We start from the raw sequence: 57,671 nt of genomic DNA, 5'->3' as shown, positions 1-57,671 counted from the left end.
TCGACCGTCGCCGCGACCGCGTCCGCCTTGCCCTCGCCGGTCGCCAGCAGCACCAGGTGCCGGGCCTCCAGGATGGTGCCGATGCCCTGGGTGATCACATGGTGCGGGACCTGTGTGATGTCGCCCTCGAAGAAGCGGGCGTTGTCCACCCGGGTCTGCTCGGTCAGCGTCTTGATCCGGGTCCGCGAGGCGAGCGAGGAGCAGGGCTCGTTGAAGCCGATGTGCCCGTCGGTGCCGATGCCGAGCAGCTGGAGGTCCACCCCGCCGGCCTCGGCCAGCGCCCGGTCGTACGCCTCGCACGCCGCCTGGACGTCCTCCGCCGTGCCGTCCGGCCCGAGGAAGGCGTCCATGCCTATGCCGAGCGGTTCCAGCACCTCGCGGCGGAGCACCGAGCGGTAGGACTCGGGGTGGTCGGCGGGCAGCCCGACGTACTCGTCGAGCTGGGCGATCCGGGCCTGCGCGGTGTCCACGGCGCCGGCCCGCACCTTCGCGGTCAGGGCCTGGTAGACGGGCAGCGGGGTGGAGCCGGTGGCCACCCCGAGCAGGGCGTCCGGCTTGCGTCGCAGCAGCTGCGCCATGGCCTCGGCGATCAGTTCGCCGCCCGCCGCGGCGTCCGGAACGATGACAACTTCCACGCTGGGCCTGCCGTTCTGAAGTGGGCTCGTGCGTCTATGTGGTTTAGACCAATCTAACAGAGTCGGTGTCGCCGGGCGTGCCCTACGGAGCTTCTTCCCGCTGCCCGCGATCCCGTGTGCCGCTTGGGTCCCGGCCGCCCCGCACATTTCTCTAGCGGCCGCTATAAAATGTGCCCATGATGCAGGGGCAGGACACGACGACGCGGACCGGGACGGGGTCCGGCAGGCGCGGCCGGCCGCGCTCCTTCGACCGGGCCGAAGCCCTGGACAAGGCGCTCATGGCCTTCTGGCGGCACGGCTACGAGGCGACCTCCGTCTCCGACCTCACCCGGATCATGGGCATCGGCACCCCCAGCCTCTACGCGGCCTTCGGGGACAAGCGGACCCTGTTCGAAGAGGTGGTCCGCGTCTACTGCGAGACCTACGGGGCCTTCGGCCGCCGCGCCCTCGCCGAGGAACCCACCGCCCGGGCGGCCCTCGCCCGCATCCTGCGTGAGGCCGCCGCCGAGTACACCGACCCGGCCCACCCGTACGGCTGTCTCGTCGCGCACGCGGCCACCAACTGCACCAGCCCCGAGGTGGCGCGGCTGCTGCGGGACCGGCGCAACGCCGGCATCGCCACCCTCGCCTTCCGGATCCGCGCGGACATCGCGGCCGGGGTGCTCCCCGCCGGCACCGACGCCACCGCCCTCGCGCGGCACTCCGGCGCGGTGCTCCAGGGCATGTCCCAGCAGGCGCGCGACGGGGCGAGCCGGGCGGAACTGGAGGCACTCGCGGAATTTGCCATGACTGTATGGCCCCATAGTTGACTTTGCCGGGTAGGCTTCGTGGCATCGAGTGCCAGCTGCCGCGCCGCATGCCGCGCGGAGCGGTGCCCGCACGGGCGACGGAGCCTGTACGGGCATGGACACGCCCCATTGGTCCAGTCCACAATCGAAGACGCACCAGCGCAGACACCCGATGCCAAGCGGCATCGGCCACATGCACGATCGACCACGCACAAGCCTCCGCCCTCCCCGCACAGGAAGGCGGATCGAGGAACCGGCGCTCTCTGCCCTGACTGCCCCGGCTCCTCGGCCTTCGGCCGACCGGGACCGCACACCCCACGGCCGATGATGCTCCGGGCTGCGGTGCCGGGAGGGTTGAGGGTCCCTTCCAGGCGCCGCGGCCCGCGGGTGTTTTTTCGGACACCGGCGACCCCCCGGGTACGCTCGCAGCGTGCCCTCCATGAACGAACTGGTCCGCCAGCACACCGCCCTCGACGACTCCGACCTCGAGTGGCTGCATCTGCTGGTCTCGGAGTGGCAGCTCCTCTCCGACCTCTCCTTCGCCGACCTGGTGCTCTGGGTGCCGACCCGGGACGGCACCCGGTACGTCTCGGTCGCCCAGATGCGGCCGAACACCGGCCCCACCTCCTACCAGGACGACATGGTCGGCCACCTCGTCCCGCGCGGCCGCCGGCCCATGCTGGACGCGGCGCTGGACGAGGGACGGATCGTGCGCGAGGGCGACCCGGAGTGGCGCGAGGAGGTCCCGGTACGGGTCGAGTCCATCCCCGTACGGCGGGACGGCCGCGTTCTCGGCGTGATCGCCCGCAACACCAACCTGCTCACCGTCCGCACCCCGAGCCGGCTGGAGCTGACCTATCTCCAGAGCGCCTCGGACCTCGCGCAGATGATCGCGGCCGGTTCCTTCCCCTTCCCCGACCAGCAGGTCGACATGGACGCCTCGCCGCGCGTCGGCGACGGCCTGATCCGGCTCGACGCGGACGGCATCGTCCAGTACGCCTCCCCGAACGCGCTCTCCGCCTACCACCGCCTCGGCCTGGCCGCCGACCTGGTCGGCCACCACCTCGGGCGGACCACCGCGGAACTCGCCCCGACCCGGGGCCCGGTGGACGAGGCGCTCGCCAAGGTGGCCAGCGGCTGGGCCCCGCGCGAGTTCGAGATCGAGGCCAACGACGGGGTCATCCAGTTCCGGGCCATCCCGCTCAAGCCCAAGGGCGTGCGCATCGGTTCGCTGGTGCTGTGCCGTGACGTCACCGAACTGCGGCGCCGCGAACGCGAGTTGATCACCAAGGACGCCACCATCCGGGAGATCCACCACCGGGTGAAGAACAACCTCCAGACGGTCGCCGCGCTGCTGCGGCTCCAGGCCCGCCGGATCGGCTCCGAGCGCGGCCGGGAGGCCCTGGAGGAGGCCGTCCGCCGGGTCGGCTCGATCGCGATCGTGCATGAGACGCTGTCCCAGAACCTGGACGAGCGGGTGGAGTTCGACGACATCGCCGACCGGGTGCTCGCGATGGTCGCCGAGATCTCCCCGGGCAAGGTGGCCGGCCGGCGCACCGGCCGGTTCGGGATACTCGACGCCGAGGTCGCCACTCCGCTGTCGATGGTGCTCACCGAGATCCTCCAGAACGCGCTGGAGCACGGCTTCCGCGAGGGCGACACCGGCACGGTCGAGGTCTCCGCGGTGCGCGGCGGTACGACGAAGGAGGCCCGCCTCCTGGTCACGGTCCAGGACGACGGGGTCGGCCTGCCCGAGGGCTTCGACCCGCACAGCTCGGGCAACCTGGGCCTCCAGATCGTCCGGACCCTGGTCGAGGGGGAGCTGGGCGGCGCCTTCGACATGGTCCCGGGGCCGGAGCGCGGCACCCGGGTGATCCTGGACATCCCGGTGCGGGCACAGAAGTAGACGCGGAGCCTGCTGGCGTTACGGCAGCGGGTGTGCGCGGACAGCAAAAAGCCCCGGACCGCCATGGGTTCGGGGCTCGTGCTCGTTGCTGCTCTGCTGTGAGCGCATCGGGGGATACTGCGCGCTGCGGCTCGGGGGCGGGAGATGCGTGCGTGCTGCACGCGCCGCCAAGCTCAGGCTGTCAGCAGGGGTGGGTATGTCAGGCGGAGGCCTGACGGGCCCGGTTGCGGGCGGCACGGCGCTTCATGGCGCGGCGCTCGTCCTCGCTGAGACCACCCCAGACGCCGGAGTCCTGACCGGACTCGAGCGCCCACTGCAGACACTGCTCGATCACCGGGCAGCGACGGCAGACGGCCTTGGCTTCCTCGATCTGCAGCAGCGCAGGACCGGTGTTGCCGATGGGGAAGAAGAGCTCGGGGTCTTCCTCGCGGCAAACGGCGTTGTGACGCCAGTCCATGGCTGCTACCTCTCCTTGATTTCTCTGAGCGTAAGAGGTTACGCACAGGTTGCTTGTGAATGTGAACGCTTTCACGAATCCCTCAACAAGTGAAGGGCCTACCGCCGAGTCGTCCCCGGCGTGGTCCTTGGTTTGAAGAGGGGTTCTGGTGATCAGTGGAGGCCGGTCTTGCGGGCCGTCCCGATCGCCACGTAGAGACTCGCAAACCTCAGCGGCGGATACAACCCCTTCCGAAAGATTTTTTTTGATTCCTCGGTGTCGACTAGGTCACAGCCGTACTTCCATGGGGTGGATCCTGGCCTAAACGTTCGAGTGAAAGGACTTTGGCCCGTTCCGCTCACACAATCACACGCAGTGCATGGCGTACGCCTGTGAACGTCACGCTCGTACGCAGGCCGAGGTGGTCGCCGTCCATCTGGAGGGGCAGGGGGACCTTCGAATGCAAGGTGAACCGGTCCAGATCGTGCAGGGACACCGCATGCCTGCCCTGGGGTCCGCGCTCGGGGGACGAAGTGAGCAACTGGGTGCCATACCGGGCAACCGCGGCCGTCGACAGGCGGCGCAGACCGAGCACATCGATGCCCGTGTCGAACGACGCCTTAGGCGATGTGTACATAGGGCGATTGCCGAAATACGTCCAGGGGGACGTGTTCGAGACTATGGCCACCACAAGATCGGTGACCGGGTCCTCGCCGGGCTGCTCCAGGGTGATCGCACCGTGCCGGCGATTCGGCTCGCCGAGGAACTGCCGGATCACCTGGCGCACGTACAGCGCGTGGGTGGACTTCTTTCCGCGCTCGCGCTGCTGCTCGACCCGGCCGACCACTCCGGCGTCGAAGCCCAGCCCGGCGTTGAAGGTGAACCAGCGGTCCGGGACCGCCTCGTCCTCGGTGCCGGGCGTGCCCGAGGTCAGGCCGAGCCCGACGAGCCGCTCCCGGCCCTCGCGCAGCGCGTCCAGCAGGGCGCCGGTGGCCTCGACGGGGTCGTTGGGCAGCCCCAGGGCGCGGGCGAAGACATTGGTGGAGCCGCCGGGGACCACTGCGAGGCCGGGCAGGCGCTCCGGGGCGGGACCCGCGTGCAGCAGACCGTTGACGACCTCGTTGACCGTGCCGTCGCCGCCGAGGGCCACCACCATGTCGATGTCGTCGCTCTCCGCTGCCTGCCGGCCCAGGTCGCGCGCATGGCCGCGGTACTCGGTGGTGACGACCTCCAGCTTCACCTCGCTGGCCAGGGCGTGGATCAGCACGTCACGCCTGCGTGCGCTTGTGGTGGTAGCCGCCGGATTGACCACGAGAAGTGCACGCATGGAGGGCAGCGTACCTACTGGGGGGTACCGGGCCCATATCGAGGTAGGGAACAGGTAAGAGGGGCGGTGGGACAGAGGGGGGTGAACCCGCCCCGTTACCCTGCTGGGGTGAGCAGTGAGCAGAACCCCGCCGCAGAGTCCGCCGCCGAACCCCGCCCGCGTCGGCTGACCTACGCCGCCCTGCTGGCCGGCCTGGAGGGCCTCGCGCTGGTCGCGGGCGGTCTGTGGGTGCTCGTCCGCGGGTTCACCGGCGCCCCCGACGACCGTCAGCAGGCCGTCACCCTGGGGGTCACGCTGGTCGTGCTCGCCCTGCTGCCGCTGCTCGCCGCGCGCGGGCTGCTGCTGCGCCGCGGCTGGAGCCGCGGCCCCGCGGTGATCACCCAGATCATGGCGCTGCCGCTGGCCTACAACCTGCTCCAGACCGACGGTGTGACCATCCCGGTCGGCATCGTCCTCGCGGCGGTCGCCGTGACGGCGCTGGTGCTCCTCGTCAACGGCGAGACGACCCGGGCCCTGGGCATCAAGGGACCGGGCCGCGCCGAGTAGCGCCTACTCCTCCACGAGCAGCTTCTCCCGCAGCTGGGCCAGGGTGCGGGCCAGCAGCCGGGAGACGTGCATCTGGGAGATGCCGACCTCCTGCGCGATCTGCGACTGGGTCATGTTGCCGAAGAAGCGCAGCAGCAGGATCCGCTTCTCCCGGGGCGGCAGGTCCTCCAGGAGCGGCTTGAGCGACTCCCGGTACTCCACCCCCTCCAGCGCCTCGTCCTCGGCGCCCAGGGTGTCGGCGACCGCCGGGGACTCGTCGTCGGTGTCGGGGACGTCCAGGGACAGCGTGGAATACGCGTTGGCGGACTCCAGGCCCTCCAGGACCTCCTCCTCGGAGATGGCCAGCTTCTCGGCCAGCTCGTGCACCGTGGGGGAGCGGCCGTGCAGCTGGGACAGCTCGGCCGTGGCCGTGGTCAGGGACAGCCGCAGCTCCTGGAGCCGGCGCGGCACCCGCACCGCCCAGCCCTTGTCGCGGAAGTGCCGCTTGATCTCGCCGACGACGGTCGGGGTGGCGTAGGTGGAGAACTCCACGCCGCGCTCCGGGTCGAACCGGTCGACGGACTTGATCAGACCGATCGTGGCGACCTGGGTGAGGTCGTCCAGCGGCTCGCCGCGGTTGCGGAAGCGGCGCGCCAGGTGCTCCACCAGCGGCAGGTGCATCCGGACGAGCTGGTTGCGCAGCTCGGCGTACTCCGGGCTGCCGTCCCTCAGCTTGCGCAGCTCGACGAACATGGCCCGCGCCCCGGTGCGGTCGTGGGGGTCGTGCGGTACGGCGTGCTGTACCGCCTGCACCGCCTCCGCGCCCAGCGCCTCGTCCTCGGCGTACCGCTCGTGCTCGCTCATCGTCCCGCCCGTAGCCCTTCCCCGAGCCCTCGCCCCCGCGCGGGGTCCCTCCGCGGGTGTGCCCTGCACGGAACCGTCGTCGCCGGGCCGCGCGGAGTGCTCCTCCGGGTGCGGTCTGGCCTGCTCGGGGATGCCGTCGATGCCGTCCGCCATACGCCGGGAACCGTCCCGGGGGCTCGCCCCGGGGGTCTCGGCGGACCGGGGGGCACCCCCGTCCCCGGTCGGCAGCTCCCGCGTGCCGCGCTCTTCGTCCCGCACCGGACCGTCCCCGTTCCTCACGCCGGGCCGGGGCCCGCGCCGCGCTGTTTGTAGAGGCTGATCGACACGGTCTTGTCCTCGTCCACGGCGGACGAGACCTTGCCCGCGAGGGCCGAGAGGACGGTCCAGGCGAAGGTGTCCCGCGAGGGGGCGTGGCCGTCCGTGGTCGGCGCCGACACGGTCACCTCCAGGGAGTCGTCCACCAGCCGGAAGACACAGCTGAGCACCGAGCCGGGCACGGCCTGTTGCAGCAGGATCGCGCACGCCTCGTCGACGGCGATGCGCAGATCCTCGATCTCGTCCAGGGTGAAGTCCAAGCGGGCCGCGAGACCGGCCGTGGCCGTCCGCAGCACCGACAGGTAGGCACCCGCAGCCGGCAGCCGGACTTCCACGAAGTCCTGGTTCGCCGCGGGCTCGCCTGCGATCTGGGACACCCTCACCTCCATGGTGGTACAAGCTTTACGGGGCCGAGGGTCATCCCCCGGGAAACCGCGTACGTGGTCGCGCGGCACGCTATCGCGCTCCGGACGTCCCTGTCCCCGGGACCCCAACCCCCTGGCGTCACTCACAGTAAAGCTGTGGATACGCTCCGTGTCTAGAGGGTATGCGGGCCCAAATGGGAAGAGCGCGCGCCGGGTTGACGTACCCAGGCGTTACACGCTCGAACCGTCGGCCGGCCGCCGCCCTCTGAAGTGTCACACGAGCAGGCCTCAGACGAGAACGTGGTCCACGAAGCACCACCGCCAGTCCTCGCCGGGTTCGAAGGTCCGCATCACCGGGTGACCGGACGTCTCGTGGTGATCCGTGGCGTGCCGTCCCGGGGAGGAGTCGCAGCAGCCGACGTGGCCGCAGGTCAGGCAGAGCCGCAGCTGCACCGGGTGCGTGCCGTTGCGCGCGCACTCCGGACAGGTCGGGTGCAGCGGCTCCGGCTCGGGGTGCGGCAGCGCGTCGACGTGCGTGCACTGTTTCATGATTGCCAGATTACGTCGGGCGTGCGGGTGACCGCGCGGAAAAAGAGGGCGGGCGAGGATCATGGACGTGATGCCGCTGCTGTTGCTGGTGGCGGGCAGTGCGGCGGTCGCCGGGGCGGCCCGGCGCACCCCGTTGCCGGCGCCGCTGCTGCTGGTGGCGGCCGGGCTGCTGGTGTCCTACCTCCCGGGGGTCCCGCACTACACCCTGGACCCCGAGATCGTCCTCCCGCTGGTGCTGCCGCCCCTGCTGTACAAGGAGGGCACCGAGAGTTCGTACCTCGACCTGCGGGCCCAGCTGCGGCCGGTGGCGCTGCTGTCGATCGGGTACGTCCTCTTCGCGACCCTCGCCGTCGGCTGGGCCGCCTATGTCGTCGTACCGGGGCTGCCGCTGCCCGCCGCGCTGGTGCTGGGCGCGGTGGTGGCGCCGACGGACGCGGTCGCGGCCGCGGCGATCGCGCGCCGGGTCGGCCTGCCGTCCCGGATCACGACCATCCTCCAGGGCGAGTCGCTGCTCAACGACGCCACCGCGATCACCGCCTACAAGGTGGCCCTCGGCGCCGCGCTCGGCGAGGGCGCCACCTGGGCGGGCGGCATCCGCGAGTTCCTGCTGGCGGCGGTCGGCGGGGTCGCCGTCGGGCTGGTGCTCATGGTGCCGATCCACTGGCTGCGCACGCGACTGAAGGAGGCGCTGCTCCAGAACACCCTGTCGCTGCTCATCCCGTTCGTCGCCTACGGGGTGGCCGAGCAGTTCCACGGCTCCGGTGTGCTCGCGGTCGTCGTGGTCGCCGTCTATCTCGGGCACCGCGCGTGGGAGGTCGACTTCGCCACCCGGCTCCAGGAGGACGCCGTGTGGCGGATGGTCGCCTTCCTGCTGGAGTCGGCGGTCTTCGCCCTGATCGGTCTGCAACTGCCCCTGGTCCTCAAGGGGCTTGGCGCGTACCGGGGCACCGACGCCCTCGGTTACGCGGTCGTCGTCTTCCTGGTCGTCGTCGCGGCCCGGTTCGTGTGGGTCTACCCGGCCACCTTTCTGCCGCGTCTGCTCTTCCCCCGGATCCGGGAACGCGAGGACAACCCCACCTGGCGGGCGCCGATCGTCACCTCATGGGCCGCGATGCGCGGGGTGGTGTCGCTCGCCATCGCCTTCTCGATCCCGCTCACGGTGCACGGCGGCGGCCCCTTCCCGCAGCGGAACCTGATTCTCTTCCTGACGTTCGCCACGGTCATCGGCACCCTGGTCGTCCAGGGCCTGACCCTCGCGCCGCTGATCCGCCTGATGCGGTTCCCCGGCCGGGACCGGCAGGCCGAGACGCTCGCCGAGGCCAACGCCCAGGCGCAGGCCTCCCGGGCCGCCGAGAGCCGCCTGGACGACCTCCTCGCCGACGACCGCAACGCCCTGCCGCCGCCGCTCGCCGACCGCCTCCGCCAGGTCCTGGAGCGCCGCCGCAACTCCGTCTGGGAACGCCTCGGGCAGACCAACCCCGTCACGGGCGAGTCCGTCGACGACACCTACCGCCGGCTGTCCCGCGAGATGATCAGTGCCGAGCGGGAGGTCTTCGTCAAGCTCCGCGACCACCGCTATCTGGACGACGAGATGCTGCGCGTCCTGCTCCGCCGGCTGGACCTCGAGGAGGCGGCCGCCTACCGGGAGGCCGGCTGACCCCGGTCAGGCCGGCTGGCCCGGGTCAGCCGGCGGGAAGGGGCGGCCCGTCACGACCGCCGCGACGGCCGTCCCGCGCGGGAAGGCGCCTTCCTCGGCGAGGGTGGTGAGTCCGAGGAGCAACTTGGCGACATAGAGACGTTCGACGGGCAGGCCGTGGCGGTCCTCGAAGTCCCGCGCGAACGCCTCCAGCCGTGGTGTCGTACGCGCGTAGCCGCCGCAGTGGAAGCGGTCGTCCAGCGACCAGGAGCCGGTACGGGCGCCGAAGGCACGTTCCTGCAAGGCGCTGACCTCGCTCTCCAGGAAGCCGCCCTTGAGTACCGGTATGCCCAGCGCGCGCTGCCCCGCGGCCAGCCCGGCGGCGAGGCCGGCCAGGGTGCCGCCGGTGCCGCAGGCGACCGCGACGACGTCCGCGCGCCCGCGCAGTTCCTCGCCCAGCGCGCGGCAGCCGTGCACCGCCTCCGCGTTACTGCCGCCCTCCGGGACGACATACGCCCCCTCGGCACCGGCCGCGCGCAGCACGGCGGCCAGCGTCTCCGGCTCGGCCTTGCGCCGGTACGTCGACCTGTCGACGAAGTGCAGCCGCATGCCGTCGGCGGCGCACCGGGCCAGGGACGGGTTGAGCGGCCGGCCGGCCAGCTCCTCGCCGCGCACCACACCGGTGGTCGCCAGGCCCAGCAGCCGGCCCGCGGCGGCGGTGGCCCGCAGATGGTTGGAGTAGGCGCCGCCGAAGGTGAGCAGCGGCCGGCCGGCCGCCGCCGCGATGTTCGGCACCAGCTTGCGCCACTTGTTGCCGATGAGCTCGGGATGGATCAGGTCGTCGCGCTTCAGCAGCAGCGTGACCCCCTGCCGGCCGAAACGCTCGTCCCGGACCTCCTGGAGCGGGGAGGGGAGGCGAGAGGCGAGAAGGTCGACGCTGGTCACCGCTTCATTGTCGCCCGTGGCGCGGGCCCGCGGGGGCGGTTGGATCCCAGCAGCTACACAGTGCTGTGGGGTGAAGCACAGGGGCAGGGGCAGGGGCAGGAGCCGGGCCCGGCTCGCCCGGGGCGGCGATGGCGCCGGGGGCCGTTGTTGCCCTGGGTGGCGGCCGCGCGGGGTCGCGGCTGCCAACCCCTTCAACCGCTCCCTCGGCCACGCCGCCTCCGGCGCCGGGGAGCGTCGTTGCCCCAGGGCGGCAGCCCGCCCGCGCCCGTGGCGCTACTCCTTCAGCCGCTCCCCGACCCGCTCCCTCAGCCACGCCATGCCGAAGCCCCGCGGGTCCACCTTTCCCGGCTGCCACTCCCGGTGCCCGATGACCGACCGCTCCGTCCAGCCGTGCCGCCGGCACACCGCCGCCGCGGCCCGCTCGATCGCGTCCAGCTGCCGCGTCGGCCAGGGGTCCGTCCCGTCGCCCAGGTTCTCGCACTCGAAGCCGTAGAAGTGCCGGTTGCCGTCGGTGTCGGACGCGTGGGCCGGCGGCAGCGCCTTCTCGGCGATCACCGCGCGCAGCACGTCGTCGTCGCCGAGCCCCGCGTGGTTGGCGCGGCCGTAGCCGACCAGGTGGACCGTGCCGTCCTTGGTGATCACTCCGTGGCACAGCGGGCCCGGCAGCCCCGCGTACCCGTCCCGGCAGACGCCCACCGTGTGCGCGCTGCCCCGGGTCGCGGTGTGGTGGATCATCACGCCGTGCACGGGTCCCCAGGGCCCCTTGTGGTTGCGGTGGTGGTGGCGCCAGTCACCGACCTCGGCGACCTCCAGGCCCTCCGTGCGAAGAGCGTCCAGAAAGCTGCTCGCGGACATGGGTGGGGCCATGACCGACTCCTTCGTCCCGTGCCGGTGGCCGCGCGGGGCGGCCCTGCTGTCCCCGCACTTCTATCGAAAACGGGCGTGGAATCCCCCACCGTGCCCACTAATCCGATGATCCATTCCCGCTCTTTCGGGTAATGGCGCGCCCACGGTCCGTGCTGGGAGGCTCGGTTCCGAGACCAGTGCCCGCTGCGATCCGGCGCTGGGTACACATGGGAGGAAACCTTTTTATGTCGGTAGGCGAAGAGGTCCGCTCGGAGCAGGGCAAGCCGCAGCAGTCCCTCGGGACGGCGGCCGCGCGGAACCTGGCCACCACGACCAAGTCCGTACCGCAGATGCAGGAGATCAGCTCCCGCTGGCTGCTGCGCACGCTCCCCTGGGTCGACGTCCAGGGCGGCACGTACCGGGTGAACAGGCGGCTGACGTACGCCGTCGGTGACGGCCGTATCACCTTTGTGAAGACCGGTGACCAGGTCGAGGTCATCCCGGCCGAGCTGGCCGAGCTGCCGGCGCTGCGGGCGTACGAGGACGACGAGGTGCTGACGGAGCTGGCGCGCCGCTGCCGCCAGCGTGACTTCGCCGCGGGGGAGGTGATCGCCGACTTCGGCAACCGGACCGACGAGGTGTACCTGCTCGCCCACGGCCGCGTGGAGAAGGTCGGCACCGGCCCCTACGGCGACGACGCCGTCCTCAAGGTCCTCGCCGACGGCGCCTACTTCGGCGACGAGGCGCTGCTCGACCCGGACGCCATCTGGGAGTACACCGTCCGCGCGGCCACACCGACCACGGTGCTGATCCTCGGCCGCCAGGACTTCGAGCAGATCGCGGAGCGCTCCGACTCGCTGCGCGAGCACCTTCAGCAGGTGCGCTCGGTCCCGCGGCAGCGGACCAACAAGTACGGCGAGAAGGAGGTCGACCTGGCGGCCGGCCACTCCGGCGAGCCGGACATCCCGCACACCTTCGTGGACTACGAGCCCCGCCCCCGCGAGTACGAGCTGAGCATCGCCCAGACCGTGCTGCGCATCCACTCGCGCGTGGCCGACCTGTACAACCAGCCGATGAACCAGACCGAGCAGCAGCTGCGGCTCACGGTCGAGGCGCTCAAGGAGCGCCAGGAGCACGAACTCGTCAACAACCGCGAGTTCGGCCTGCTGAACAACTGCGAGTACGACCAGCGGATCCAGCCGCACGACGGCGTGCCCAGCCCGGACGACATGGACGAGCTGCTCAGCCGCCGCCGCAGCACCAAGCTGTTCCTCGCCCACCCGCGCGCGATCGCCGCGTTCGGACGCGAGCTGAACAAGCGGGGGCTGGTCCCGGAGACCATCGAGATCGGCGGCAACCGCATCCCCACCTGGCGCGGGGTGCCGATCTACCCGTGCAACAAGATCCCCGTCACCCCGGAGCGCACGACCTCGATCATCGCCATGCGGACCGGCGAGGCCGACCAGGGTGTCATCGGCCTGAGGCAGTCCGGCATCCCGGACGAGATCGAGCCGAGCCTGTCCGTGCGTTTCATGGGCATCAACGAACAGGCCATCATCAAGTACCTGGTCACGGCGTACTACTCGGCCGCCGTCCTGGTGCCCGACGCGCTCGGTGTGCTGGAGAACGTCGAGATCGGCCGCTGGAGGTGACGTTTCTGCACGTCGGGGCCGTGTCTCCGCGCATCGGCCCGGGTATGTCTCCGGGGTATGCGTCCGGCCGGCCCGGTACCGCCGGTGTCCGCGGACCTGGCGAGGGGGAGACATGGCCGAGTTCATGACGGAGACCGAACGGCGTTCGCCCGCCGTGCCCCGTCCGGGCACCGAGCCGAAGGTGCCGGGCCGGACCGGTGACGGCGGCGGCACCGGCCCGCTCGACGGGCTGGAGGCGGCGGCCCTGCTGGAGGCGACCCGGGCGATGGTCGACCCGGAGCTGCGCCTGGCGATCGGCTCGCTGCCCGACTCCATGCGCCGGGTCGCGCGCTACCACTTCGGCTGGGAGCAGGCCGACGGCACACCGGCCGCGGGCAACGCCGGCAAGGCGATCAGGCCCGCGCTGGTGCTCGCCGCGGCCGGCGCGCTCGGCGGCCCGGCGGCCCGCGCGGCGGCCGTCCGGGCGGCGGCGGCCGTCGAACTCGTCCACAACTTCACGCTGTTGCACGACGACGTGATGGACCGGGACACCAGCCGCAGGCACCGGCCCACGGTGTGGACCGTGTTCGGGATCCCCGACGCGATCCTCGCCGGGGACGCCCTCCAGGCGCTGGCCCTGCGGCTGCTCGCCGAGGACCCGCACCCGGCCGCCGGCCCGGCCGCGGCCCACCTCGCGGCCTGTGTCATGGAGCTGTGCGCCGGCCAGCACACCGACACCGACCTGGAGGACCGCGCCCCGGACACGGTCACCCTGGACGAGGTGCTGGCCATGGCCGAGGCGAAGACCGGCGCGCTGCTCGGCTGCGCCTGCGCCCTCGGCGGGCTGTACGCGGGCGCGGACGACGAGGTGGTGGCCGCGCTGGACGGCTTCGGCCGTCAGGCCGGGCTCGCCTTCCAGCTGATCGACGACGTCATCGGGATATGGGGCGATCCACAGCGCACCGGCAAGCCGGCCGGCGCGGATCTGGTCGCCCGCAAGAAGTCACTGCCGGTGGTGGCGGCGCTCGTCTCCGACACCCCGGCGGCGGCCGAACTCGCCGCGCTGTACGGCAAGCCGTACGCCAAGGGCGAGCCGGTGGACGCCGAGGAGATCGCCCGCACGGCCCTCGCCGTGGAGCAGGCCGGCGGCCGGGACTGGGCGCAGACCGAGGCGGCCGACCGGATGGCCCGCGCCATGCAGGAACTGGCCCGCGCGGTCCCCGACCCGGAGTCGGCGGGCGGGCTGCTGGCCCTCGCCGAGTTCGTCACCCGGCGCACCAGCTGAGCGCCGTCGCCCCCGGCGGCGCCACGGAACCCGGAGCCCCGGGTCCGCGCGGCTCCTGACCCCGCTCGGACACGAAGGCTCCGGCCAGGCGGGCCCCGCACATCCCCACAGTGTGCGGGGTCCGCCGCTGTCGTACCGGGGACGTAGCGTGGTCCTATGCCGATATCGCCCCGCATCTTCCATGTGACCGAACGCGCACTGTGGGAAGCGGCCCGGGAGCGCGGCACCTACGAGGTGTCGACGCGCGGCCGCACCCTCCAGGAGGAGGGCTTCATCCACTTCTCCACCCATGAGCAGCTCCCGCGCATCGCCGCGCTCCTCTACGACGACTACGAGGGCCCCGACGACCTGGTGGTCCTGGTCGTGGACCCGGCGCGGCTGGGAGCGCCGCTGAGATACGAGGCCGTGGCACCGGGCGGCGAGGAGTTCCCGCATGTGTACGGACCGGTGCCGGTCGAAGCGGTGGTGGATGTCCAGCCCTGGGTCTGAGCGGCTCTGACCGTGATCAGTCCCGGGGGCCGGTCGGCAGCCCGCCCGTCTCCGGGGCGCGCCCGGTGAGGCAGTAGAGGCCGCCCGCCGGGTCCCGCATCACCGTCCAGTGCGCGCCCGGGCGGACCAGGGCGGCGCCCAGCTCCTCGTGCCGGGAGCGCGCCGCCGTGAGGTCGGCGCAGGCCAGGTCGAGGTGGGCGGTCGTGGTGGTGGCGTGCTCGTCGTCCAGCCGCTGGAGCAGGATCCGCACCGGCAGACCGGCCGGCGGCACCAGCACCTCGAACTCCGGCCGGGAGCCGGTCCGCCGCTCCCATCCGGTCAGCTCCGCCCAGAAGGCGGCCTCGGCGGCGTACCCGGAGGGCGGGATGTCCAGGCACACTTGGTCCAGCCGGCTGCCCGCCACCACCGGCGGCCGGACCGCCTCCGCGTGCCAGGGCACGGCGCAGAACAACTGCCCGCCCGGAGACCGCAGTACGGCCCACCCGTCATGGTCCGCCACCAGTTCCGCGCCGAGCCGGCAGGCCTTCTCGGCCAGCTCCCGTACGTCCTCGACGCACAGGTCGAGATGGGCGCCGCCCGGGCCCTCGGCGACGCCCTGGAGCTTCACACACGGGTCCGCCCCGCTGCCCTCGGCCGGCAGCAGGGTTGCGAACTCCCCGTCCTCGCCGCGCGGTTCGGACAGCCGGGTACCGGTGACGGCCGTCCAGAAGGCGGCCGCCTCGGCAAGGCGCTCGGCGGGCCGGTCGATGAAGGCGTACGTCCAGCGAATGATCATGGCGGGGAGTGTAGGCGCGAAGCCGCGCCGGGGGATGGGGCGTTCACGGCGCAGGTTCACGAAAGCCCAGCCAGCGCCGGGTGTTCACCGCGCGGGCTCACGAAAGCCCCGCCGGTACGCGCCTCTTCACTTCGTGGGCTTCTGGAAGCAGCGCAGCATGTTGCCCGCCGGGTCGCGGAAGGCGCAGTCGCGCACCCCCCACGGCTGGTCCGTGGGCTCCTGGAGCACATCCGCGCCGGACTCGCGCAGCCGCTCCCACAGCGCGTCGCAGTCGTCGGTGGCCAGGATGACCCCGCGCAGCATGCCCTTGGCGAGCAGTTCGGCGAGCGCCTGCCGGTCGGCCGGGGAGGCGTCCGGGTTCGCGCCGGGCGGCTCCAGCACGATCTCCACGTCCGGCTGGAGCGGCGAGCCCACGGTCACCCACCGCATCCCCTCGTAGCCCACGTCGTTGCGGACCTCCAGGCCGAGCACGTCACGGTAGAAGGCGAGCGCCTTGTCGTGGTCGTCCACGGCGATGAAACACTGCGCGAGTCTCACGTCCATGGGATCACGCTAGGCCGGTCGTGCCGCTGGTGCGCGCTGCTCAGTAAAGTCGGCGGCGCGGCCGGGTGAACGTACGGGCCACGCAGGACGGGATCGCCGCCGCCTCCTCGTGCGGACGGGCCCGGTAGGCACTCGGCGTCTCGCCGACCAGCTCGGTGAACCGGGAACTGAACGAGCCGAGCGAGCTACACCCCACGGCGAGGCACACCTCGGTCACCGTGAGGTCGCCGCGGCGCAGCAGCGCCTTGGCCCGCTCGATGCGCCGGGTCATCAGATAGCTGTACGGCGTCTCGCCGAAGGCCTTGCGGAAACTGCGCTGGAAGTGGCCCGGGGACATATGGGCGTCCCGGGCCAGCTCGGTCATGTCGAGCGGCTCGGCGTACTCACGGTCCATACGGTCGCGCACGCGCCGCAGCCGCACCAGGTCCTCCAGGGTCACGCTTCAGCCTGACACACGGCACTGACAGCGGGCGGCCGGATCCGGTGAGTGCCGGGGCTCAGGGCCGCCGGGCCCCGGCCGAGCCGCGCTCCCACGCCCACACCGCGAGCCCCAGCGCCAGCACCGCGCCGCCCGCCGCCGGGACCGCGGCCCAGCCGCCGAACCGGTACGCGGTGATGCCGAGCATCGAACCGGCCGCGCCACCGAGGTAGTACGACGTCATGTACACGGAGGCGATCCGGGCCGGGGGCACGTCCGGCAGGCCGTACACCACACTCATGTTCAGCAGGTGGACGCCGTGCACGGCGACGTCCAGCAGCAGGGCCCCGGCCATCAGCCAGACCAGGCTGTGCCCGCCCGGCCACAGCGCCGCGAACCCGGCCACGCCCAGCGCGAGCAGCGCCCCGGTGGCCGTCCGCTGCCGGCCCCGGTCGGCGAACCGCCCGGTCGCCCGAGCCGCGATCGCGCCCGCCGCGCCCACCAGCGCGAACAGCCCGATCGCGGACGAGCCCCAGCCGTAGGGCGGGCCGGCCAGCACGAACGCCGAGGTCGCCCAGAAGGCGCTGAACGCCGCGAAGCAACAGGCCCCGATCAGGGAACGCCGGCGCAGCACCGGCTCCGAGGCCGCCAGCCGGAGCGTGGCGGCGAGCTGGGCGCCGTAGCCGATCGGCACGTCGGGCGGGGACGACGGAAGCACCCGGACGAGCAGCAGGGCCAGCGCTGCGAGCGTCCCGGCCGCCGCCAGGAACACCGCGCGCCAGCCGAACGCCCCGCCGACCAGCCCGGCCGCCGTGCGGGAGCACAGGATGCCGAGCAGGACCCCGGTGAGCATGGTGCCCATCGCCCGGCCGCGCTCCCCGGCGGGGACGAGGGAGGCGGCGTACGGGATGAGGATCTGTACGACGACCGCGCCGGCGCCCACCAGCACGCCCGCGGCCGTCAGCACCCACAGCCGGGGTGCCGCGCCCGACAGCAGCATCCCCGCGCTGCCCGCGGCCAGCAGGGTTCCGACGAGGCGGCGGCGGGCGACGATGTCGCCGAGCGGCACGATCAGCAGCAGGCCCAGCGTGTAGCCGGCCTGGGTGGCGGTGACCAGCGCTCCGGCCGCGGCCGGGGAGGCGCCGTACGCCTCGGCGATCCGGGGGAGGAGCGGCTGGCAGTAGTAGAGCCCGGCGGCGATCAGTCCGCAGGCGGCGGCCAGCAGCGGGATCAGCTGGCGGGGCGGGGAGGCGGCCGGGGCCGGGGCGGTGATCGTGGCGCGGGCGGTCATGGGAGGAATGCTACGGCGAGGGTGGACCGGTTCCGAGATCCAATACCGTCCGCTGGGAGCGATCCAATTCCCCTTCCCTGGGCGAAACTTTCGGATCGTCCGCCGATTTGTGCGAAAGCTATTGACGCCGTTCGCCGCCTCCCTAATCATCCACTCGCTCGAAACTTCGACCTCTGTTCGTCATACCGAACGAACTCCTCACGATTCGAGGTTCCCCATGCTCAGACGAAGGTTCAGCCGCAGGCGCCTGTCCGTGGTGCTCGCCGCCGCGGTTTCGGTCCTTGTTTCGCTGGCGGCGATGCTCGTCGCCGTCCCGGCCCAGGCGGCCACGAGTGGCGCCGTGCAAGGTGTCGGTTCCGGCCGGTGTCTCGATGTGCCGAACGCCAGTCAGACGGACGGCGCGCTCCTCCAGATCTGGGACTGCACGGGCGGGACCAACCAGCAGTGGACGCTGACGGACGGCAACCAGCTGACCGTGTACGGCAACAAGTGCCTGGACGTCCCGGGCCACGCCACCACGGCCGGGACCAAGGTGGAGATCTGGTCCTGCAACGGCGGCACGAACCAGCAGTGGCGGGTGAACTCCGACGGCACGATCGTCGGGGTGGAGTCCGGACTGTGCCTGGACGTGTCGGGCGGCGCCACGGCCAACGGCACGGCGGTGCAGCTCTGGTCGTGCACCGGCGCCGCCAACCAGAAGTGGACCGGCCTGTCCGGGGCGTCGGCCACGTGTTCCCTCCCGTCGACCTACCGGTGGTCCTCGACCGGTCCGCTGGCGCAGCCGGCGAACGGGTGGGTCGCGCTGAAGGACTTCACCACCGTGACGTACAACGGCAAGCACCTGGTCTACGCGACCACCTCCGACGGATCGTCGTGGGGCACGATGGGATTCAGCCCCTTCACGAACTGGTCGGACATGGCGACGGCCGGGCAGACCGGGGTGGGTCAGTCCGCGGTGGCGCCCCAGCTGTTCTACTTCGCGCCCAAGAACACCTGGGTGCTGGCGTCACTGGGCTGGGGCACCAGCTGGCCCTTCGTCTACCGCACGTCGAGCGACCCCACCAACCCCAAGGGCTGGTCCGCGCCGCAGCCGCTGTTCACCGGCAGCCTCCCCACCGGCAGCCCGATCGACCCGACCCTGATCGCCGACGGCCAGAACATGTACCTGTTCTTCGCCGGTGACAACGGCAGCATCTACCGCGCGAGCATGCCGATCGGCAACTTCCCCAGCAGCTTCGGCTCCTCCTATACGACGGTCATGAGCGACACGGTGAAGAACCTGTTCGAGGCGCCGCAGGTGTACAAGGTGCAGGGCCAGAACCAGTACCTGATGATCGTCGAGGCGCGGGGCGCGAGCGAGCAGCGCTACTTCCGCTCCTTCACGGCCTCCAGCCTGAACGGTTCCTGGACCCCGCAGGCCGCCACCGAGAGCAACCCCTTCGCCGGCAAGGCCAACAGCGGCGCCACCTGGACCAACGACATCAGCCACGGTGACCTGGTCCGCAACAACCCCGACCAGACCATGACCGTCGACCCCTGCAACCTCCAGCTCCTCTACCAGGGCAGAAACCCCAACTCCGACGGCGTCCCTTACACCCAACTGCCGTACCGACCGGGTCTGCTGACCTTGCAGCACTGAGCGGCTGATCCACGGTGTCCGCCGCCTGTGAGGGCTCGTTGTCGGCGGACAGGCAAGGGGCCCGCCTGGTGGTACCGGGCGGGCCCCTTTCGGGAGGGAAGGGCTCAGGCCTTCTTGGTCTCCTAGTAATGGGCCAGGTTGGTGACCTGCGAGGAAGTTTCCTGTGGGACGCTGACCTGGCCTTTTGGTGATGGCTGGCGATGGGGGGCGGCGGTCCTGATCGGGTGTTCTGCGGACTGTGTGCGGACTGGGCCGGGACGGATGCGATATCACTGCACGGTTCTGAACGCTCCGCTACGGTGAGCCGTACGGCCGCTGATAGCACGATGCCACCGAGGAACATATGGACGAGTCTGTTGCACCGGATGCTGCTCGGCCCGGGGGTGAAACGGCATCTGGACCCGCTGCTGCTCCCGAGGATGCGACGGCCGGAGGCGACATCGCTGCAGCCGGTGAAACTGAGCGAGGATCGAGCACCTATGCGACCGGCGGTGGTGGTGTTTCGTTTGCGCACCGCGTCGCGGCTGTCTATCTCGCTGGCATGTTGACCGGCGCACGACGGACGGAGGTATCTGAGCTGCCGGTCCGGAGGGTGTCGTTCCAAACCGGTCCGGCGCACCCGGTGGACGATCTTCTGATCGAATGCGGCGATGCGGCAGCCGAGGTCATCCTTGCCGTGGCATGTCGAGCAACGCCGAACTTCGTCCAGAGCCATGGCGACACGGTGAAGCTCGTCGGGTCCATGCTCGCCGAGGCCGAGAGGTTCGACGCCGACACTCACCAGGTCGCCGTAGCGACCGCCGGTCGGTCCGATCAGTGGGACCAGCTCGCAACGCTCTGCGGCATCGCGCGTGCTCATGCCGACCCGGAGTCGTTCCAAGCGTCCATGGACGTCGATCGCCGCTGGTCCAAGCCGGTGCGTAAGCGGCATGAGCATTTTCTGGAGATGGTCGAGAAGGTCGTCGAAGACGACACAACGCAGGAAGAGATCCTGCGGCTGGAGTGGCGGCTGCTTGGCCGGCTGCACATCCTCGGTTTTGCGGTTCAGAGCCCGGACGAAGGCGACCGCACAGCGGTCGCGACGTCGCTGGACAGCGTGGCCTCGGCTGCCGCCGACGGGGTGGTGGTCCGGGACCGTCTCGAGGTCGAGGCAACCCGCTACGACGCGACTGGCGCTGTGGTGGACCTCAAGGTGCTCCGCCGTGACATTCACGTGGTCTTGGACTCGGCTACGACTCGAAGTCGGCACGCGTGGTCGGTGCTTGCTGAGCAACGCAAGTTGGCCGTTGCCGGTGTGCGGGCCACTATCGGTGATGAGTCGTCCGGAGGGCCGGTCGAGATCTCGTTCGCCGACCGCCGCGAACGACTCGCTCATGCCCTGCGCGAGGCCGGTACCCGTGCTTCGGCTTTGTTGGTATCTGGCGAGTCGGGCATCGGTAAGAGTGCGCTGACTCTGTCGGCCGTTGCAGAGTTGGAAGCCGCAGACCCCGACGGGTTCCAGGGGGCGGTGGTGAACTTCCGTGGCATGCCGCAGTCGAGTTTGGAGCTGCGAGCTGCGCTCGGGGTTTCGCTGGAGGACGTGCTCGCGGAGATATCGGCACCTTCTCGAGTACTGGTCATCGACGCTGCTGATGCTGCTCTGGAGCGGTCTGCTGGCCTGTTGAGTGACCTGGTGCTGGCCGCGGCTGCGGCGGGTGTTGGGCTCGTTGCGGTGACATCTGACGTGGCACTGGGTTTCGTGCGGGAACAGGTGGAGCTGGGGTTCCCGAAGTCCATTTCGTCTTTTGAGATGCGGCCGTTGGGCGATGAGGAGATATCCGTCGTCTCAGACCACTTTCCGCTTTTGCGTACGGTCCTGCGAGACCTGCCCGTGAACTCGCTGCTGAGAAGGCCCGTTGTGCTGGATCTTCTGGCTCGAACCGGGGCGGAGCCAGATAGCTCACTGGGTGAGTGGGAATGCCTTGATCTGGTGTGGAGCAGGATTGTGCGGGGCGATGGGCGGCCCGGTGTCGGCTCGGCGGAGGCACGCGAACAGACACTGCTCGCGGTAGCCGCAGAGACCATGAAGCTGCCCCAGGACCGTCGACCTGGCGCAGGCGTCGATGCCGCAGCGGTCGACATGCTGCGTCGGGATCATCTGCTCGCGCCACCGAGCCGGTATCGGAACCAGCCGGACTTTGCACATGACGAAGTCCGACGGTACGCGACCGCCATCCTTCTCGTCCGTGATCAGAGCCCCGCCGAGTTGCTGCAGGCAGCGGGAGCGCCCCGGTGGGCGCTGTCGGCCACCACTCTTGCGTGCGAGGGACTACTGAAAGCACCGGACGCTCGGCCCGTCCGGAAGTTCATCGAACTGCGCTCGCAGTTTGAGGTGTTCGCGGCAGCACGCGGACCCCGGTGGAGTGATGTTCCGGTTGAGGCGGTTCTGGCGACTCCATACGCGTACGAATGCCTGAAGTCAGCGTGCACGGATCAGGCGGTCGGCCTGGTGCTCGGCGACGTGGTTCGAGTTGTTCAGCAGCGGCATAAGGCGAACGGGCTGGTCGACCGTCTGGTCACGAACCCGGTTGTGCAACTTCTCCTCGATGACAAAAAGCCGTGGGACGTGTCGAAGGAGTCGTTCGAACTGCTCGCGGACTGGCTGCAAGCCCTGTCCCTAGCGGACGTTACGGCTGGCAACGAACTACGAGTCCGGCTTCGGGACCGTCTCGTTGCCTACTGGAACTCGTTCCCTCTACGCAAAATCAGCGAGGACATACCGTCTGGGTGGAGGTCGCAGCGTCGGCGACGCCGACGCGAGCTGGATTACCACCTGACGAAGGAAGAGTTCGTCGAAACGTTGGCCCTGCTCGGCCCGGACATCGATGATGCCGCCGAAGCATGCCTTCGGGCCATCGCGGACGATGCGCCAGCGTTCCTGGCTCCGGCTGTGGACTCGCCGTTGAGCGCCCGAGCCTTGGCGCAGAAAGACCCAGAGCTATTGGCGACGTTGATGGCGGCCTACTACATAGACGATCAGCCCAGCTGGCACCGAGATGAGGGTGTCCGAGGGCATCAGGGCCGATGGACCGGTTTCGGAGCACCCTTCTTCCAGTACTATTTCGGTGGGTTCTGGCAGCTGTTCCAGACAGCGCCGTTGCCGACATCGGTGCGGGTGTTGAACGACGTCCTGAACAGCGGTGCTCGGGCGCGCGTAGCGACGCTGTCGCGGCTTAGGTCACCTGACGCGTTTGCTGGGCCTGTCCGGGCCCGGGACGAAAGCGCCGATGGCGAGACGGATAGCGCAGAGGGCGAAGACCGCGGTGCGGTTCTGAACCTTGACGGCACCGCCCGCCTGTACGTCGGCGACAGCCACGTGTGGAGCTGGTACCGGGGCACGTCAGTTGGCCCATACTCGGCTATGAGCGCGCTCCAGGCGATGGAACGTCTTGCTGACACATGGTTGAGTCAGGGGGCATCACCGAGGTTGGTTGTCGAGGCTCTCTTGAACGGCTGCGAAAACCTGGCGATTCCGGGGATGCTATTCGGTCTGCTAGTGCGCCACATTGAGAAAGTCGGCACCGAGCTCGACCTTTTCCTCGCCGAACCTGTGGTATGGGAGCTGGAGTTTGGCCGCAGGACGAGTGAGTACGTAGGGCTGCGTGCAGCAACTGAAGGACTCGCAAACCTTGAACGTCGCCAGTGGACGCCGCGTGAGGTAGCCATGTGGCTGATGGTGCACGGCGGGAAGGAGCGTGCCCAGGCTTTGAAGAAGGTCGCCGACAAGCTTGTCGAGAATGGCGACCGGCTGGGCATTAGCCAGGAGCGTACGAAGAACTGGGCCGCTACCCTGGACCCGGAGCAATATCGGGTTAAGCAGCATGGTGATGAGGTCTACATCGAGGTCGAACCACCGCTTGAGCTGCAAGCAGCGCAAGAAGCGCACGCGGCTCACCAGGAGGTCGTGCAGACCAGCCTGCGCCTGCAGAATCGGTACTGGGGCTCGACCAAGCAGGATGCCGAGTACCTGCCGCCCTCGTCGGAGGAGATCGCTGCGGACCTGGCGGCAGGACGTGCCTTGGTCGAAGCCGATGAAGACCTGATGCCGAGTCGGCCTGTGGACGCCGTTGCCCATGTCGTTCGAGCTGCGGTCGAACGAGCCGCCGCTGGTGACATGGAGGCGCTGGGCAACGAAGAGCAGTTCGTAACTGAGTTCGTCATCGGAATCGCATTGTTGTTCCGGGAGGCCGAGGACCAACGTCACGAAGACCAGTTCTTCGATCTTGGTGCCGACCGAGCTGCGGCTCAAGCCTTGCCGGCGTTTCTCACACCCGCACTGGCAGGGCCGCTGGAAGCAGCCAGCGGCTCGATCGAAGATGTTGCCGAGGCCGGCCATGTGATGGCAGGCAAGGCGTCCTTGGAAACTCGGCTGTACCTGGCGCGTGGATGCGATGTCGTCTGGAGGTCCCCGTGCCACTTCGACTCTTGCATCCACCGGACCGCGTTGAATTGGCTGCTTGAGACCGCCCGTGGCGCAGAAATCGGTCCGTGGGACCAGAACGGTCAGCGACGGCCGAATGTCCAGATTGCTGGCGACGTTGCCGAACGGCTCCAGGAACTATCGGGTGACTGCGTTGATATCGCGGTTCTGGACGCGGCCATTCGCGGGCTCGGGGCAGCTGCGTCGGCGGACCACTGTTGCACCGACGACGCAGCTACGCTCCTCGCCGCGTTTCTCGACGTTGAGCGACGTGCCATGGTTGTGCACAAGAAAGAGGGCTGGACCGCGGACGACCGCGGGACGCACACCCTTGTCGCCGCACGGGCCCTGCTCGAATGCTTCGCGAAGGACGGTGACGCCGGACCGGTGCTCGAACACCTCGACGTCCTTCGCGCAGATGCAGGGCTGATGTCGAATTTTCTCCACGGTCTTGCCGCGGCAGGTGCAGAGAACGAACGCTTGGCTGAAGCTGCGCGAGGTGTCTGGCCGTCGTTGCTGCGCCATGCTATTGGCTACCTAAATGATGACTCGAGCCCCTACCGTGACCATCATTGGGGCGATTGGGCTGCCGCTGCCCTGCTGCCGGACCCTCTTCCGTGGACGCAGGGCCTGTACAACGAGGTCGTCGGCGAACCCGTCGACTGGGTCCGCGCTGAGGACCTAGTCGAATCGATCGACGATTGGCTGCCGACTGCTCGCGGGGAGGCCCAGTCCGTCGACGCGCTCATCGGCATCCTGCGGAAGCTCCCGGAGGAAGTGCAGGCTACCCGTGGCGTGCATTGGGTTTCTGACCTCTGCATTCAAGATGGACGTGTCACGGTCAAGCGGTCGTGGCTCTCGAACAACTGGCTCAAGGAAATTCGTAGGACGGCCGAAGAAATCGGTGAATTGGACGAGTGGCAAATGCTCGTCGATTCCTTGGTCGTCGCCGGAAACGAGGGACTGGCGCCATATAGCAGGTAATGACTCAGGGCCTGCCCGATCTCTCGCGAGACTTCCGGGCTGCGGGAATGGCCGATCATGCGGGTATGTCACGCCGGCAAGGGGCAGCAAGTCGTGAGGGTTTGCATTCGGCGACTGGAACGCGCGATGGCATTGAGTAGGGAGGAAACGCCCTTGGTTCCTTGATTACGCGCGAACGACCTTGGCTGGCGTACGCCTATTGCGCACGGATGCCCTTAAAATAGTCCGGCTGCTATTGCCAGCCGTCAAGGGAGACTGCTGGGCCTTCCCCTAGGTAATGGTGGAGGGCGCTTGACGTGGTGTCCACGAAGTTTTCGGGGATGGCGTCGGCGTCGACCCAGCGGACCTGGGCGTGCCTGCGCGGTTCGCGGTTCTCGGGCTTGCCGGCCACTCGTGGGTGACGAAGACGACCGTGAGGAAGCCGTTGGGGCCTCCACACTCCAGGCGCCGTGGATGACGTGGGCGACCTTGAGCGCTTCCGACTTCACGGTCAGGCCGGTCTCCTCGTACAGCTCGCGGACGGCTGTCTCGGTGATCGGCTCGCGGGGTTGCTCTTGCCGACGGGGAGGTCCCACTTGCCCTTGGCGAATTTTGCCTGGTCGCTGCGCTGGAGGAGCACCACACGGTTGGTGGGGTGTTGGTGGCGGCGGCCTACTTGTAAGCCCAGGCTCGGCCGGTCTGCCGGTATTCCTCCAAGGGGATCGGAGAGACGCCGGTCCGCATGCGCGCGGTGTACAGCAGGCCGTCGAGGTGGTCGATCTCGTGGTGGAGGAGGCGTGCCAGGCCGCGTTCGTACACAGTGATGACTGCCTCGCCGGTCAGAGTCGTGGTCTCGACGGTGATCTTCAGGGCCGGGGGACAAGGCCCCGGACGTCGAAGAAGCTGAGGCAGCGGCATGGGCATTGCCGCCCCGCAGATCGGCATCGGCTGCGCCGCCGTCGTCGTCCAGCCACCCGGCGACGGACCCTCCGTCATCCTGCTCAACCCGAAGATCACCGACCGCTCCGACGAGACGGACGAGCAGTATGAGGTGGTCGAAGGTGCGTGGCGAGGATGCCGGCGCCGTGCTGGACGACTCCGAGGTCTCGCATCTGCTGGCTGGGCCGCACGTCAATCACCTGGCCCCCCTTGACCGGCCTCGTGTTCGGGCCGGGCCCGGAACCGCCGCTCAAGACGGTACCGAGCGTGCAGAGCGGGTGTGGCCGTGATCCACGTGAAGTGCCGTAGCTCGCCGTGGTCGCTGCGGGCGAGCAGGGTCCGCAGTGGGGAGGCTTCGGCGGTCATCGAGGTCTCCGTGCCCCAGACCACCGGATCAAGGTCGGCGGGGAAGGCGAGCTGGACTTCGAGCTGCTAGGTCGGCAGGCGTCTGGCTTCGGATGCTGCTGGCACTGCGCATGCGTGCCGCCTGGGCGCGCCTGTTCGTCTGCGGCCGGGCAAAGAAGACCGCACCCGGTCCGTGATGGACGCCGAGCTCGGCGGCCTGCGGACCGGGTGCGGACAGGTAGACCAGGCGATCAACGAAACCGCGAGATCAGGCCTTCTTGGTCTCCCAGAAGATCTTGTCGATCTGGGCGATGTAGTCCAGAGCCTTCTGGCCCGTCGCCGGGTCGGTCGACGCCTTGGCGGCCGAGAGGGCCTTCAGGGTGTCGTTCACCAGCTGGTGCAGCTCCGGGTACTTCTCGAAGTGCGGAGCCTTGAAGTAGTCGCTCCACAGGACGGAGACGTGGTGCTTCGCCAGCTCGGCGCGCTGCTCCTTGATGACGGTGGCGCGAGCCTGGAAGTGGGGGTCGTCGTTGCCGGCCATCTTCTCCTGCACGGCCTTGACCGACTCCGCCTCGATGCGGGCCTGGGCCGGGTCGTACACGCCGCAGGGCAGGTCGCAGTGGGCGCTGACCTTGACCTTGGGGGCAAACAGGCGGGAAAGCATGGAGCATTCCTTCCTCGTGATCGTCTTCTCAGGTGCGACATTACTCCCTGACGAAGGCGATTTCTCGGGTGCCCCCTAGGGCTTAGGACAAAAGTCCAGGGTCAGACTGAGACTGGTGGAGGAACGGACCGGGGAGGTGCCGGGGATGCCGGAACTGTCGCAGGAGACCGAGCGGGGCAGGGCGGCGGCGCCCTTCGGGCTGGCGGAGGTGACGGGTCCGTCCATGGTGCCCACGCTCCGCCACGGCGACCAGCTCCTCGTGCGGTACGGCAGTGCGGTCCGGGCCGGGGACATCGTCGTACTGCGGCATCCGTTCCAGCAGGACCTGCTGGTCGTCAAGCGGGCCGTGGAGCGGCGCGAGGGCGGCTGGTGGGTGCTCGGGGACAACCCTTACGCGGGCGGGGACAGTACCGACTACGGGGTCGTCCCGGAGGAGCTGATCCTGGGCAAGGCCTGGCTGCGGTACCGGCCGCTCGGCAGCGGTCAGCGCTCCGCGCCCGCGCTGGCCCGCTGGGCGCTGTCGGCCGTACGGCCGCTGCTGCCCGACCGGTCGGCCTCCAGGCGCTTGCGGGCCCGGTAGGCGGCGACGTTCGCGCGGGTCGCGCAGCGGTCGGAGCAGTAGCGCCGGGAGCGGTTGGTGGAGGTGTCGAGGTAGGCGTTGCGGCAGGGCGCGGCCTCGCACAGGCCCAGGCGGTCCACGCCGTACTCGGTGAGGTGGAAGGCCAGGCCCATCGCCGCGATGGCCGCGTAGCCGGCGGTGGCGTTGGACGGGTGGTCGGCCAGGTGCATGTGCCACAGCGGGCGGCCGTCCTCGTCGCGGTGGTCGTGGCCGGAGATCTGCGGCGACACCGGGAACTCCAGGAGCAGCGAGTTCAGCAGGTCCACGGCCAGCGTCTCGTCGCCCGTGTCGGCCGCCTCGAAGACCGCGCGCAGCCGGGCCCGCACCGAGCGGAAGCGCGTGACGTCGGCGTCGGTGGCGCGGCGGGCCGCCGACGCGTTGGCGCCGAAGAGGTCGCGGACGGCCTCGACCGAGGTCAGGGAGTCCTTGCCCCGCGCCGGCTCCTCGCTGTTGACGAGGCGTACGGCGTAGTCCGAGTAATAGGCCAGTTCCACTTGTAGTCCTTATGGGCGCTCTGTCGTCGTGGCTGCGGCGGGTGGGTAACGGACGGGTGCGATCTCAGGGTATTACGTGCCGCCCCGGTGCCGCCGTGTGCGCGCACCCGCGGCCCGTCTCATCATTCGGGCGCGTCCATACGTGGGCTTTCCCATGCCGCACGGCTCTTGCCGCCGGTTCGTACGGCCCTGCCGGGCCCGCCGGGGCCCCTCGTCTCATGTCGGCTCCGAGCGGCTTTCCGGTTCCTAGATGTGACCTTGCACCTATTGGACTCGTCGTGAGCGCCGTCCGTCCGGTAAGAAGGTTCTTTACACCCCTCATCCGGGGCTCAGGGCGCGTGTGCGGCGCGCCCGTCGCGTATGCGCTCGTACGTATCAGCAATCGGGCCGTGCGCGGTGCCCGCCCACCCCTCACCAGGAGTGGTCGACCCTCAAACCATGCATACCTAAGGGGTAAAACGAAGTGGCAGCGGAGATCGTCAATCCTCGCAGCGACAGCAAAACGGACCAGGACGGCGGGGCCGAGCCCCTCGATTCCTTCGATCCGGCGTTCGCGCTGCACCGCGGCGGCAAGATGGCCGTGCAGGCCACCGTGCCGATCCGTGACAAGGACGACCTTTCCCTCGCGTACACGCCCGGCGTCGCTCGCGTGTGCACCGCGATCGCGGAACAGCCGGAGCTGGTCAACGACTACACATGGAAGTCCTCCGTGGTCGCCGTCGTCACCGACGGTACGGCCGTGCTCGGACTCGGGGACATCGGTCCCCAGGCCTCCCTCCCCGTGATGGAGGGCAAGGCGATCCTGTTCAAGCAGTTCGGCGGCGTGGACGCCGTGCCGATCGCGCTCGACTGCACGGGCGTGGACGAGATCGTGGAGACCGTCGTCCGGCTCGCGCCCTCCTTCGGCGGCGTGAACCTGGAGGACATCTCGGCACCCCGGTGCTTCGAGATCGAGCGGCAGCTCCAGGAGCGGCTCGACATCCCGGTCTTCCACGACGACCAGCACGGTACGGCCGTCGTGACGCTCGCGGCGCTGCGCAACGCGGCGCGGCTCAGCGGGCGGGAGATCGGGCAGCTGCGTGCCGTCATCTCCGGCGCCGGCGCGGCCGGTGTTGCCATCGCCAAGATGCTGGTCGAGGCCGGCATCGGGGATGTCGCGGTGGCGGACCGCAAGGGCGTCGTCTCGGCCGACCGGGAGGACCTGACGCCGGTCAAGCGCGAGCTGGCGGGCTTCACCAACAAGGCCGGCCTCACCGGCTCGCTGGAGGACGCGCTCGCGGGCGCGGACGTCTTCATCGGCGTCTCCGGCGGTACGGTCGCGGAGGAGGCCGTGGCTTCCATGGCCAAGGGCGCCTTCGTGTTCGCGATGGCCAACCCGAACCCGGAGGTGCACCCCGAGGTCGCCCACAAGTACGCGGCCGTGGTCGCGACCGGGCGCTCGGACTTCCCGAACCAGATCAACAACGTGCTGGCGTTCCCGGGCATCTTCGCCGGGGCGCTCCAGGTGCGGGCCACTCGGATCACCGAGGGCATGAAGATCGCCGCCGCCGAGGCGCTGGCCTCGGTGGTCGGCGATGACCTCGCCGCCGACTACGTGATCCCGTCGCCGTTCGACGAGCGGGTCGCCCCCGCGGTCACCGCGGCTGTCGCGGCCGCGGCTCGCGCCGAGGGCGTCGCCCGCCTCTGACGCCGTGCACAACGGCCCCGCCCGCTCAGGGCGGGGCCGTTTTCCTTCCCGCGCCGGGCGGCCCTGCGCCGGACGGGTGTCCCTGCACAAGAGGGCATGTGTCACAGCGTCCCCCTGTTCCGTCGGCTGACCGGCGCACCTATCGTCGGCTGCATGTTCGCTGTCTACGCCGCCCGAATCGACCGCGACCAGCCGCTCAACGGCCTTGAGTTGGGAGAGCGTCCGGCTCCCGAGGCCCGTCCCGGCTGGAGCACCATCAATGTACGGGCCGCCTCCCTCAACCATCACGACCTGTGGTCCCTCAGGGGCGTCGGCCTCCCGGAGGGCCGGCTGCCGATGATCCTCGGCTGTGACGCCGCCGGGGTCGACGAGGACGGCAACGAGGTCGTCCTGCACTCGGTCATCGGCCAGAGTGGCCACGGGGTCGGTCCCGACGAGCCCCGCTCCATCCTCACCGAGCGCTATCAGGGCACCTTCGCCGAGCAGGTCGCCGTGCCGACCTGGAACGTGCTGCCCAAGCCCAAGGAGCTGTCCTTCGCCGAGGCCGCCTGTCTGCCCACCGCGTGGCTGACGGCGTACCGGATGCTGTTCACCAATGCCGGGGTACGGCCCGGGGACTCGGTGCTGGTGCAGGGCGCGGGCGGTGGGGTCGCCACGGCCGCGATCGTGCTCGGCAAGGCGGCCGGGCTGCGGGTCTTCGCCACCAGCCGGGACGAGGCCAAGCGGAAGCGGGCCCTGGAACTCGGTGCGGTGGAGGCCGTGGAACCGGGCGCGCGGCTGCCGCAGCGGGTCGACGCGGTCATCGAGACCGTGGGCGCCGCGACCTGGTCGCACTCGGTGAAGTCGCTGCGGCCGGGCGGCACGATCGTCATCTCCGGAGCCACCAGCGGCGACCGGCCCTCGCACGCCGAGCTGACCCGGATCTTCTTCCTGGAGCTGAAGGTCGTCGGCTCCACCATGGGCACCAAGGACGAGCTGGAGGATCTGCTCGCCTTCTGTGCGGCGACCGGGGTGCGGCCCGTCATCGACGAGGAGCTGCCGCTGGACCGGGCCCGCGAGGGCTTCGAGCGGATGGAGTCCGGGGAGCTGTTCGGAAAGATCGTGCTCACCGCCTCCTGAGTGCCACCTCAGTACCTCCTGAGCGCCGCCCGGGTGCCTTCTGAGGCGCCGTCGTACGAGGGAGCGTGAGGGTCGCCGAGGCGGGCCCGTGTCGCCGGGCCCGCCTCTCCGTTCCGTCAGGCGGTCGGCGTGCGGAGTGCCGCCGCGATGCGGCCCGCCGCCTGCGCCAGCTGGTGGCGGGTGTCGCGGAGCTGGTCCGCCGTGACTCCGTGGTCGCGGGCCGCGTCGCGGATGTCGTCGCGGAAGCGGTCCAGCAGGCGGTCCAGATCGCGGGCCGGGTCACCGGTGAACTCCTCGTGCGCCCAGGAGGGTTCGTACGCGACCGCGAGATCCTCGGAGGCCGGGGTGTACTCCGGCCGGGGTTCCGGGGGCGCGGTGCGGGCGGAGGTCCGGTCCATGCCGAAGCTCTTGCCGAACTCCTTGCCGAAGTCGCCCAGTTCCCTGGCCAGTTCCGTCAGGCCCTCGCGTACGCCCGTCGGCCAGTCGCCACGGGCGAAGCGGTCCTGCACATGGCGGGCGATGCGCTGCACCTCCTCCTGGGCCTGGGCCCGCGCCCGGGCCTGTGCCTCCTGGGCCTGCCGGCGGGCGCGCTCGGCCTCCTCGCGGGCCCGCCGGCTCTCGTCCTTCGCGCGCCGGGCCTGCTCCTTCCACTCCTGCCTGACCCGGCGCATCTCCTCCCTGGCCGCCTGCCAGGACTCCTTGTCCCGGTACTCACCGGCCGCGTCCGACCACTCCCCGGCCTTCGTGTCCCGGCGGGCCTCGGAGGCAGCCGCGCGCATCTCCCGGCGCAGATCCCCGGCCGCGCCGCGCACGTCGGCCTTTATCTCGGCGGCCAGTTCCGCGACCGACTCGCGGATCTCCAGCTCCAGGTCGGCCAGTTCGCCGCTGCGGCCGGCCAGTTCGGCGCGGCCGGCGTCGGTGATGGCGTACACCTTGCGGCCGCCCTCGGTGGTGTGCGTCACCAGACCCTCCGCCTCCAGCTTGGCCAGCCGGGGGTAGACCGTGCCGGCCGAGGGGGCGTAGAGCCCCTGGAAGCGCTCCTCCAGGAGCCTGATCACCTCGTAGCCATGGCGGGGAGCCTCGTCCAGCAGCTTGAGCAGGTACAGCCGGAGGCGGCCGTGGGCGAAGACGGGAGGCATGTCAGAGCACCTTCTTGTCGGTCGTGCCGTCGGCCGGGGCGTCGCCGGCATCGGTGCCCTGGCCGGAGACGGAATTGTCCCCCGGGGTGGGGTCCGTCCCGGCCGCAGGGTCGTCCTCGTCCTCCCGGGCCGGGCGGCGCAGCAGGGCGATCGAGCCGGAGACGGTGGTGGCCCGGAGCCTGCCGGTGCCCGCGCCGAGCCGTCCGGTGATCTTGTGGGCGCCCCACTGGCCCTGCACCCGCAGTCCGTCGAAGGCGTTGGAGATCCGCCCGCTGGCCGTGTTGGCCTCCACCTCGGCGTCGGCCGGGTGCGGCAGCCGGATGGCGATCTCACCGGAGACGCTGGTGAGGCCGACGTCGGTGGGGCCGTCCGGGTCCAGGTCGATGATCATGGAGCCGCTGACGGAGTCCGCCCGCACGGAGGGACCCGAGGCCTCGACCACGGTCAGGTCGCCGGAGACCGAGTGGAAGCGCAGCTCGCCGGTGACCGCCTGGGCCTCCAGGTTCCCCGAGACGGTCTCGGCGCGGACCGGGCCGGAGACGCCGACCAGGGTCGTGTCACCGGTCACTCCCTTGACCACGGCGGAGCCGCGGATGCCGGAGACGACGGCGCCGGCGCCGACGACGCCCACCTCCACGCGGGTGTCCGCCGGCACCGCGAGGGAGACCACGGCGCTGCGCCGCCAGCCCTTGCGGTCGAGCCACTTGAGGAAGCCCTTCCAGGGCAGGTCCTCGTAGGCCACCGTCAGGGTGCCGGCCTCGTGGGTGACGATCAGGGGCGGGCCCTCGATCTCCGAGATCTCCAGGCGGGCTGCGCCCTCGTCCGTGCCCACCACGTTCACCGTGCCGTTGACGACGCGGACCTTGAGGTCGGTCACGTCGGTGTCGAAGGTCAGCTTCTGGGGTTCGGTGATGGACCACTCGGACATGGGGACCCCCTTGGGTGATTTGCTCATGACGCGACACGCCATATCGCGTCCACTGCAAACACGATATATCGCGGTGCCGGGAAGTCAAGACACTCGTTCGGGGGAGGAGCCCGCCGCGGGGGTGCAGGGCGCCTGGCGCAGGGGATCCCGGGGCCGGCGCGTGCGGAGACGCGCCCGCGCGGTTCGGCGCGCGCGCCGGGGCGCCGGGGCGTGCCGGACCGGTGGGGACTCGGGCCGCCGGGGATGTGCCGGACCGGTGGGGGCCCGTGTCGCCGGGGATGTGCCGGACCGGTGGAGGCCCGTGTCGCCGGGGATGTGCCGGAGCGATGGGGGCTCGCGCCGCCGGGGCCGGTGCGTTGCATAGGCTGTGGAGGAAGCCATCGCTGGCGTGGATTGATACGCAGGAGACTCACCCCATGTACTTCACCGACCGCGGTATCGAGGAGCTGGAGAAGCGGCGCGGCGAGGAGGAGGTCACCTTCGAGTGGCTCGCCGAGCAGCTGCGCACCTTCGTGGATCTCAACCCGGACTTCGAGGTGCCCGTCGAGCGGCTCGCCACCTGGCTCGCCCGCCTGGACGACGACGAGGACGACGAGTAGGCGGCATGACCAGGGGGCACGAGTAGGCGGCACGAGCAGGGGACACGACCGGGCGGCCCGCGGGCAGGCCCTTCCTTCCTCTCGCCCCCTCCCCCTCCCCTTCCCCGGGAGTTAGCCTTCTCCTTCCATCGGCGAACGGGGGCGTCATGGCTGGAGGGCTCGAACGCATACGGCTGGACGACGGCACCGTCGTCTGGGCCCGGATCGCCGCGACCGGCGAGGACGCGCCGGACGGGGGCTACTGGGACACCGGCCTCGGCGACCGGATCATCGACATGGCGGGCGGACTGGCCGGCACCGTCGGCGGGGTCGTGCGCTCCCTGCGCGCCGGTCTGGACACCCCGGCCCCCGTCGAGGTCTCCGTCAGCTTCGGAATCGAACTGACGGCGCAGTCCGGCAAGATCGTGAGCGCCATCGCCGAGGGCGGCGGCACCTCCTCCCTCACGGTGTCCCTGACCTGGACCGAACCCCCGGCATCGGGCGGCGGTGCCGGTCCCGCCGCCGGCCCCGGTCCCGCCGTACCGCCCGGCCCCCCGGCTCCCGCGGCCGGATGAGCGCCTTCGGCGAGATGGTGCGCCCCTCCCTCGCACGCATCGGCGCACCGCGTGACGGGTATGCAACGGACCGTGACGCGTACTGGGGGTCGGGGTTCTTCATAGCCCCGGGATGGCTGTTGACCTGCGCTCATGTCGTGGGGAAGGGGGGAGCCGCGGTGTGCCGAGGGGAGAGCGCGATGAGCGTGTCCTGGCAGCAGCGCACCGCCGCCGACGCCTGGGCCGACCGCACCGGCAGCGGCAGCGCCGTCCTCGTGGCACCCCGGCCCGAGCCCGGACAGGTGCCGCGCGACCCCTGGCCCTTCCCCGACCTCGCGCTCGTCCGGGTCACCGGCGCCGAGGACGTGCCCTGCCTGTGGCTCGGCGACCGGGAGGCGGGCCCCGGCACCCCCGTCGGGCTGTACGGCTGGTCCGTGCAGACCGGTGAGCTGGGCATCCGGCACGCCGCCGGGGAACTCGCCGGCTGCGACGCGCGCGCCCTGCTGCTCGCCGGCAGCCTGCCGGTCGGCGGGCTGTCCGGCGGCCCCCTCCTGGACCTGCGGTACGGCTCCGTCGCCGGCGTCATCAAGGGGCGGCGCAAGGAGGAGGGCGTCGCCGTGCCCGTCACCGCGCTGTACGAGTTACTGGACCTGCGCGAGGGAGCCCGCGTGGTGCGCGATGTCCTGCGCGCGCACGACCTGCACCACCTCGGCCGCCTCGACGACGCCGGACCCGCCCCCGCCTGGCAGCCCGACTGGACCGCCGTACAGCGCTCCCTGCCCGGCCACGCGCCCGCCGCCTCCGGAATCACCGCCGAACTGCGCACGCGCCTCTACGGCCATCTCGCGCAGCTTCCGCCACCGGCCGGTCCCGGCGAGGTCGTCCACCTCGTGGAGGACGTGAAGGAACAGGTGCGCGGCGAACGGCTGCGGTCGCTGCTGCTGCGCCGTGTGCGCACCTGGCGCGAGGGCGCCGGGCTGCTCTCCGGGCTGCGCACCCTGGAGCCGGGCGGCGGCGGCACCCTGGTCGACCTCGACGCGGTGCTGCTGTACGCGGCGAAGGTCCTGCGGAAGACCGCGCGGGAACGGGCCGGGGAGGTGGCTCCGGAGCGGTTGCGCGCCTTCTCCGACTGGATCGCCGCCCAGGCCGCCGGCCATCGCAACTGGGCCGTCGGCGAGGCCGTCCGCAGCCTGCTGGAGGGGATCGGGACCGCGGAGGACCACCGTCCGGCGCCGGGAACCGGCCGGTGGCCGGCGGAGGCAGGGGGCGGGCAGCCGGACCCGGCGGGCGGACACGGCCGCCGGCGCGCGGAGACGCCCTCGCCCACCGGCCTCGCGCACCCGCAGGTGCCGGCCCAGCAGGGCGGACCCCTGCCGGACGCGCCGGTCGAGCGACAGGACGCCCCGACCGCTCTGCCCGCCCCACGGGCCCCCGAGTGGCGCCGGCTTCCGGTGCCCGCCCTGGTGCCCTCCTCGGCCACCCGTACCGATGTGCTCGTCAAGGTCGGGGCGCCGATGTACGACGGCCGGTACCCGTGGAGCGTGCAGCTGATCTACGACGGCCAGGACGTCACCCCGGTCGCCGCCGACGACCGCGGTGTGCGCGCCGAGGAACTGGCGGGGGTGCTGCGGGAGCCGCTGGCCCTGGCGCTGAGCCAGGGGGACCACGGGGAGCACCTGGCCGCGATCGAGGTGTTCCTCCCGCGCAGGCTGTTCGATCTGCCGGTGGACGAGTGGCAGTTGCTCCCCGGCCCGGCCGGCGGGACGGACGACGCCGGTGCGGACGCCGGCCCCGGGAGCGAGGGCTTCCCGTACGCCACGGACGGCATGGATGCCATGGACGACATGGACGACATGGACGACGCGTTCGTGGACGAGCGGGCCATGCCGCTCGGGATGCGGCGGACCGTCGTCGTACGGGACGTACGGCGCAACAGCCGGCCGCCCTCCCCGGAGTGGCGCCGGCGCTGGAAGGGCGCGCAGCGCGGGCCGTTGGCGCACGAGCCGCTGCACGGGCGGCCGCCCGGCGCGGGCGCGGCCGACGGGGGGCCGGGGGAGGGGCATCCGCCGGGTGCGCGGGCCGGGGGCAGGTACCCGTACTACGGCGTGCTGTCCGCGATGGGCGATGCGAGTGTGCCGGTCTACTGCGGACCGGTCGGCAGTGGCGAGGGGCTGGCGGCGATGAAGGACGCGCTGATGGCCGGGCACTCGGTGGTGCTGTGGCGCCGGGACCGGCACGACCACGACGAGTGCCGGGACTTCCACCGGCAGGCCACCGGTCTGCTGGAACTCGCCGGGCACGCCGACGGGTTGTCCGGCCCGGTGCGCGACCTGCGCATCCGGCTGTCCGACCCGGACACCGCCCGCGCCCAAGGCTTGCGCGGCAAGCTCGCCGTACTGGTGGACCCGCCGGACCGGCCCCCGTACGCGGCGGAGGCCATGCGCCCGCCGCCGCTGGCCGCGCCCGGTGGCTGACCCCGCGCCGGCCGCCTGCGTCGCCGTCAACTCGCCTGCGTCGCAAGACTGTTCGGCGGGCCGGATGACGGGAACCGGACGTGCCGAAGCCCGGCGGGCGGCGGCGGTGGGCGGTAGCCTCGTACGTCGGACGGCCGGGCCCGCTGAATGATCACCAGAGCCGGGAGGAGCCCAAGGTGAACGACTGGCGGATCTACCGCGGAGTGGGTCAGCCGCACGACGGCATGCGGCGGTTGCCGGCCCCGCCGCCGTGGCGGGACTTCGCGACGTCCCGGCAGGCCCCACAGGACACGGCGGACACGGCGGACGGCAGGGCGGACACCGACCCGAGCAGCGCGCGCCGGCTGGGCGTGCGCCGCCGCCTCGTCGAGAACTACGCGCCCCGGCCCGCCGAGGTGGACGCCGTCAACGCGGCTCTCTACCTGCGCCGGCCCCTGCTGGTGACGGGCAACCCGGGCACCGGGAAGTCCACCCTCGCCTACGCCGTCGCTCACGAACTCGGCCTGGGCAAGGTGCTGCGCTGGCCCATCGTCAGCCGTACGGCCCTCCAGGACGGCCTGTACCGGTACGACGCCATCGCCCGGCTCCAGGACGTCCAGCTGGAGCGCGCCCGGGGCGGCGGGGAGGAGGCCGGAGGCGGCTCCGGCATCGGCTCGTACATCCGGCTCGGCCCGCTCGGCACCGCGCTGCTCCCCGCCGAGCAGCCGCGCGTCCTGCTCATCGACGAACTCGACAAGAGTGACCTCGACCTCCCCAACGACCTGCTCAACACCCTGGAGGAGGGCGAGTTCTCCATCCCCGAGCTGGAGCGGCTCGCCGACCGGGAACCCGTGGTCGAGGTCCTCACCCACGACGGCGACCGGGTCGCCGTGCGCGGCGGCCGCATCGCCTGCTCCGCCTTCCCGGTGATCGTGCTCACCTCCAACGGCGAGCGCGACTTCCCCGCCCCGCTGCTGCGCCGCTGCGTCCAGCTGGAGCTGGACCCGCCCGGCGAGGAACAGCTCACCGCCATGGTCGAGGCCCACCTCGGCGCCGCGGGGGTCGCCGCGGGCGCCGATCTGATCCGCCGCTTCCTGGAACGCGAACCCGGCGAGGTGCTCGCCGCCGACCAGCTCCTCAACGCCCTGTTCCTCACCCAGCACGACCCGCACGCCCAGGGCCTCACCCGGGAGCGGATCGCGGAGATGCTCATGCAGCCGCTCGACCGTACGAGGTGAGGGGCCGATGCCGGGGATGCGCCGGGACCGCCTGGACGAGCTGATCCACCAGCTGCGCCGGGGCGGACTCCAGCCGACCGCCGAGGACGTCGCGGACGCGCTCTGGCTCGCCGGGCAGCTCGGCACCGCCCCGCCGGGCGCGCCGGCCGGACCACCCGGACCCGGTGCGGCCGCGCCGCAGGGCGCGGTGCCCGCCGACCCGCCCCTCGGCGCCCCCGTCGAGCCCGGCGGCCCGCCGCCCCCGCCGCCGTCCGTCCCGGACCTCCCCGAACCCGCCGTCCAGCTGGCCGCCCCGAGCCCCGCCCCGCCGTCCCGGCCCGACCCCGCCCGCCTCGCCGGCCGCCCGCCCTCCGACGCCGCCCCCGCCTCCTTCCCCGTGCGCGCCCCCGCCGCCGGTGCGCTGCCCGGGCTGCTCGCCCTGGAGAAGGCGCTGCGCTCCCTCGGCCGCTACCGCACCGCCGTCCGGCCCGGCCGGGACGAGCAGCGCGTCGACGAGGAGGCCACCGCCGAGCGCGCCGCCGCCAGCGGCATCCTGCTGCCCGTCCTGCGGCCCGGCCGCCGCCGGCGCTGCGACGTCCAGCTGCTGATGGACACCGGGCCCGCCATGGCCGTATGGGGGCAGATGGTGGAGGAGCTGCGGCAGGCCTGCCAGCAGTCCGGCGCGTTCGCCTCCGTCCGCGTCCACCACCTGTACGCCGACGACTCCGGCAGCCCGCTCGTCGGTACGACCGCCGGTCCCGGCCGGCACACCCGGCTGCGCCCGGCCGAGGAACTCCACGACCCCAGCGGCCGCCGGCTCACCTTCGTCATCAGCGACTGCGTCGGCCCGCTGTGGCAGAACGGCACCGCCCAGCGACTGCTGCACGCCTGGCCGCGCTCCGCCCCGGTGGCCGTGGTCCAGCCGCTGCCGCCCCGCCTGTGGGGCCGTACGGCGCTGCCGGCCGAGCCGGGAGTGCTGGTCCGTGCCGGGGAGAGCGGCGGACGGCTGGACTTCGTGCCCGAGGACGAGCCCTGGGAGGAACCGCCGCCCGGCGCCCGGCCGGTGCCCGTGCTGCAACCCACCCCGGAGGCCTTCGAGGCGTTCGCGCGGGTGCTCGCCGCGACCGGGCCGGTCAGCGGCCCCGCCTGGGCCGGCTTCGCCCACCCCGCCACCGCACCGGCGGCGGCCGGCACCGCCCCGGCCGCCGCGCCGCCACGCAGCGACGACGACCTGCTGCGCGCCTTCCGCGCGAGCGCCTCACCCGGTGCCCTGCGGCTCGCCGTCTACCTCGCCGCGGCGCCGCTCACCCTGCCGGTGATGCAGCTCGTCCAGCGCGCCATGCTGCCCGACACCGGACCGATGGAACTGGCCGAGGTGCTGCTCGGCGGTCTGCTCCGGCAGCTGCCCGGCACCGAGCACCAGCCGTGCTTCGCCTACCCGCCCCGGGTGCAGGACCTGCTCCTGTCCTCCCTCGGCCAGGACGCCGCCGGGCTCGTCCTCAAGCACTGCTCGGCCTATGTGGAACGGCACTTCGGCAAGGGCACCCGCAACTTCGCCGCGCTCGCGGCGGCCCGGCTCGCGGACGGCGCCGGGGAGACGGGGGAGGCGGCCGGCGCCGGGGAGGGCGCGGACACCGGGGACGGCGGCGGCGGTGTCGAGGCCGAGCTGTTCGCCCGTATCCCGGCCCGCGTGCTGCGCTTCTATCTGCCCGACCTGGTCACGCCGGACCCGCTGACCGAGGCCGAGCGGCTGCTCGCCCAGTGGCGCCGGCTGGCCGACCCGGAGGCGCTGCGGCGAGCCCGGGACCAGCTCCGGCTCGCGACCGCCGGCACCGGCTCCGCGCCGGCCGCCGACCCCGGCGGGCGGTTCCGGGCCCGCCTGGTCCTCGGCCGGGTGCTGCGCGCGGAGGCGGGTACGGCGGCCGCCCGGTCGGAGGGACGGCGGCCGCAGCTGCTCCAGGAGGCCGCCGACGCGCTCGCCGCCGCGCATGCGGAGACCGCGGCCGACGGCCCCGAGCGGGCCGCCGCGGCCCTGGAACTCGCCGCCTGCCGACGCGAGCTGTGGCAGCTGACGGCGGACGACGCCCACCTCACCACCGCTCTCGACGTCCTGGCCCCGGACACCCCGCCCTGGCCCGAGGTGACCGAGCGGGCCCGCCGATGGCTCCGGGACACGGGTCCCGACGACGGGGAGCGCCCGGCAGCCGGGGCACCGCCCGCTGCCGACGACGGGGAGCGCCCGGCAGCCGGGGCACCGCCCGCTGCCGACGACGGGGAGCGCCCGGCAGCCGGGGCACCGCCCGCTGCCGACGCACCGCCCCCCGCCGCCGCACGGACCGCCGACCGTCCTTCCGGAGCCGGTGAGCCGCCGGAGGCCGGTGTGCCGTGGCAGGCCGGGGTGGAGCGGGAGCGGCTCGTGTTGCGCGGCCGGTTGCTGATGGACCTGCGGCGGCCCGGTGCCGCCACCGCCGAGCTGCGCGAGGGCTGCGCGCTGCTGGCTGCGGAGGGCGCCACCGACGCCGTACGCGCGCCCGTGCTGCTCGATCTCGCGCGGGCGCTCGCCGCGGCCCGGGCCGAGGACGCGGAGGTGCGGCAGGCGCTGCGGCAGGCGCGGCGGGCCGCCGGGGAGGACCCGGCGCTGCTCGTGCCCGCGCTCGCCGAGCTGGCCGCGGTCCACGCCGGGGCCGGCGAGCACGCGGAGGCCGACGCGCTGTACGAGCGGGCCGTGCTGCTGGCACCGGCCGACAGCGCGCCCCGCCTGCGCCTCCTCACCGCCTGGGGCGAGTCGCTGCTCGGCCGGGCCTCGGCGGCGGACGGCGCGGGCACCGTGGACCGGGCCGAGTACGTGCTGCGGGAGGCGCTCACCGCACTGCCCGCCCGTTCCGCGCAGCGCGGCCGGCTCCAGGGGCTGGTCGCCAGCGCGCTCGCCCAGCGGTTCCGCCATCTCGGCTTCCTGCCGGACCTGTTCGAGAGCCGGCATCTGCTCGGCCAGGCGGTGCGCGCGGCGGCCGACGCCGCCGTACGGGCCGAGGTGTGGCTCCAGCTGGGGCGGGTGCGGCTGGAGGGCTGGTACCACGCGGGCGCGCCCCTGCTGACCGACGCGCTCCAGGCGTACGAGAACGCCGAGCGGGAGGCCGTCGCGGCGCACGGTGCCGATCCGGGCTCGGTGACGGCCGCGCGCGCCCGGTACGGCAGCGGGGCGGTGCTCGCCCTGATGGGGCGGCCCGGCGCGGCTCAGGATGCCTTCCGGGCGGCGCGCCGGCAGTGGCAGCGGCTGGTCGGGGCGCTGTACGACGTGGACTGGGCCGATGTGGAGCGGGCCCGGCGGGCGGAGCGGCAGCCGCCCCCGGCGGACGCCCGGTCGCTCTCGGAAGGGGAGTGGCGGGAAGTCGCCCCACCGTGGTGGCCGTGGACCGAAGAATGGCGCAACGCGACGGAACTTGACCGGAGTTGAGCCCTCGCGGGTTTCTGGTTCGGGCCTGTCGGGAAGAAGTCGGCAGCCACTGCGGCTGCGCGGGGCGGGCGCGGGGCAGGGAGGAGCCGAGGTGGGGGAGCCAATGACACGGGCGGCCGGGCTCGGCGAGCACGCCGTACGGGCCGTGGTCCCGCCCGACCTCACCGATGTCGACCTGCGGACTCTGCGGGCCATGGACGATCCGGCGCTGCTCGCGGCGGTGGCCGGGGTGCTGGCCGATCCGGAGGGGCTCGGCCGGGTCTGGTACACGACCGACACCGACACCCTCGTGCCGGGCGGAGTCACCGGGCATATGTTTTCGGCCGGTCATACGCGCCGGGCGCCGACGCGGTCCTTGCCCGGCACGGACACGGTGGCATGACCCCCGGACCACCCGGACCACCCGGCTCCGCCGGCCCACCGGCACGTCCGGCTCCGGCCGCACCCGCCGGGTTCGCCGGGCCCTCAGGGCGAGCCGCGCCCGCCGGGTTCGCCGGTCCGGCGGAAGCCGTCGCTGCGGCGGAAGCCGTTGCTCCGGCGGAAGCTCCCGCTCCGGGAGAAGCCGCCCCCGGCCTCACCCAGGTGCCCGGCCTCGCCCCCGCCCCCGGCCTCACCCCCGTCCCCCTGCCGGCCGGCACCCTCGCCGCCCTGGCCCGGGCCCAGCCGCGGCCCCGGGCCACCGCAACCCTGCTGGCGGCCCTGCACGCCCGGCGGATGCTGCTGTTCAAGTCGCTGCTGGTCCGGGTCGAACGGAACCGTTCGGGGCTGGACGGGGCGGTGCGGCGGCGGTTCGAGGGGGACTGGGCGCTGCTGGAGCGGGCGGAGCGCGCCGATCCCGCCGCCGTCCGGGCGGTGCTCGACTATCCGACGACCGGCGCCTGGCTGGCCGCCGCGCTCGCCGCGCCCGACGGGCCGCCCTTCGAGGACCGCCTCGCCGGACTCGGCGCGGTCGCCGTGGCCGCCGCCGTCCGCGCCGGCTGCCGGTTCACCACCACCCGCGCGCTGCCGGCCGGCACCCTGTGCCTGCCCGGGCTCGGCCTGCTGCGCGGCGCCCGCGGCCCGGCCCGGCTGAGCGGGCGCGGCGGCGCTCTGAAGATCACCGACGGCGCGGGCCAGACGCTCCGGCTGCCCGGTGCCGTACCGGCCGGACCCGGCACCCGGTGGGCGCCCGACGGCACCCTCGCCTGGTCGGCGCTGCACACCCTGCCCGGCTGCACCGCCGTACTCGACGACCTGGACCCCTACCGGGTGCCGGACGGCGGCATCGGGCCGGCCGCGCTGCCCGCCGCCGAGCGGCCGTACTCCGACCCGGCCGGCTGGGCCGCCCGCTGGCGGCACGCCCAGGCCCTGCTCGCCGCGACCCACCCGGCCCGCGCCACCGAGACGACCGCCCTGCTGCGCGCCGTCGTCCCGCTCGCCCCGCACACCGGCGCCGGGCCGCCGATGAGCGCCACCCTGCGGACCGCGCCCGGCGCCGTCCTGGCCCAGCTGCCGGCCGACCGGCGCGAGCTGGTGGAGCTGCTGGTGCACGAGACCCACCACACCAAGCTGGCCGTCCTGGACGAGCTGGTGCCGCTGTGCCGGCCCGGCGGCAGCCTGCACCGGGTGGCCTGGCGGCGCGACCCGCGGCCCGTCCCCGGCGTGCTCCAGGGCGCCTATGCGCACCTGGCGCTGATGGACCTGTGGTCCAGGGCGCGCACCGGAGCCGCCTGGGTGTGGCGTCGGCGCGCCGCCGAACGGTTCGACGCCTGCCTGGAGCAGGTCGCCGAGGCCTTGTCGGCGCTCGCCGGGTCCGATGAACTGACCCCGCACGGAAGGGAGTTCGTCCGGCACATGGGCCGTCACCACGCCCGCCTCGCGGGCGCCGCCCGACAGCCCGGATGACGCTCCGTGGAGGGGTTATTGCGTTACGTTATGCGTTATGCGTTGTGCGCGCGGCTGCCCGTGAGGCCGGCAGCCGCCGGAACAGGGAGCGGCGATGGCGGAACAGCGGCGACCGGTCGCCACGGACGCGGCGGCACCCGAGCATGTGCTCGTGGTCTTCCCGGGCTACCACCGCTCATGGGCGGCATGGATCGCGCAGTGCCTGGAACGGCACGGGCGCCGGGCCACCCTCCAGCGCTGGGACCCGCCGCGCGAGGTGGCGCTGGAGGACTCGCTCGGCGATCTGCTGCTGGCCAGCGGCCAGGTGCTGCTGGTCCTCAACGACTGGTTCTTCGAGCTGGGCCCGCGCCCGCCGGGCGAGTGGAACGACGCCCTGCGCGGCTTCGTCGCCGCGCACGCCGACCGGTTCGCCGCGGTCAACCTCACCAACCGCCCGCTGCTGCCCGCCACCGCCGTACTGGAACCGGCCAGCCTGTGGGCGCTGAGCGAGGAGGCCGCCGAGGAACGGCTGCTGCGCCGGCTCGGCATCGAACCCCTGGCCCGCCCGCGCCCGGTGCCGGGCCGCATCCGCTACCCCGACGAGCGCTGCGAGATCTGGGGCGAGGTGCCCCGCCGCAACCCGCGCTTCACCGGCCGTGACGACCTGCTCGGCGAACTCCAGCAGCGGCTCGCCGACGCGGAACGCGGAGCCGCCGCCTGCACCCTGGTCGGCATGTCCGGCATCGGCAAGACCCAGCTCGCCGCCGAGTACGCGCACCGCTTCAGCACCGACTACGACCTGGTGTGGTGGGTCAACTCCGACGACCGCACCATCCAGCGCGACCGCCTCGGCGAACTCGCCGTCGAACTCGGCCTGCGCGCCGGCAGCGAGCCCGGCGAACGCATCCGCGCGGTCCGCAACGCACTGCGGCGCGGCGAGCCGTACGGGAACTGGCTGGTGGTCTTCGACGGCTGGGACGACATCGAGGGCGTGAGCGGGCTGCTCCCGCAGGGCACCGGACACGTCCTGATCACCTCCCGGAACCGGGGCTGGAGCGAGCACACCGACGTCCTGGAGATTCCCGCCTTCCTGCGCGCCGAGTCCACCGGCTATCTGATGCGCCGCGCCCCGCACATCTCCGCCCGGGAGGCCGACGAGGTGGCCGCCGAGTTCGGGGACGTACCGCTGCCGCTGGTGCAGGCCGCGTCCTGGCTCGGCGAGTCCCGGATGGAGGTCGCCGAGTACCTGCGCATGGTGCGCGAACGCCGGCTGTCCACCGTCGACGAGCCCGTCACCGGCGAGGGCTTCCCGCAGTCCTCGCTGACCTCCTGGGCCATACTGCTCAACCGGCTGCGCCGCTCCCAGCCGCAGGCCATCGACGTGCTGGGACTGTGCACCTCCTTCGCCCCCGGCCGCATCCCGCTGGGCCTGATCCGCGCCTACCCGCGCGCCGAACTCCCCGACGAGCTGCGCTGGATGGCCACCGACCTGCCCGCCTGGACCCGGGCGCTGGACACCCTGGTCAGCTACTCGGTGCTCACCCGGGAGACCCGCGGCCCACTGGCCGCCGAGATGGGCCCGCACCAGGAGTCCGTGCACATGCACCGGCTCGTCCACGACATCGTCTCCAAGCTGACCGGCGACAGCGGCCGCGAGGTGCACCGGCGGGCGGTGCGCACCCTGCTCGCCGAGGCCGACCCCGGCAACCCCGCCGACAGCCGCAACTGGCCGCGCTACGCCGAACTCCTGCCGCACCTGTCGGCCTCCGGCGCCCTGGAGAGCCGCCAGCCGCGCGTGCAGGAACTCGTCCTGAACTGCCTGCGCTACTGCTCCCGCAGCGGCGAGTACAGCGGCGGCCTGGAACTGGCCCAGCAGGTGCGCGAGCACTGGTCCCGGTTCATGGAGCCGATCGACCAGCCGATGCTCGACCTGGCCACCCAGGAGGGCAACATGCTCCGCAACAGCGGCCGGTTCCGGGAACTGTACGAACTTCACCGGGGCGTGCTGGGGCAGCTCCAGGCCGCGCCCCGGCGCAACGAGATCGGCGAGCTGGCCAGCAAGGCCGCCCTCGCCTCCGGGCTGCGCTCGCTCGGCCGCTACCAGGAGGCGTACGACCTCCAGCGCGAGGTCCTGGAGGGCAACGAGCGGCTCCTCGGCCCGGACGAGCCGCCGACCCTGGTCGCCCGGCACAACCTCGGCGTCAGCCTGCGCATGCTCGGCCGGTACGCGGAGGCGCTGGACCTCGACCTGGAGACCCTGGCGCTGGGCGAGAGCGTGCTGCGCGCCCGGCACATCAACACCCTGCACTCGGGCAACGCGGTCACCCACAGCCTCCGGCTGCTCGGCCGCTACCGCGAGGCGCTCGCCCGCCAGGAACCCGTCGTACGGCTCCATGTGCAGGTGCTCGGCCCACGGCACCCGCAGACCCTCGAAGCCCGCTCCCAGCTGGCCATGTGCCGCCGCCGGGAGGGCGGCAACGCGCCGGACGTCGGCCCGGCCATGGCGGGCCTGCTGGACGAACTGATCCAGCTGTACGGCCGTGAGCACCACCGCACGCTGGGCTTCCTCACCAACTACGGCAACTTCCTGCGCGAACACGGCGATCTCAGCCATGCCCGGGAGCTGATCGACGAGGCGGAGGCGGGCTACCGGGCGCTGCTCGGCCCCGCGCACCCCGTCGCCACCGGCATGCTCTCCAACACCGGGCTGGTGATGCAGGCGGCCGGCGAGCGGGCCGACGCGCTGGCCATGTTCGAGGCCGCGCTCGCCGGGCTCAGCGCGACGCTCGGGCCGGACCATCCCTGGGTGCTGGGCTGCGCCCTCAACGCGGCCGGCGCGCGCAACCTCAACGGGCGGATCCCGGAGGCGGTGGAACTGAGCCGGGACAGCCTGCGCCGGGTGCGGCACATGCTGGGACACGAGCATCCGCTGACGCTGTCCTGCCAGGTGGCGCTCGCCGCGGACCTGCGCGCCGCGAACGAGCAGGAGGAGGCGGGCAAGCTGGAGGAGGACGCCCTGCTGGCCCTCACCCGCACCCTGGGCGCCCAGCACCCCCACACCATCTCCTCCCGCCAACGCATCCGCCCCTACTGGGACTTCGAGGCCTACATCGGCTGAAGCGCGCCCCAAAGGGGCGCGGGGAACTGCGCGAGCAACCACAACCGGACCCGCAGCCGCACACGACCTCATCCCGCCCCCGGGTAGGCCAAGGGCCCGGTACCGAGTACGAAACTCGATACCGGGCCCTTACGGGGTCAGTGGGGCTTACGCCTCGAAGACCTCACGCACCAACTGCTCCTGCTCCGCCTGGTGCCGCTTCGCGGAACCCACCGCCGGGGACGAACCGTGCGGACGCGAGATGCGCCGCAGCCGCTCGCCGGCCGGGATGTCCGCGCCGACCGCCAGGTCGAGGTGGTCGATCAGGTTGAGCGCGATGAACGGCCACGCACCCTGGTTCGCCGGCTCCTCCTGCGCCCACAGGTACTTCTCGGCGTTCGGGTACTTCTTGATCTCCGCCTGGAGCTCGGCACCCGGCAGCGGGTACAGCCGCTCGATACGGATGATCGCGGTGTCCGTGACGCCCCGCTTCTGCCGCTCGGCCTCCAGGTCGTAGTAGACCTTGCCCGCGCAGAAGACGACCTTGCGGACCGCGGCCGGGTCGACCGTGCTGTCGCCGATGACCGGGCGGAACTCGCCGCTCGTGAACTCCTCCGCCTTCGACGCCGCGGCCTTCAGACGCAGCATCGACTTCGGGGTGAAGACGACCAGCGGCTTGTGGTGCGGGTTGTGCACCTGCCAGCGCAGGAGGTGGAAGTAGTTCGACGGGAGCGTCGGCATCGCGACCGTCATGTTGTTCTGGGCGCACAGCTGGAGGAACCGCTCCGGGCGGGCCGAGGAGTGGTCCGGGCCCTGGCCCTCGTAGCCGTGCGGCAGCAGCAGGACCACACCGGAGGTCTGGCCCCACTTCTGCTCGGCCGAGGAGACGAACTCGTCGACGACGGTCTGGGCGCCGTTGACGAAGTCGCCGAACTGGGCCTCCCACATCACCAGCGCGTCCGGGCGGGCCAGCGAGTAGCCGTACTCGAAGCCCATCGCCGCGTACTCGGACAGCAGCGAGTTGTAGACGTTCAGCCGCGCCTGGTCCTCGGAGAGGTACTGGAGCGGGGTGTACTCCTCGCCGGTCTCCCGGTCGATCAGCACCGCGTGGCGCTGGCCGAAGGTGCCGCGCTGGGAGTCCTGGCCCGCCAGGCGGACCGGGGTGCCCTCGAGCAGCAGGGAGCCGATGGCGAGGGTCTCGCCCATGCCCCAGTCGATGGTGCCGTCCTCGACCATCGCCGCACGCCGCTGCAACTGCGGCTGGAGACGGGGGTGGACGGTCATGTGCTCGGGCACGCTGACCTGGGACTCGGCGATCCGCTTGACGACCTCGGCGGAGATCGCGGTCGGCACCGCGACCGGGAAGCCGTCCTGCGGGGCCTCGGCGGCGCCGCCGGCGGGCTGCGCGGTGGCCTCGCGGACCTCGGTGAAGACCTTCTCCAGCTGGCCCTGGTAGTCCTGGAGCGCCTGCTCGGCCTCTTCCAGGGTGATGTCGCCGCGACCGATCAGGGACTCGGTGTAGAGCTTGCGCACCGAGCGCTTCTTGTCGATCAGGTCGTACATCAGCGGCTGGGTGAAGGCCGGGTTGTCCGACTCGTTGTGACCGCGGCGGCGGTAGCAGATGAGGTCGATCACCACGTCCTTGTTGAACGCCTGGCGGAACTCGAAGGCGAGCCGCGCGACGCGGACCACGGCCTCCGGGTCGTCGCCGTTCACGTGGAAGATCGGGGCCTCGATCATGCGGGCCACGTCCGTCGCGTACATCGACGAACGCGAGGACTCGGGGGCCGCGGTGAAGCCGACCTGGTTGTTGATGACGATGTGGACCGTGCCGCCGGTGCGGTAGCCGCGCAGCTGCGACATGTTCAGGGTCTCGGCCACCACGCCCTGGCCTGCGAAGGCCGCGTCGCCGTGGATCGCCACCGGCAGGACGGTGAAGTCCGTGCCGCCCTTGTTGATGATGTCCTGCTTGGCGCGGGCGACGCCCTCCAGGACCGGGTCCACCGCCTCCAGGTGGGAGGGGTTGGCGACCAGGGAGACCTTGATCTGCTCGCCGTCGAGGCCGGTGAAGGTGCCCTCGGCGCCCAGGTGGTACTTGACGTCGCCGGAGCCGTGCATCGACTTCGGGTCGAGGTTGCCCTCGAACTCGCGGAAGATCTGCGCGTACGACTTGCCGACGATGTTCGCCAGCACGTTCAGCCGGCCGCGGTGGGCCATGCCGATGACGACCTCGTCCAGGCGGGACTCGGCAGCGGAGTCGATCACCGCGTCGAGCAGCGGGATGACGGACTCGCCGCCCTCCAGGGAGAAGCGCTTCTGGCCGACGTACTTCGTCTGGAGGAACGTCTCGAACGCCTCCGCGGCGTTCAGCCGGCGCAGGATGCGCAGCTGCTCCTCGCGCTCCATCTTGGAGTGCGGGCGCTCCACCCGGTCCTGGATCCACTTGCGCTGCTTGGGGTCCTGGATGTGCATGAACTCGATGCCGGTGGTGCGGCAGTACGAGTCGCGCAGCACGCCGAGGATGTCGCGCAGCTTCATCATCGACTTGCCGGCGAAGCCGCCGACGGCGAACTCGCGCTCCAGGTCCCACAGGGTGAGGCCGTGCTCGACGATGTCCAGGTCGGGGTGCTTGCGCTGCTTGTACTCCAGCGGGTCGGTGTCGGCCATGACATGGCCGCGGACCCGGTAGGAGTGGATCAGCTCGAAGACGCGGGCGGCCTTGGTGACGTCGTCGTCGTGCGAGGCGTCGATGTCCCGGAGCCAGCGGACCGGCTCGTAGGGGATCCGCAGCGCCTCGAAGATGTCGTCGAAGAAGCCGTTCTCGCCGAGCAGCAGGTTGGCGACCTGGCGCAGGAACTCGCCGGAGGCGGCGCCCTGGATCACCCGGTGGTCGTAGGTCGACGTGAGCGTCATGACCTTGGAGACACCGAGCTTGTTCAGGGTGTCCTGGCTGGTGCCCTGGAACTCGGCCGGGTAGTCCATGGAGCCGACGCCCATGATGACCGACTGGCCGGGCATCAGACGCGGGACCGAGTGGACGGTGCCGAGGCCGCCGGGGTTGGTCAGGGAGACCGTCACACCGGTGAAGTCGTCCATCGTGAGCTTGCCCTCGCGGGCGCGGCGGACGATGTCCTCGTAGGCCTGCCAGAACTCGAAGAAGTTCAGCGTCTCGGCCTTCTTGATCGCCGCGACGACCAGCTGGCGGTCGCCGTTCGGCTTGACCAGGTCGATGGCGAGACCGAGGTTGACGTGGGCCGGCTTGATCAGCGTCGGCTTGCCGTCCTTGACGCCGTACGACCAGTTCATCGACGGCATGGCCTTGATGGCCTGCACCATCGCGTACCCGATGATGTGCGTGAAGGAGATCTTCCCGCCGCGGGCGCGCTTGAGGTGGTTGTTGATGACGATGCGGTTGTCGAACAGCAGCTTCACCGGGACGGCGCGGACCGAGGTGGCGGTCGGCACCTCCAGCGAGGCGTCCATGTTCTTCGCGACCGCGGCGGCCGGACCGCGCAGCACGATCTGCTCCGGGCCCTCGGGGGCCGCGGCGGCGGGAGCGGGCTTGGCCGCCTTGGGCTGAGCGGGCGCCTGTGCGGGCTGCGCCGGCTTGGCCGGGGCGGGAGCCGGAGCCGCGCTCGCGGGCTTCGGAGCGGCCGGAGCGGCGGCCTGCGGGGCAGGGGCCGGGGCGGCGGCCTTCGGGGCCGGGGTGGTGGTCTCTGCGGCCCCCGCGGCCGCAGTACCCGCCGGAGCCGGGGTGGCGGGTGCACCCGGCTTGTAATCGGCGAAGAAGTCCCACCAGGCACGGTCTACCGAATTCGGGTCCTGGAGGTACTGCTGATAGATCTCGTCGACGAGCCACTCGTTCGGACCGAACGCGGCAGCGGGGTTCTTCCCGGCTTGGTCGTCGGTGGAGACGCTCGGGTTACTGGGGGACTGTGGCGACACGGCGGCAACCGCCCTCTTCCGCTTCACAAGGTGATGGACAGCGGGAATAAAGGCTACGCCTCCATCGGCGGGAAGGTCAGGCCGAGCAAGGTCATCGTCGCGTAAGTCACATCGGAAATCTTGTTTCGGGGCTTGATATGGCGGGAAACAAGCGTGGTTCCACTGTGGGAGGGTGCACGGGCCGGGCCCGGCGCGCCTTCGTTCGAAGGGTGGCGCGGGCCTGCTCCTGATCACACGTGTCCAGCTGCGCGGAAGGGCAGCGACCGGCATGGATCTTGTGCCTCCGGTTCGGACTTTACGTCAACTTGGTGCGGAAGTCAGTCCCGGGAGAGTGACGATGATCCGGCAGCCCCGCTCGGATTCGGCCACACCGATCCGGCCGCCGTGCAGATCCACCGCCCAGCGGGCGATCGCCAGCCCGAGGCCGGTGCCGCCGTCGCTGCCCGGGCCGTGCGGCCGGGTCACCGCACCCCGGTTGAACCGCTCGAACACCTTGTGCCACTCCGACCGGGGGATGCCGGGGCCCTCGTCCAGGACCTCCAGCTCCAGCGACTCCGGCTGCGGCCCGCGCCGCGCCCGCACCGTCACCCGGCCGTGCGGCGGGCTGTGCTTGACCGCGTTGTCGATCAGGTTGGCGACGACCTGGTGGATCCGCTCGGGGTCCGCGTGCGCGGTCAGCTCCGGCGGGGAGACGTCCAGGTGCAGATGGACGTCCGTACGCGTGTGGCGGCCGGTGTCCGAGGCCAGCCCGGCACGCGCCGAGGCCGCCATGTTGGCCTCCTTCAGCACGCCCGAGAGATACGGCCACACCTCGAAGCGGCGCATCTTCAGCGGTACGACGCCGTTGTCGAGCCGGGACAGGTCCAGCAGCGTCTCCACCAGCCGGCCGAGCCGCTCGGTCTGCTTCAGGGCCGTCCGCATGGTCTCCTGGTCGGGCTCGGTGACCCCGTCGACGATGTTCTCCAGCACGGCGCGCAGTCCCGCGATGGGGGTGCGCAGCTCGTGCGAGACGTTCGCGACCAGTTCCTTGCGCTGCCGGTCCTGGGCCTCCAGCTCGTCGGCCATGACATTGATCGTCTGGGCCAGGTCGCCCAGCTCGTCCCGGCGGTTCTCGCTCACCCGGCGGGTGTAGTCGCCCTCGGAGATGGAGCGGGCCACCGTGTTCATCTCGTCCAGCGGCATGGTGAGCGAGTGCGCCACGAACTGCGTGATCAGCAGCGTGGCGATCATCGAGAAGACCGTGATGAAGCGCAGCTCGGTCTTGGTGTGCACCGCGATCATCGACAGACCGGTGGTGATCAGCACCGAGATGACGACCAGCGCGCCCAGCTTGGTCTTGATCGAGAACGGGCGTACGCCGCCCCAGGGCTCCTCCACGGGACTCCCGGGGCTCCTGGGTGCGGCCTGCCGCCCGGCACCGCTCATGGCGTCGGCGTCTCCAGCGCGTACCCGACCCCGTGCACCGTGCGGATCCGCTCGGCGCCGATCTTCCGGCGCAGCGCCTTGATGTGGCTGTCGACCGTACGGGTGCCGGAGGCGTCCGCCCAGTCCCACACCTCGGCCAGCAGCTGCTCCCGGGAGAGGACCGCGCGCGGGGTGTTCGCCAGGCACACCAGCAGGTCGAACTCGGTCGGCGTCAGATGGACGTCCTCCGACCGCACCCGCACCCGGCGCTGGGCGTGGTCGATCTCCAGTTCGCCGAGGCGCAGGATGCCGCTGCGCGGGGTGGCGGCGGCCAGCGCGGCCCGCTCCACCCGGCGGAGCAGCACATGCACGCGGGCCGCGAGTTCCCGCATGGAGAACGGCTTGGTCATGTAGTCGTCGGCGCCGACGCCGAGCCCGACCAGCATGTCCGTCTCGTCGTCCCGCGCGGTGAGCATCAGCACCGGCACCGGCCGCTGCGCCTGCACCCGGCGGCAGACCTCCAGGCCGTCGAAGCCGGGCAGCATGATGTCGAGGATCAGCAGGTCGGGCTGCCAGGCCTCGGCGGTGTCGACCGCGGCCGGACCGTCGGCCGCGGTCTGCACCAGGAATCCCTCTGCGCGGAGCCGGGCCGCGATGGCGTCGACGATCGTGGTGTCGTCCTCGACGACCAGCACCCGGCGCTGCGCGCCCGGTGTGCTGGTCGCCGCACCGCTCTGGGAGGTGTGTGTCTGCTCCATCGCCCGCCCCTGCTTGTTGCTTTCCGGAACCCGTGGGGTGATCCCATGTCTGCGATCGACGCGTGAGGACCGGCCGGGGGACCTGTTGAGAGATCCGTTGACTGATCCGCGTCAGGGCAGCACATTACGGGGACTCGCCGTGCCGTCGCTATCCAGGGCGGACGCCGAGGTGCACGGCGTCGGGAACGCCCCGGGCAACGGGGACCTCTTCGGTACGCACCTGACGGAACCCGGCATTCCGCAAGCTTCCTTCAAATTCCGGAGAGGGCTCGGCCGACCACACCGCGAGCACCCCGCCCGGCCTCAACACCCGGGCGCAGGAACGGAGTCCGGCCGGTGAGTACAGACTGCCGTTGTCCTCGGTGACGGTCCAGCCCGGCCCGTTGTCGATGTCGAGGCACAGCGCGTCGAACGTGTCCGATGTCTCATTGACGTAACGAACGAGATCGGCTTCCACGATCTCCGTCCGGGGGTCGGCGAGCGCCCCGGCGGACAGCTGGGCGAGCGGCCCGTCCCGGTGCCAGCCGACGACCGCGGGCTCCCGCTCCACGACCACGATCCGCCCCCAGCGCCCGTCGGCGGCGGCGTGCGCGAGCGAGAAGCCGACGCCCAGCCCCCCGATCAGCACCGCCGGCTCCGGCCGGCCGTCCAGCGCGTCGTACGCGGCGTCGACCAGCAGCCGCTCCGAGCGGCCGTCGGAGGTGTCCATCAGGAAGCAGCCGTTGGCGATGATCTGCAACAGCGCGCCGTGTCTGCGCAGCACCACCTCGCCGTACGGCCCGTCACGCCGGTCCAGCACCACAGGAGAGTCGTCCAGGGCAGTCATGCGTCCATCCTGCTCGAACTGGGCATTTCCTTCACGGGAATTGCGGATGACGCGGCCGTGGACGCAATCGGACGGTGAGAGGTTGCTGTGAATCCGCTCTCGCGTGGCGTCGGTCATAGACAGCGGCCCGCGCAACGCTGACTGTGGGCGTAACGGAAGGAGCGCCTCAGGTGGAACGGACCGCGACGGGCCCGGTGGCGCCCGCGCTCCCGGCGGACTCGCCTCTTCCCGGCGGAGTCGTCGTCGCGGACCTGCTGGACGGCATGCCCGCCCCGCGCGCCGCGCTGGCCGGGGCCGCGGATGTGCGGAAGGCCGTGGACACGACGGGGACCGCGCAGGCCGTGGCGGTGGCTCCCGTCGTACGGCGCCCGCCGTCCGCCCTTCCGGCGCGGCTCGGGCGACTGGTGCCGACGCCCGTCGGAACCCCGTTCACCTTCGGCTATGCGACGCTGCTGGCCGTCACCTCCGTGATCGCCATGGTGGCCGACCCCGCGCTGGTGCACGCCCTCTACCGGGACTCCAGCACGGACGTGTTCCACCTGGCGTGCTCCCCGGTGACCGTGCTGGTGGCCAGTGCGCTGTGGATCGCGGGCGGGATGGTCTCGCCGTACGCCTTCGCCTTCGTGCTGGTGCTGACCGCGCTGGAGCGCCGGATAGGCGGGGCGCGGGCGGCCGCGGTGTTCCTGTCCGGGCACATCCTGGCCACCCTGGCGACCGAGGTGCCGGTGGGCCTGGCCGTCGCCCTCGGCCACCTCCCCCTCACCTCGCTGCACCGCCTCGACTACGGCATCAGCTTCGGTGTGGCCGCCAGCACCGGCGCCCTGGCCGGCCTGCTCACCCCCTGGCTGCGCTGGCCCCTGCTCGTCTCGGTGGCCGGGCTGCTCCTGGACGACCTGGCCGCCTTCACCGATCCGATGACCGACTGGGGCCACCTCATCGCCCTGACGATCGGTGTGCTGGCCTGGCCGCTCGTCCGCCGCTGGCAGCGCCGCGCCTGAGCGCGCTCACCCCTCGCACTCCCCGAACCGCCCCCGTGGCACCCCCACCCCTGAACGTGATCGCTGAGAGCGAACACAATCCAGGGAACAATCCCCCTAGCCAGAACATTGAGTCGGTACAGCTCAAGTTACCGGCCTAAGGGGAGATCATGGCTGCTGAGTCACCGGCTTTCACTCTCGTCCTGCCCGTGCTGCCGCTCGACGACGAGGTCGTCCTGCCCGGCATGGTGGTTCCGCTGGACCTGAGCGATGCCGAGGTACGGGCCGCGGTGGAGGCCGCACAGGCCGCCGCCCGCTCCGAACCCGGAAAGCCCAAGGTGCTGCTGGTGCCGCGCATCGACGGCACCTACGCCAGGACGGGTGTGCTGGGCACGGTCGAGCAGGTCGGCCGGCTGGCCGACGGTGACCCGGGAGCCCTGATCCGCGGCCGCGGCCGGGTCCGCATCGGCGCCGGCACCACCGGCCCGGGCGCCGCCCTGTGGGTCGAGGGCGCCGAGGTCGCCGAGGAGGTGCCGGACCCGCTGCCGGGTCAGGTCGCCGAACTCGTCAAGGAGTACAAGGCGCTCGCCACCACCTGGCTGAAGAAGCGCGGCGCCTGGCAGGTCGTCGACCGGGTCCAGGCCATCGACGGCGTCGCCGCGCTCGCCGACAACTCCGGCTACTCGCCCTTCCTCACCACCGAGCAGAAGGTCGAACTGCTGGAGACCACCGACCCGGTGGCCCGGCTCAAGCTCGCCACCCAGCAGCTCCGCGACCACCTCGCCGAGCAGGAGGTGGCCGAGACCATCGCCAAGGACGTCCAGGAGGGCGTCGACAAGCAGCAGCGCGAGTTCCTGCTGCGCCGTCAGCTGGAGGCCGTCCGCAAGGAACTGCGCGAACTGAACGGCGACGCCAAGGACGCGGCCGAGGAGTCCGACGACTACCGCGCCCGCGTGGAGGCCGCCGACCTGCCGGAGAAGGTCCGCGAGGCCGCCCTGAAGGAGGTCGACAAGCTGGAGCGGGCCTCCGACGCCTCGCCCGAGGGCTCCTGGATCCGCACCTGGCTGGACACCGTCCTGGACATGCCGTGGAACGTGCGGACCGACGACAGCGCCTCCGCGTACGACATCCAGGGCGCCCGGGCGATCCTCGACGCCGAGCACGCGGGGCTCGAGGACGTGAAGGAGCGCATCACCGAGTACCTGGCGGTGCGCAAGCGGCGCGGCGAGCGCGGCCTCGGCGTGATCGGCGGACGGCGCGGAGGCGCCGTACTCGCCCTGGTCGGGCCGCCCGGTGTCGGAAAGACCAGTCTGGGAGAGAGCGTCGCGCACGCCATGGGCCGCACGTTCGTCCGGGTCGCCCTCGGCGGCGTCCGGGACGAGGCGGAGATCCGCGGTCACCGCCGTACCTACGTCGGCGCGCTGCCCGGGCGGATCGTGCGGGCCGTCAAGGAGGCCGGGTCGATGAACCCGGTGATCCTGCTCGACGAGATCGACAAGGTCGGCTCCGACTTCCGCGGAGACCCCGCCGCTGCCCTCCTGGAGGTCCTCGACCCGGCGCAGAACCACACCTTCCGGGACCACTACCTGGAGGTCGAGCTGGACCTGTCCGACGTGGTCTTCCTCGCCACCGCCAACGTCCTGGAGGCGATCCCGGAGGCCCTTGCCGACCGGATGGAGATCGTCCGCCTGGACGGCTACACCGAGGACGAGAAGATCGTCATCGCCCGGGACCATCTGCTCCCGCGCCAGCTGGAGCGGGCGGGCCTGGACCGGGACGAGGTCACCGTGGAGGAGAGCGCGCTGCGCAGGCTCGCCGGCGAGTACACCCGCGAGGCGGGAGTGCGCACCCTGGAGCGGTCCATCGCGCGGCTGCTCCGCAAGGTCGCGGCCCAGCACGAACTGGGCGAGCGGGAGCTGCCGTTCACCGTGACGGACGCCGATCTGCACGCGCTGATCGGGCGGCCGCGCCATGTGCCCGAGTCCGCCCAGGACCCGGCCGAGCGCCGTACCGCCGTCCCCGGCGTGGCGACCGGCCTCGCGGTCACCGGCGCGGGCGGTGACGTGCTCTTCGTCGAGGCGTCCCTCGCCGACCCGGAGACCGGCGCCGCGGGCCTGACCCTCACCGGCCAGCTGGGCGACGTGATGAAGGAGTCGGCGCAGATCGCGCTGAGCTTCCTGCGCAGCCACGGCGCCGAACTGGAGCTCCCGGTGGCCGACTTGAAGGACCGGGGCGTGCACATCCACTTCCCGGCCGGCGCGGTCCCGAAGGACGGCCCGAGCGCCGGCATCACCATGACCACGGCCCTCGCCTCCCTGCTGTCCGGCCGGCCGGTGCGCACGGACGTGGCGATGACCGGCGAGGTCTCGCTGACCGGCCGGGTGCTGCCGATCGGCGGGGTGAAGCAGAAGCTGCTCGCCGCGCACCGCGCCGGGGTGACCACCGTGATCATCCCCAAGCGCAACGCACCCGACCTGGACGACGTCCCGGCCGAGGTGCTGGACCGGCTCGACGTGCACACCGTGACCGACGTCCGCCAGGTCCTGGAGCTGGCGCTCACGCCCGCCGCGCAGGACGCGACGCCGGAGGTCCCGCTGGCGGCATGACCCCCGCCCGGCACGCGGCGAGGCCCGGGTTCCCTGCGGGGACCCGGGCCTTCGCCCTGCGCGGACAAGCAGGGCACTCGGTAGAATTCAGGCGTGAGTTGGCCTCCCAGCCGGCCCTCCGGGCTGATCGGGGCCGAGATCGCGGGCTACCGCGTGGAACGCGAGCTCGGCCGCGGCGGCATGGCCGTCGTCTACCGGGCCCGGGACCTGCGCCTCGACCGGACGGTCGCGCTGAAGCTGCTGGCCCCCGAGTACACGCGCAACGACGCCTTCCGCCGCCGCTTCGCCCAGGAGTCCCGGGTCGCGGCCGCCATCGACCACCCGCACATCGTCCCCGTCTTCGAGGCCGGTGAGACGGACGGCGTCCTGTACATCGCCATGTGCTACGTCGCCGGGCAGGACCTGCGCGCGCTCATCGACCGCGAGGGCCCGCTGGCGGTGCCGGCGGCCCTGCGCATCGCCGCCCAGCTGGCCTCCGCGCTGGACGCGGCCCACGCCCGCGAACTCGTCCACCGGGACGTCAAACCCGGCAATGTCCTGGTGGCCAGGGGGGTCGACAGCGACCACCCCGAGCACGTCTACCTCACCGACTTCGGACTGGCGAAGAAGTCCCTGTCGCTCACCGGGTTCACCAGCGCCGGAGAGTTCGTCGGCACCCTGGACTACGTGGCGCCGGAGCGGATCGCGGGGCGCCCGGTGGACGGCCGGGCCGACCAGTACAGCCTGGCCTGCGTGGTGCACGAGACGCTGGCCGGCGGCCCGCCCTTCCGGCGCGACGACCACCTCGAACTGCTCTGGGCCCACCAGTACGACGCACCGCCCGGGCTGAGCGAGGAGCGGCCGGAGCTGCCGCGGGCCGCCGACGAGGTGCTGTTCCGGGCCCTCGCCAAGACCCCGGACGACCGCTACGGCTCCTGCCTGGAGTTCGTCGCGGCCCTGCGCGCCGCCATGGGGCCCGCCGAACCGCCGGTCCGGGCCGCCCGCCGTACCCCCACGCTGGTCGACCCGTGCCCCGCGGTCCCGGCACCGCCCGCCTGGGCCCGCCCGGTCCTCGCGCCCCAATAGTGTCATTTGTCCGGATCGTCAAGTCCCGAGTCCTCGGAACATGACCGGCATGGTGCCCGTCCCGCCTACTTGAAGTGCGGCCCCCACCGGAGAAACCGGAAACCGAAAAGGGCCTTACGGAACAAGTAGGAGGACACCATGAACCGCAAGATCGCGAACCGTACGGAGAACCGGACGAAGCGAGGTCTGCGCCTCGCCACGGTGGCCGCGGGGGGGGGGGGCGCCCCCCCCCGGGGGGGGGGGGCCGCCCCCCCCCCCCCGCCCCCCCCCCCCCCCCCCCCCCCACCCAACAAAGTCGGCACCCCCCCCC

At 71.9% G+C, this 57,671-nt stretch carries 45 protein-coding genes and 1 pseudogene (1 of these 46 cut by a window edge); 24 read left to right on the top strand and 22 right to left on the bottom strand.

The window, feature by feature from the left end:
- Window positions 1-635, bottom strand: the 5' portion of a protein-coding gene (gene nagB, locus ACFVIU_RS02420) for a glucosamine-6-phosphate deaminase (protein WP_385840069.1). The gene continues 151 nt to the left of window position 1, outside the view; only the first 635 of its 786 coding nucleotides appear in the window; the start codon lies at window positions 633-635; its stop codon lies beyond the left edge, outside the window.
- A gap of 176 nt (window positions 636-811) precedes the next feature.
- Between nagB and ACFVIU_RS02415 the strand changes: the two genes are divergently transcribed.
- On the top strand, window positions 812-1,444 hold the full coding sequence (locus ACFVIU_RS02415; RefSeq protein ID WP_385840068.1) for a TetR/AcrR family transcriptional regulator: 633 nt from the start codon (window positions 812-814) through the stop codon (window positions 1,442-1,444).
- 418 nt (window positions 1,445-1,862) lie between these two features.
- Window positions 1,863-3,329: a sensor histidine kinase gene (locus ACFVIU_RS02410; protein ID WP_385840323.1), complete on the top strand. Its 1,467-nt coding sequence runs from the start codon at window positions 1,863-1,865 to the stop codon at window positions 3,327-3,329.
- A 199-nt stretch (window positions 3,330-3,528) separates the two neighbouring features.
- Here the strand turns inward: ACFVIU_RS02410 and ACFVIU_RS02405 are convergent, their stop codons facing one another.
- Together ACFVIU_RS02405 and ACFVIU_RS02400 are read right to left on the bottom strand one after the other, a co-directional pair.
- Window positions 3,529-3,786, bottom strand: coding sequence for a WhiB family transcriptional regulator (locus ACFVIU_RS02405; protein WP_003992873.1), 258 nt, complete (start codon window positions 3,784-3,786; stop codon window positions 3,529-3,531).
- A 337-nt stretch (window positions 3,787-4,123) separates the two neighbouring features.
- A complete protein-coding gene (locus ACFVIU_RS02400) occupies window positions 4,124-5,092 on the bottom strand; it encodes a diacylglycerol/lipid kinase family protein (RefSeq protein WP_385840066.1) in 969 nt (322 codons plus the stop codon).
- 108 nt (window positions 5,093-5,200) lie between these two features.
- Between ACFVIU_RS02400 and ACFVIU_RS02395 the strand changes: the two genes are divergently transcribed.
- Window positions 5,201-5,638 (top strand): hypothetical protein, encoded by a 438-nt coding sequence (locus ACFVIU_RS02395; protein WP_385840065.1) that lies wholly within the window; start codon window positions 5,201-5,203, stop codon window positions 5,636-5,638.
- Between the two features lie 3 nt (window positions 5,639-5,641).
- On the opposite strand, the gene ACFVIU_RS02390 is transcribed toward ACFVIU_RS02395, so the two are convergent.
- The 3 genes from ACFVIU_RS02390 to ACFVIU_RS02380 form a co-directional block, all read right to left on the bottom strand.
- Window positions 5,642-6,739, bottom strand: coding sequence for an RNA polymerase sigma factor SigF (locus tag ACFVIU_RS02390; protein ID WP_385840063.1), 1,098 nt, complete (start codon window positions 6,737-6,739; stop codon window positions 5,642-5,644).
- Window positions 6,740-6,756: 17 nt separating this feature from the next.
- Entirely contained in the window at window positions 6,757-7,173 is a 417-nt protein-coding gene (locus ACFVIU_RS02385) for an anti-sigma regulatory factor (protein ID WP_009190566.1), read from the bottom strand.
- A 276-nt stretch (window positions 7,174-7,449) separates the two neighbouring features.
- Window positions 7,450-7,710 carry a UBP-type zinc finger domain-containing protein gene (locus ACFVIU_RS02380; protein WP_385840062.1) on the bottom strand — a complete coding sequence of 87 codons (261 nt, stop codon included), beginning with the start codon at window positions 7,708-7,710 and terminating at the stop codon, window positions 7,450-7,452.
- Window positions 7,711-7,771: 61 nt separating this feature from the next.
- Between ACFVIU_RS02380 and ACFVIU_RS02375 the strand changes: the two genes are divergently transcribed.
- Window positions 7,772-9,367: a Na+/H+ antiporter gene (locus ACFVIU_RS02375; RefSeq protein WP_385840060.1), complete on the top strand. Its 1,596-nt coding sequence runs from the start codon at window positions 7,772-7,774 to the stop codon at window positions 9,365-9,367.
- Window positions 9,368-9,373: 6 nt separating this feature from the next.
- On the opposite strand, the gene ACFVIU_RS02370 is transcribed toward ACFVIU_RS02375, so the two are convergent.
- Entirely contained in the window at window positions 9,374-10,291 is a 918-nt protein-coding gene (locus ACFVIU_RS02370) for a 1-aminocyclopropane-1-carboxylate deaminase/D-cysteine desulfhydrase (protein ID WP_385840059.1), read from the bottom strand.
- A gap of 273 nt (window positions 10,292-10,564) precedes the next feature.
- Window positions 10,565-11,158, bottom strand: a complete 594-nt coding sequence (locus ACFVIU_RS02365; RefSeq protein WP_385840058.1) for an N-acetylmuramoyl-L-alanine amidase — start codon at window positions 11,156-11,158, stop codon at window positions 10,565-10,567.
- A gap of 224 nt (window positions 11,159-11,382) precedes the next feature.
- On the opposite strand from ACFVIU_RS02365, the gene ACFVIU_RS02360 reads away from it, so the two are divergent.
- The 3 genes from ACFVIU_RS02360 to ACFVIU_RS02350 all read left to right on the top strand — a co-directional run bounded on the left by ACFVIU_RS02360 (window position 11,383) and on the right by ACFVIU_RS02350 (window position 14,542).
- On the top strand, window positions 11,383-12,789 hold the full coding sequence (locus ACFVIU_RS02360) for a family 2B encapsulin nanocompartment shell protein (RefSeq protein ID WP_385840057.1): 1,407 nt from the start codon (window positions 11,383-11,385) through the stop codon (window positions 12,787-12,789).
- A gap of 112 nt (window positions 12,790-12,901) precedes the next feature.
- Window positions 12,902-14,053 (top strand): family 2 encapsulin nanocompartment cargo protein polyprenyl transferase, encoded by a 1,152-nt coding sequence (locus ACFVIU_RS02355; protein WP_385840056.1) that lies wholly within the window; start codon window positions 12,902-12,904, stop codon window positions 14,051-14,053.
- A gap of 156 nt (window positions 14,054-14,209) precedes the next feature.
- The gene (locus tag ACFVIU_RS02350) at window positions 14,210-14,542 is read left to right on the top strand and encodes a DUF952 domain-containing protein (protein ID WP_385840055.1); all 333 of its coding nucleotides are present in this window, start codon (window positions 14,210-14,212) and stop codon (window positions 14,540-14,542) included.
- Between the two features lie 16 nt (window positions 14,543-14,558).
- Here the strand turns inward: ACFVIU_RS02350 and ACFVIU_RS02345 are convergent, their stop codons facing one another.
- The 4 genes from ACFVIU_RS02345 to ACFVIU_RS02330 form a co-directional block, all read right to left on the bottom strand.
- Entirely contained in the window at window positions 14,559-15,317 is a 759-nt protein-coding gene (locus ACFVIU_RS02345; RefSeq protein ID WP_385840054.1) for a VOC family protein, read from the bottom strand.
- Between the two features lie 126 nt (window positions 15,318-15,443).
- Window positions 15,444-15,860: a VOC family protein gene (locus ACFVIU_RS02340; protein ID WP_385840053.1), complete on the bottom strand. Its 417-nt coding sequence runs from the start codon at window positions 15,858-15,860 to the stop codon at window positions 15,444-15,446.
- Window positions 15,861-15,900: 40 nt separating this feature from the next.
- Complete coding sequence (locus ACFVIU_RS02335) at window positions 15,901-16,299, bottom strand: helix-turn-helix transcriptional regulator (protein WP_385840051.1); 399 nt, start codon at window positions 16,297-16,299, stop codon at window positions 15,901-15,903.
- Window positions 16,300-16,357: 58 nt separating this feature from the next.
- Window positions 16,358-17,569, bottom strand: coding sequence for an MFS transporter (locus tag ACFVIU_RS02330; protein ID WP_385840050.1), 1,212 nt, complete (start codon window positions 17,567-17,569; stop codon window positions 16,358-16,360).
- A 217-nt stretch (window positions 17,570-17,786) separates the two neighbouring features.
- Here ACFVIU_RS02330 and ACFVIU_RS02325 point away from each other — a divergent pair, with 217 nt between their 5' ends.
- Both ACFVIU_RS02325 and ACFVIU_RS02320 read left to right on the top strand, forming a co-directional pair.
- Window positions 17,787-19,208 carry a non-reducing end alpha-L-arabinofuranosidase family hydrolase gene (locus tag ACFVIU_RS02325; protein WP_385840048.1) on the top strand — a complete coding sequence of 474 codons (1,422 nt, stop codon included), beginning with the start codon at window positions 17,787-17,789 and terminating at the stop codon, window positions 19,206-19,208.
- Window positions 19,209-19,551: 343 nt separating this feature from the next.
- Complete coding sequence (locus tag ACFVIU_RS02320) at window positions 19,552-24,651, top strand: hypothetical protein (protein WP_385840047.1); 5,100 nt, start codon at window positions 19,552-19,554, stop codon at window positions 24,649-24,651.
- Window positions 24,652-24,883: 232 nt separating this feature from the next.
- On the opposite strand, the pseudogene ACFVIU_RS02315 reads toward ACFVIU_RS02320, so the two are convergent.
- Both ACFVIU_RS02315 and ACFVIU_RS02310 read right to left on the bottom strand, forming a co-directional pair.
- Window positions 24,884-25,339 (bottom strand): annotated as a pseudogene (locus tag ACFVIU_RS02315) (NUDIX domain-containing protein).
- The gene (locus ACFVIU_RS02310) at window positions 25,303-25,647 is read right to left on the bottom strand and encodes a peptide deformylase (protein WP_385840046.1); all 345 of its coding nucleotides are present in this window, start codon (window positions 25,645-25,647) and stop codon (window positions 25,303-25,305) included. The pseudogene ACFVIU_RS02315 and the gene ACFVIU_RS02310 overlap by 37 nt, the downstream one beginning before the upstream one ends.
- On the opposite strand from ACFVIU_RS02310, the gene ACFVIU_RS02305 reads away from it, so the two are divergent.
- Window positions 25,547-25,783, top strand: a complete 237-nt coding sequence (locus ACFVIU_RS02305; protein ID WP_385840045.1) for a peptide deformylase — start codon at window positions 25,547-25,549, stop codon at window positions 25,781-25,783. The genes ACFVIU_RS02310 and ACFVIU_RS02305 overlap by 101 nt on opposite strands.
- Before the next feature lie 399 nt (window positions 25,784-26,182).
- On the opposite strand, the gene sodN is transcribed toward ACFVIU_RS02305, so the two are convergent.
- Entirely contained in the window at window positions 26,183-26,578 is a 396-nt protein-coding gene (sodN, locus tag ACFVIU_RS02300; protein ID WP_014674929.1) for a superoxide dismutase, Ni, read from the bottom strand.
- 145 nt (window positions 26,579-26,723) lie between these two features.
- On the opposite strand from sodN, the gene sodX reads away from it, so the two are divergent.
- The gene (gene sodX / locus ACFVIU_RS02295; RefSeq protein ID WP_385840321.1) at window positions 26,724-27,158 is read left to right on the top strand and encodes a nickel-type superoxide dismutase maturation protease; all 435 of its coding nucleotides are present in this window, start codon (window positions 26,724-26,726) and stop codon (window positions 27,156-27,158) included.
- On the opposite strand, the gene ACFVIU_RS02290 is transcribed toward sodX, so the two are convergent.
- Window positions 27,062-27,691, bottom strand: coding sequence for a CGNR zinc finger domain-containing protein (locus ACFVIU_RS02290; protein ID WP_385840043.1), 630 nt, complete (start codon window positions 27,689-27,691; stop codon window positions 27,062-27,064). The two genes, sodX and ACFVIU_RS02290, sit on opposite strands and share 97 nt — an antisense overlap.
- Window positions 27,692-28,154: 463 nt before the next feature.
- On the opposite strand from ACFVIU_RS02290, the gene ACFVIU_RS02285 reads away from it, so the two are divergent.
- Window positions 28,155-29,378 (top strand): NADP-dependent malic enzyme, encoded by a 1,224-nt coding sequence (locus ACFVIU_RS02285; protein ID WP_385840042.1) that lies wholly within the window; start codon window positions 28,155-28,157, stop codon window positions 29,376-29,378.
- Between the two features lie 153 nt (window positions 29,379-29,531).
- Entirely contained in the window at window positions 29,532-30,497 is a 966-nt protein-coding gene (locus ACFVIU_RS02280) for a zinc-binding dehydrogenase (protein ID WP_385840041.1), read from the top strand.
- 116 nt (window positions 30,498-30,613) lie between these two features.
- Here the strand turns inward: ACFVIU_RS02280 and ACFVIU_RS02275 are convergent, their stop codons facing one another.
- Window positions 30,614-31,636 (bottom strand): helix-turn-helix transcriptional regulator, encoded by a 1,023-nt coding sequence (locus ACFVIU_RS02275; protein WP_385840040.1) that lies wholly within the window; start codon window positions 31,634-31,636, stop codon window positions 30,614-30,616.
- 1 nt (window position 31,637) lies between these two features.
- Entirely contained in the window at window positions 31,638-32,564 is a 927-nt protein-coding gene (locus ACFVIU_RS02270) for a DUF4097 domain-containing protein (RefSeq protein ID WP_385840039.1), read from the bottom strand.
- A gap of 416 nt (window positions 32,565-32,980) precedes the next feature.
- Between ACFVIU_RS02270 and ACFVIU_RS02265 the strand changes: the two genes are divergently transcribed.
- From ACFVIU_RS02265 to fxsT, 8 genes are all read left to right on the top strand, one after another.
- Complete coding sequence (locus ACFVIU_RS02265) at window positions 32,981-33,163, top strand: DUF6104 family protein (RefSeq protein WP_019058231.1); 183 nt, start codon at window positions 32,981-32,983, stop codon at window positions 33,161-33,163.
- A 146-nt stretch (window positions 33,164-33,309) separates the two neighbouring features.
- The gene (locus tag ACFVIU_RS02260; protein WP_385840038.1) at window positions 33,310-33,717 is read left to right on the top strand and encodes a CU044_2847 family protein; all 408 of its coding nucleotides are present in this window, start codon (window positions 33,310-33,312) and stop codon (window positions 33,715-33,717) included.
- Window positions 33,714-36,170 (top strand): trypsin-like peptidase domain-containing protein, encoded by a 2,457-nt coding sequence (locus ACFVIU_RS02255; RefSeq protein ID WP_385840037.1) that lies wholly within the window; start codon window positions 33,714-33,716, stop codon window positions 36,168-36,170. Before ACFVIU_RS02260 ends, ACFVIU_RS02255 begins: the two co-directional genes overlap by 4 nt.
- Before the next feature lie 176 nt (window positions 36,171-36,346).
- Entirely contained in the window at window positions 36,347-37,387 is a 1,041-nt protein-coding gene (locus ACFVIU_RS02250) for an AAA family ATPase (protein ID WP_385840035.1), read from the top strand.
- 7 nt (window positions 37,388-37,394) lie between these two features.
- On the top strand, window positions 37,395-40,820 hold the full coding sequence (locus ACFVIU_RS02245; protein WP_385840034.1) for an SAV_2336 N-terminal domain-related protein: 3,426 nt from the start codon (window positions 37,395-37,397) through the stop codon (window positions 40,818-40,820).
- Window positions 40,821-40,923: 103 nt separating this feature from the next.
- Window positions 40,924-41,202, top strand: a complete 279-nt coding sequence (gene fxsA, locus ACFVIU_RS02240) for an FxSxx-COOH cyclophane-containing RiPP peptide (protein WP_385840033.1) — start codon at window positions 40,924-40,926, stop codon at window positions 41,200-41,202.
- Between the two features lie 200 nt (window positions 41,203-41,402).
- Window positions 41,403-42,704 (top strand): aKG-HExxH-type peptide beta-hydroxylase, encoded by a 1,302-nt coding sequence (locus ACFVIU_RS02235; protein ID WP_385840031.1) that lies wholly within the window; start codon window positions 41,403-41,405, stop codon window positions 42,702-42,704.
- A gap of 94 nt (window positions 42,705-42,798) precedes the next feature.
- A complete protein-coding gene (gene fxsT, locus ACFVIU_RS02230; RefSeq protein ID WP_385840030.1) occupies window positions 42,799-45,801 on the top strand; it encodes an FxSxx-COOH system tetratricopeptide repeat protein in 3,003 nt (1,000 codons plus the stop codon).
- A 147-nt stretch (window positions 45,802-45,948) separates the two neighbouring features.
- On the opposite strand, the gene ACFVIU_RS02225 is transcribed toward fxsT, so the two are convergent.
- From ACFVIU_RS02225 to ACFVIU_RS02210, 4 genes are all read right to left on the bottom strand, one after another.
- Entirely contained in the window at window positions 45,949-49,725 is a 3,777-nt protein-coding gene (locus tag ACFVIU_RS02225; RefSeq protein WP_385840029.1) for a multifunctional oxoglutarate decarboxylase/oxoglutarate dehydrogenase thiamine pyrophosphate-binding subunit/dihydrolipoyllysine-residue succinyltransferase subunit, read from the bottom strand.
- A 300-nt stretch (window positions 49,726-50,025) separates the two neighbouring features.
- Window positions 50,026-51,150 (bottom strand): ATP-binding protein, encoded by a 1,125-nt coding sequence (locus ACFVIU_RS02220; RefSeq protein ID WP_385840027.1) that lies wholly within the window; start codon window positions 51,148-51,150, stop codon window positions 50,026-50,028.
- Entirely contained in the window at window positions 51,147-51,887 is a 741-nt protein-coding gene (locus ACFVIU_RS02215) for a response regulator transcription factor (protein WP_385840026.1), read from the bottom strand. Before ACFVIU_RS02215 ends, ACFVIU_RS02220 begins: the two co-directional genes overlap by 4 nt.
- Before the next feature lie 148 nt (window positions 51,888-52,035).
- Window positions 52,036-52,713, bottom strand: coding sequence for a spermidine synthase (locus tag ACFVIU_RS02210; protein WP_385840025.1), 678 nt, complete (start codon window positions 52,711-52,713; stop codon window positions 52,036-52,038).
- Window positions 52,714-52,883: 170 nt separating this feature from the next.
- On the opposite strand from ACFVIU_RS02210, the gene ACFVIU_RS02205 reads away from it, so the two are divergent.
- The 3 genes from ACFVIU_RS02205 to ACFVIU_RS02195 all read left to right on the top strand — a co-directional run bounded on the left by ACFVIU_RS02205 (window position 52,884) and on the right by ACFVIU_RS02195 (window position 57,361).
- Complete coding sequence (locus tag ACFVIU_RS02205) at window positions 52,884-53,711, top strand: rhomboid-like protein (RefSeq protein WP_385840024.1); 828 nt, start codon at window positions 52,884-52,886, stop codon at window positions 53,709-53,711.
- Window positions 53,712-53,860: 149 nt separating this feature from the next.
- A complete protein-coding gene (gene lon, locus ACFVIU_RS02200) occupies window positions 53,861-56,296 on the top strand; it encodes an endopeptidase La (RefSeq protein ID WP_385840023.1) in 2,436 nt (811 codons plus the stop codon).
- 93 nt (window positions 56,297-56,389) lie between these two features.
- Window positions 56,390-57,361: a serine/threonine-protein kinase gene (locus ACFVIU_RS02195; RefSeq protein ID WP_385840022.1), complete on the top strand. Its 972-nt coding sequence runs from the start codon at window positions 56,390-56,392 to the stop codon at window positions 57,359-57,361.
- Window positions 57,362-57,671 lie beyond the last annotated feature (310 nt).

The organism is Streptomyces sp. NPDC127190, from assembly GCF_042672505.1.
Taxonomy (GTDB): Bacteria; Actinomycetota; Actinomycetes; order Streptomycetales; family Streptomycetaceae; genus Streptomyces.
This window is presented reverse-complemented; position numbering and strand designations above follow the sequence as displayed.

What these genes read in the sequence shown, in the direction of transcription:
- ACFVIU_RS02415 (WP_385840068.1), top strand. Translation starts at nt 812, where the DNA reads ATGATGCAGGGGCAGGACACGACGACGCGGACCGGGACGGGGTCCGGC.
- ACFVIU_RS02410 (WP_385840323.1), top strand. Translation starts at nt 1,863, where the DNA reads ATGAACGAACTGGTCCGCCAGCACACCGCCCTCGACGACTCCGACCTC.
- ACFVIU_RS02405 (WP_003992873.1), bottom strand. Translation starts at nt 3,786, where the DNA reads ATGGACTGGCGTCACAACGCCGTTTGCCGCGAGGAAGACCCCGAGCTC.
- ACFVIU_RS02400 (WP_385840066.1), bottom strand. Translation starts at nt 5,092, where the DNA reads ATGCGTGCACTTCTCGTGGTCAATCCGGCGGCTACCACCACAAGCGCA.
- ACFVIU_RS02380 (WP_385840062.1), bottom strand. Translation starts at nt 7,710, where the DNA reads ATGAAACAGTGCACGCACGTCGACGCGCTGCCGCACCCCGAGCCGGAG.
- ACFVIU_RS02375 (WP_385840060.1), top strand. Translation starts at nt 7,772, where the DNA reads ATGGACGTGATGCCGCTGCTGTTGCTGGTGGCGGGCAGTGCGGCGGTC.
- ACFVIU_RS02365 (WP_385840058.1), bottom strand. Translation starts at nt 11,158, where the DNA reads ATGGCCCCACCCATGTCCGCGAGCAGCTTTCTGGACGCTCTTCGCACG.
- ACFVIU_RS02360 (WP_385840057.1), top strand. Translation starts at nt 11,383, where the DNA reads ATGTCGGTAGGCGAAGAGGTCCGCTCGGAGCAGGGCAAGCCGCAGCAG.
- ACFVIU_RS02355 (WP_385840056.1), top strand. Translation starts at nt 12,902, where the DNA reads ATGGCCGAGTTCATGACGGAGACCGAACGGCGTTCGCCCGCCGTGCCC.
- ACFVIU_RS02350 (WP_385840055.1), top strand. Translation starts at nt 14,210, where the DNA reads ATGCCGATATCGCCCCGCATCTTCCATGTGACCGAACGCGCACTGTGG.
- ACFVIU_RS02345 (WP_385840054.1), bottom strand. Translation starts at nt 15,317, where the DNA reads ATGATCATTCGCTGGACGTACGCCTTCATCGACCGGCCCGCCGAGCGC.
- ACFVIU_RS02340 (WP_385840053.1), bottom strand. Translation starts at nt 15,860, where the DNA reads ATGGACGTGAGACTCGCGCAGTGTTTCATCGCCGTGGACGACCACGAC.
- ACFVIU_RS02330 (WP_385840050.1), bottom strand. Translation starts at nt 17,569, where the DNA reads ATGACCGCCCGCGCCACGATCACCGCCCCGGCCCCGGCCGCCTCCCCG.
- ACFVIU_RS02325 (WP_385840048.1), top strand. Translation starts at nt 17,787, where the DNA reads ATGCTCAGACGAAGGTTCAGCCGCAGGCGCCTGTCCGTGGTGCTCGCC.
- ACFVIU_RS02320 (WP_385840047.1), top strand. Translation starts at nt 19,552, where the DNA reads ATGGACGAGTCTGTTGCACCGGATGCTGCTCGGCCCGGGGGTGAAACG.
- ACFVIU_RS02305 (WP_385840045.1), top strand. Translation starts at nt 25,547, where the DNA reads ATGGGCATTGCCGCCCCGCAGATCGGCATCGGCTGCGCCGCCGTCGTC.
- sodN (WP_014674929.1), bottom strand. Translation starts at nt 26,578, where the DNA reads ATGCTTTCCCGCCTGTTTGCCCCCAAGGTCAAGGTCAGCGCCCACTGC.
- sodX (WP_385840321.1), top strand. Translation starts at nt 26,724, where the DNA reads ATGCCGGAACTGTCGCAGGAGACCGAGCGGGGCAGGGCGGCGGCGCCC.
- ACFVIU_RS02280 (WP_385840041.1), top strand. Translation starts at nt 29,532, where the DNA reads ATGTTCGCTGTCTACGCCGCCCGAATCGACCGCGACCAGCCGCTCAAC.
- ACFVIU_RS02275 (WP_385840040.1), bottom strand. Translation starts at nt 31,636, where the DNA reads ATGCCTCCCGTCTTCGCCCACGGCCGCCTCCGGCTGTACCTGCTCAAG.
- ACFVIU_RS02270 (WP_385840039.1), bottom strand. Translation starts at nt 32,564, where the DNA reads ATGTCCGAGTGGTCCATCACCGAACCCCAGAAGCTGACCTTCGACACC.
- ACFVIU_RS02265 (WP_019058231.1), top strand. Translation starts at nt 32,981, where the DNA reads ATGTACTTCACCGACCGCGGTATCGAGGAGCTGGAGAAGCGGCGCGGC.
- ACFVIU_RS02260 (WP_385840038.1), top strand. Translation starts at nt 33,310, where the DNA reads ATGGCTGGAGGGCTCGAACGCATACGGCTGGACGACGGCACCGTCGTC.
- ACFVIU_RS02255 (WP_385840037.1), top strand. Translation starts at nt 33,714, where the DNA reads ATGAGCGCCTTCGGCGAGATGGTGCGCCCCTCCCTCGCACGCATCGGC.
- ACFVIU_RS02245 (WP_385840034.1), top strand. Translation starts at nt 37,395, where the DNA reads ATGCCGGGGATGCGCCGGGACCGCCTGGACGAGCTGATCCACCAGCTG.
- fxsA (WP_385840033.1), top strand. Translation starts at nt 40,924, where the DNA reads ATGACACGGGCGGCCGGGCTCGGCGAGCACGCCGTACGGGCCGTGGTC.
- fxsT (WP_385840030.1), top strand. Translation starts at nt 42,799, where the DNA reads ATGGCGGAACAGCGGCGACCGGTCGCCACGGACGCGGCGGCACCCGAG.
- ACFVIU_RS02220 (WP_385840027.1), bottom strand. Translation starts at nt 51,150, where the DNA reads ATGAGCGGTGCCGGGCGGCAGGCCGCACCCAGGAGCCCCGGGAGTCCC.
- ACFVIU_RS02215 (WP_385840026.1), bottom strand. Translation starts at nt 51,887, where the DNA reads ATGGAGCAGACACACACCTCCCAGAGCGGTGCGGCGACCAGCACACCG.
- ACFVIU_RS02210 (WP_385840025.1), bottom strand. Translation starts at nt 52,713, where the DNA reads ATGACTGCCCTGGACGACTCTCCTGTGGTGCTGGACCGGCGTGACGGG.
- lon (WP_385840023.1), top strand. Translation starts at nt 53,861, where the DNA reads ATGGCTGCTGAGTCACCGGCTTTCACTCTCGTCCTGCCCGTGCTGCCG.